The 48,536-nt window shown below is 46.0% G+C and carries 41 protein-coding genes and 2 riboswitches; of the genes, 4 read left to right on the top strand and 37 right to left on the bottom strand.

The annotated features are described in order from the left end of the window. Positions 1-68: 68 nt before the first annotated feature. Genes VN447_RS10895 through VN447_RS10875 form a run of 5 tightly spaced genes read right to left on the bottom strand, consistent with a single transcriptional unit; the run spans position 69 to position 5,759 of the window. Positions 69-458, bottom strand: a complete 390-nt coding sequence (locus VN447_RS10895) for a type I CRISPR-associated protein Cas7 (protein WP_325525383.1) — start codon at positions 456-458, stop codon at positions 69-71. Continuing rightward, on the bottom strand, positions 451-2,268 hold the full coding sequence (gene cas8c, locus VN447_RS10890; protein WP_325525378.1) for a type I-C CRISPR-associated protein Cas8c/Csd1: 1,818 nt from the start codon (positions 2,266-2,268) through the stop codon (positions 451-453). The genes VN447_RS10895 and cas8c overlap by 8 nt, the downstream gene beginning before the upstream one ends. Then, positions 2,265-2,918 (bottom strand): type I-C CRISPR-associated protein Cas5c, encoded by a 654-nt coding sequence (gene cas5c / locus VN447_RS10885; protein WP_325525377.1) that lies wholly within the window; start codon positions 2,916-2,918, stop codon positions 2,265-2,267. Before cas5c ends, cas8c begins: the two co-directional genes overlap by 4 nt. Positions 2,919-2,934: 16 nt before the next feature. Further along, positions 2,935-5,199 carry a CRISPR-associated helicase Cas3' gene (cas3, locus tag VN447_RS10880; RefSeq protein ID WP_325525376.1) on the bottom strand — a complete coding sequence of 755 codons (2,265 nt, stop codon included), beginning with the start codon at positions 5,197-5,199 and terminating at the stop codon, positions 2,935-2,937. Then, positions 5,199-5,759 carry a 3'-5' exonuclease gene (locus tag VN447_RS10875; RefSeq protein ID WP_325525375.1) on the bottom strand — a complete coding sequence of 187 codons (561 nt, stop codon included), beginning with the start codon at positions 5,757-5,759 and terminating at the stop codon, positions 5,199-5,201. The genes cas3 and VN447_RS10875 overlap by 1 nt, the downstream gene beginning before the upstream one ends. 361 nt (positions 5,760-6,120) lie before the next feature. On the opposite strand from VN447_RS10875, the gene pdxS reads away from it, so the two are divergent. After that, positions 6,121-7,002 carry a pyridoxal 5'-phosphate synthase lyase subunit PdxS gene (gene pdxS, locus VN447_RS10870; protein ID WP_325525382.1) on the top strand — a complete coding sequence of 294 codons (882 nt, stop codon included), beginning with the start codon at positions 6,121-6,123 and terminating at the stop codon, positions 7,000-7,002. Between the two features lies 1 nt (position 7,003). Then, positions 7,004-7,597 carry a pyridoxal 5'-phosphate synthase glutaminase subunit PdxT gene (gene pdxT, locus VN447_RS10865; protein ID WP_349255161.1) on the top strand — a complete coding sequence of 198 codons (594 nt, stop codon included), beginning with the start codon at positions 7,004-7,006 and terminating at the stop codon, positions 7,595-7,597. Here the strand turns inward: pdxT and VN447_RS10860 are convergent. Continuing rightward, positions 7,552-7,791, bottom strand: coding sequence for a hypothetical protein (locus tag VN447_RS10860; protein ID WP_325525374.1), 240 nt, complete (start codon positions 7,789-7,791; stop codon positions 7,552-7,554). The genes pdxT and VN447_RS10860 overlap by 46 nt on opposite strands. Positions 7,792-7,983: 192 nt before the next feature. Next, positions 7,984-9,048: a hypothetical protein gene (locus VN447_RS10855; protein ID WP_325525373.1), complete on the bottom strand. Its 1,065-nt coding sequence runs from the start codon at positions 9,046-9,048 to the stop codon at positions 7,984-7,986. A 316-nt stretch (positions 9,049-9,364) separates the two neighbouring features. On the opposite strand from VN447_RS10855, the gene VN447_RS10850 reads away from it, so the two are divergent. Next, positions 9,365-10,129 (top strand): DUF2087 domain-containing protein, encoded by a 765-nt coding sequence (locus VN447_RS10850; protein WP_325525372.1) that lies wholly within the window; start codon positions 9,365-9,367, stop codon positions 10,127-10,129. Between the two features lie 16 nt (positions 10,130-10,145). Further along, complete coding sequence (locus tag VN447_RS10845; RefSeq protein WP_325525371.1) at positions 10,146-10,541, top strand: GIY-YIG nuclease family protein; 396 nt, start codon at positions 10,146-10,148, stop codon at positions 10,539-10,541. Positions 10,542-10,608: 67 nt separating this feature from the next. On the opposite strand, the gene VN447_RS10840 is transcribed toward VN447_RS10845, so the two are convergent. The 30 genes from VN447_RS10840 to VN447_RS10695 all read right to left on the bottom strand — a co-directional run bounded on the left by VN447_RS10840 (position 10,609) and on the right by VN447_RS10695 (position 48,142). Beyond that, positions 10,609-11,361 carry a GNAT family N-acetyltransferase gene (locus VN447_RS10840; protein WP_325525370.1) on the bottom strand — a complete coding sequence of 251 codons (753 nt, stop codon included), beginning with the start codon at positions 11,359-11,361 and terminating at the stop codon, positions 10,609-10,611. A gap of 219 nt (positions 11,362-11,580) precedes the next feature. Next, positions 11,581-12,465, bottom strand: a complete 885-nt coding sequence (locus tag VN447_RS10835) for an efflux RND transporter periplasmic adaptor subunit (protein WP_325525369.1) — start codon at positions 12,463-12,465, stop codon at positions 11,581-11,583. An 84-nt stretch (positions 12,466-12,549) separates the two neighbouring features. After that, the gene (locus VN447_RS10830; RefSeq protein ID WP_325525380.1) at positions 12,550-14,982 is read right to left on the bottom strand and encodes an ABC transporter permease; all 2,433 of its coding nucleotides are present in this window, start codon (positions 14,980-14,982) and stop codon (positions 12,550-12,552) included. Continuing rightward, complete coding sequence (locus VN447_RS10825; protein WP_325525368.1) at positions 14,975-15,733, bottom strand: ABC transporter ATP-binding protein; 759 nt, start codon at positions 15,731-15,733, stop codon at positions 14,975-14,977. The genes VN447_RS10830 and VN447_RS10825 overlap by 8 nt, the downstream gene beginning before the upstream one ends. A 36-nt stretch (positions 15,734-15,769) precedes the next feature. Next, entirely contained in the window at positions 15,770-16,360 is a 591-nt protein-coding gene (locus VN447_RS10820) for a TetR/AcrR family transcriptional regulator (protein ID WP_325525367.1), read from the bottom strand. A gap of 129 nt (positions 16,361-16,489) precedes the next feature. Further along, complete coding sequence (locus VN447_RS10815) at positions 16,490-17,290, bottom strand: transposase (RefSeq protein WP_325525379.1); 801 nt, start codon at positions 17,288-17,290, stop codon at positions 16,490-16,492. A gap of 93 nt (positions 17,291-17,383) precedes the next feature. After that, on the bottom strand, positions 17,384-19,150 hold the full coding sequence (locus VN447_RS10810; protein ID WP_325525366.1) for a formate--tetrahydrofolate ligase: 1,767 nt from the start codon (positions 19,148-19,150) through the stop codon (positions 17,384-17,386). A gap of 489 nt (positions 19,151-19,639) precedes the next feature. Further along, positions 19,640-20,167, bottom strand: a complete 528-nt coding sequence (locus VN447_RS10805; RefSeq protein ID WP_325525365.1) for a type 1 glutamine amidotransferase domain-containing protein — start codon at positions 20,165-20,167, stop codon at positions 19,640-19,642. Positions 20,168-20,359: 192 nt separating this feature from the next. Then, complete coding sequence (locus VN447_RS10800) at positions 20,360-22,021, bottom strand: ribonuclease J (RefSeq protein ID WP_325525364.1); 1,662 nt, start codon at positions 22,019-22,021, stop codon at positions 20,360-20,362. A 177-nt stretch (positions 22,022-22,198) separates the two neighbouring features. Beyond that, complete coding sequence (locus VN447_RS10795; RefSeq protein ID WP_325525363.1) at positions 22,199-23,077, bottom strand: LysR family transcriptional regulator; 879 nt, start codon at positions 23,075-23,077, stop codon at positions 22,199-22,201. A 511-nt stretch (positions 23,078-23,588) separates the two neighbouring features. After that, the gene (locus VN447_RS10790; RefSeq protein ID WP_325525362.1) at positions 23,589-25,202 is read right to left on the bottom strand and encodes a mannitol dehydrogenase family protein; all 1,614 of its coding nucleotides are present in this window, start codon (positions 25,200-25,202) and stop codon (positions 23,589-23,591) included. Positions 25,203-25,368: 166 nt separating this feature from the next. Continuing rightward, on the bottom strand, positions 25,369-26,388 hold the full coding sequence (locus VN447_RS10785) for a TRAP transporter substrate-binding protein (protein ID WP_325525361.1): 1,020 nt from the start codon (positions 26,386-26,388) through the stop codon (positions 25,369-25,371). Positions 26,389-26,488: 100 nt separating this feature from the next. Then, positions 26,489-27,781 carry a TRAP transporter large permease gene (locus VN447_RS10780; protein WP_325525360.1) on the bottom strand — a complete coding sequence of 431 codons (1,293 nt, stop codon included), beginning with the start codon at positions 27,779-27,781 and terminating at the stop codon, positions 26,489-26,491. After that, entirely contained in the window at positions 27,781-28,302 is a 522-nt protein-coding gene (locus tag VN447_RS10775) for a TRAP transporter small permease (protein ID WP_325525359.1), read from the bottom strand. The genes VN447_RS10780 and VN447_RS10775 overlap by 1 nt, the downstream gene beginning before the upstream one ends. 28 nt (positions 28,303-28,330) lie before the next feature. Further along, positions 28,331-29,422, bottom strand: coding sequence for a mannonate dehydratase (gene uxuA, locus VN447_RS10770; RefSeq protein ID WP_325525358.1), 1,092 nt, complete (start codon positions 29,420-29,422; stop codon positions 28,331-28,333). 12 nt (positions 29,423-29,434) lie between these two features. Then, positions 29,435-30,151 (bottom strand): GntR family transcriptional regulator, encoded by a 717-nt coding sequence (locus VN447_RS10765; RefSeq protein ID WP_325525357.1) that lies wholly within the window; start codon positions 30,149-30,151, stop codon positions 29,435-29,437. Positions 30,152-30,270: 119 nt separating this feature from the next. Continuing rightward, entirely contained in the window at positions 30,271-31,443 is a 1,173-nt protein-coding gene (locus VN447_RS10760) for an MFS transporter (RefSeq protein ID WP_325525356.1), read from the bottom strand. Positions 31,444-31,547: 104 nt separating this feature from the next. Then, a complete protein-coding gene (locus VN447_RS10755; RefSeq protein ID WP_325525355.1) occupies positions 31,548-32,603 on the bottom strand; it encodes a nicotinate-nucleotide--dimethylbenzimidazole phosphoribosyltransferase in 1,056 nt (351 codons plus the stop codon). Continuing rightward, positions 32,596-33,636, bottom strand: coding sequence for a nicotinate-nucleotide--dimethylbenzimidazole phosphoribosyltransferase (gene cobT / locus VN447_RS10750; protein WP_325525354.1), 1,041 nt, complete (start codon positions 33,634-33,636; stop codon positions 32,596-32,598). Before cobT ends, VN447_RS10755 begins: the two co-directional genes overlap by 8 nt. Before the next feature lie 181 nt (positions 33,637-33,817). Further along, positions 33,818-34,007, bottom strand: a riboswitch (cobalamin riboswitch). Positions 34,008-34,069: 62 nt separating this feature from the next. Continuing rightward, positions 34,070-35,554: an altronate dehydratase family protein gene (locus tag VN447_RS10745; RefSeq protein WP_325525353.1), complete on the bottom strand. Its 1,485-nt coding sequence runs from the start codon at positions 35,552-35,554 to the stop codon at positions 34,070-34,072. A gap of 24 nt (positions 35,555-35,578) precedes the next feature. Further along, the gene (locus tag VN447_RS10740; RefSeq protein WP_325525352.1) at positions 35,579-37,096 is read right to left on the bottom strand and encodes a tagaturonate reductase; all 1,518 of its coding nucleotides are present in this window, start codon (positions 37,094-37,096) and stop codon (positions 35,579-35,581) included. Between the two features lie 126 nt (positions 37,097-37,222). After that, positions 37,223-38,236 carry a zinc-binding alcohol dehydrogenase family protein gene (locus tag VN447_RS10735; protein WP_325525351.1) on the bottom strand — a complete coding sequence of 338 codons (1,014 nt, stop codon included), beginning with the start codon at positions 38,234-38,236 and terminating at the stop codon, positions 37,223-37,225. 54 nt (positions 38,237-38,290) lie between these two features. After that, positions 38,291-39,571 (bottom strand): TRAP transporter large permease, encoded by a 1,281-nt coding sequence (locus VN447_RS10730; protein WP_325525350.1) that lies wholly within the window; start codon positions 39,569-39,571, stop codon positions 38,291-38,293. A 3-nt stretch (positions 39,572-39,574) separates the two neighbouring features. Then, positions 39,575-40,066, bottom strand: coding sequence for a TRAP transporter small permease (locus tag VN447_RS10725; protein WP_325525349.1), 492 nt, complete (start codon positions 40,064-40,066; stop codon positions 39,575-39,577). Between the two features lie 63 nt (positions 40,067-40,129). Next, complete coding sequence (locus tag VN447_RS10720) at positions 40,130-41,161, bottom strand: C4-dicarboxylate TRAP transporter substrate-binding protein (protein WP_325525348.1); 1,032 nt, start codon at positions 41,159-41,161, stop codon at positions 40,130-40,132. A gap of 194 nt (positions 41,162-41,355) precedes the next feature. Next, a complete protein-coding gene (locus VN447_RS10715; RefSeq protein ID WP_325525347.1) occupies positions 41,356-43,200 on the bottom strand; it encodes a sigma 54-interacting transcriptional regulator in 1,845 nt (614 codons plus the stop codon). A 175-nt stretch (positions 43,201-43,375) separates the two neighbouring features. After that, entirely contained in the window at positions 43,376-44,542 is a 1,167-nt protein-coding gene (locus VN447_RS10710) for an ABC transporter substrate-binding protein (RefSeq protein ID WP_325525346.1), read from the bottom strand. A gap of 385 nt (positions 44,543-44,927) precedes the next feature. Beyond that, complete coding sequence (locus tag VN447_RS10705) at positions 44,928-46,295, bottom strand: N-acyl-D-amino-acid deacylase family protein (RefSeq protein ID WP_325525345.1); 1,368 nt, start codon at positions 46,293-46,295, stop codon at positions 44,928-44,930. A gap of 326 nt (positions 46,296-46,621) precedes the next feature. After that, a complete protein-coding gene (locus VN447_RS10700; protein ID WP_325525344.1) occupies positions 46,622-47,344 on the bottom strand; it encodes a 3D domain-containing protein in 723 nt (240 codons plus the stop codon). Between the two features lie 147 nt (positions 47,345-47,491). After that, positions 47,492-48,142 carry an HAD family hydrolase gene (locus VN447_RS10695; protein WP_325525343.1) on the bottom strand — a complete coding sequence of 217 codons (651 nt, stop codon included), beginning with the start codon at positions 48,140-48,142 and terminating at the stop codon, positions 47,492-47,494. 74 nt (positions 48,143-48,216) lie between these two features. Next, a riboswitch (purine riboswitch) is annotated at positions 48,217-48,317 on the top strand. The last annotated feature ends 219 nt before the right edge of the window (positions 48,318-48,536 follow it).

Raw genomic sequence — 48,536 nt, 5'->3', positions numbered from 1 at the left:
CGGTTTGTTTGCCGTACCCAAAAACCACATAGCGACCAGCTTAGCCAGTCTATCCGGGGGAGTAGGCTCTATATTATCAATGTGAAATACTGTGAATACACGAGAAAAACGAAGAAAAGTTTTTGATTATTAAGGGAGGTAATCAATTTGGCTTGATCTGCATCTTTGGGTAGCTTCTTGGTTTCCGATTTAAGCCCCTGTGCTTTATAGGCCTCTTCATTTACCAAGTTAAGCACGGCGTTTTCCCGCACATAAACATCAAACCGGTCTTTATCATCGGCCACTAAATCAATATAATTGCGTACTTTGCGCTTGAGGCACACATCAGTAACTAGCCCCTGACTAGTCTCGGGATCAATACGCGGCATATTGCCAGCATCAGGATCACCATTAGGGTTGCCATTCTCCACCTCAAAAAAGAGGACAAATTCATACCTCTTATCAATGGGATTACTCATTTTGCTCACCGTTCCCTTCCGCTTGATTTTTTTCATTGTTAGCATAATTGCCAAATTCCCGCTGATGATAATATCCCAGGATAAACTGTCCCTGTTCTTCCAGATTCAAATATGCCGGAAACTCATTTAAACGACTTGATATTTTTTGTATTTTATTATCAATGCTTTTACCATATTTCGATTTTTTTATATGATACTGTGATAAGCGAAGTAATAAGGGGAACACCGCTCTAGGAGTTGCTGATGCTGAAGCAAAAAACTTGTCCCGGATGTTGGCGTTAAGTTGACCTTGTGCATCTCTTTGTACTTTCTCCAGCAAAGCAAATAACCGTCCTAATTCACGAGCCGTATTTGTAGGTTTGTCTTCCTCTAAACTCACGCTAATCATGGCCTCCTTCTCAAATTCGTGCTGACTACGGTACTGCCTAAGCAAACACGCCTTAATCACCGCCGCCCGGATCATAGTCACTCCGCCATGCTCACCGCCAGTCCGGCAGCGATTGAGCGCCAGGTTGTACAACGTCCGGGGATAGGGTTGACCGGACACAATGCTTTTTACCAGTTGCCCTTCGAGCAGTGGCGGAATATTGCCGGTATCTTCCTGTACCGCCAGAGCTTTCAATAAGCGCCAGGGCGCAATCCAGCCGCCAGAACGTTCCATGCCAGCAATTTCCAAATCCCGGTAGTGCTGCGCAATTTCCCCAATCATCTCACCAAAAGTACTTACCTGCCAAAAGCGTACCGACAAACGGGCAGCGTTAGGAGCCAGCCCTAACAGATAGCACCGCGTATCCCCGTCAAAATCGAGTTCGTGGACCGGCAAACCTGCTTTTACGTTCTTAAGAATAATTTCAGCCTGCCGGGCAGCACTACGGTCAATTTCCCGGCTGGTCTCATCCCCCTCTTCGTCTCCGTCGTCGGCAACCGGATTCAAACTCCAGGCAAGCGTGGCTTCTTCTTGTCTACTGCCTTTTCGATCACCCCAAAATACCATGACCATATTGGCAATCCGTACCTTGTTAGTCGTACTGGCAAGGAGATAATTGAGAGCCGTACCATAAGCAAAAGCCGCTTTTTGACTGACTGGTGCATTGTAGCTTTGCGATTTTCCATAGGAAGTGAAAGAATCAATATTAAAGGATACAACGGCCGCACCGCTGGTCTGAGCACCGGCAATGCCTTTGATGAGTGGATGAATCCGGGCAAGGGGCAATACATCGCCGCTCACCAGGCACTGACCTTGTATTTCGGACTCTTCCCCCGCTTCTCGGCTGGCCCAGGCCTCGCGAACAGCCGAAGATTCATGAATATATCCCGGTATCCCGTCCAGTTTGAATACGACATTACTGCCAGCCAGCAGTTCTTCCAACTTTTCCATGACAAGCGGATGAGCCAGCGCCGCTTCCGGACTCCATGCGTCTAAGAAGTGACTGACTGCTTGTGCGCCCACATTTTCAATTTCAGCCAGAAACGCGGAGTTTTTTGTTTTAAACTCTGCCTGTTTAGTAACAGCACCTTGCACTGCTCCCTGTTTGTTCCGCTCAATTCCCAGAACATACGCCACACTGTCACACAAAATATTGGCGACAACACCAGAGGTACGGCTAACCTGCTGTGGCACGAGTAAAACCTTAGGTAGCTGTTTTTTCCCTTTCGTTACGGCAATATTCCGAATATCCACCAGATTGCCCGACTCATCAAGCAATACCACATGCGACACTTTGGCCGGACTGTACCCAGGCGGCGCCACACCGGAATTTTCTTCTTCCACCAGGCGCTGATAATGTTCTGCTAAAGCCTGTAGAATCACAGTCTGTCCCCCTTTGGCAAACGGGTGTCGACAATGCCGTTTATCATGACCGGACGAAAGAAAATTGGCTCCATGTTATTGGCAAAATCAATATCCCACAACATCCAGCCCAAATCCTGTTCTCCCGTAATCGGCGAATCCGGCACTGCCTCCTCCTGCAAAGTAAAGTGCACTGGAAACTCACGGCACCCAAAATAGGGACGCATATGGCACTGACCCGTCCTGGCACGTCGCGTGAAAATATCGCAGTGCTTACCGACGTTATCCCCCTCTCCAGCCTTATCGGTCAGGTCAAAATGGGCTTCGATGACATATTCCACATCCCGCAACACTAGCGCCGCCCGCTGCTGCCGCTCGTCTGCCGCATACTGATGAAGATCAATCGAGCCACCTGTTATAGCTGTTTTAACATTTCTTGCTGAAATTTTATGTTCCACTTCATTACGACGAATAGAATCAAATTTGATGGGTTTTAATACATGAATGCGGTCAATCCGCCATACCAGAGCCGGCTTCCAGTGAATGGCTTCCAGAATGCCCCTGGCTGCTGAAGGAGTCATCACATCATAACTCACCCGCTCGGCCTTCATCTCGGGCCGGGTAAAGCACGCATACTCTCCCCACACCCTAAGCTTCACTCCATATCCCATGTCAAGCTCCTTTCGTTTAGAATATCCATACCCCCTGTGGCGCGTTCACCTCCCCGGCATCCTTCAAGCCAAAGCAATCGTCATAAAAACTGCGGTCTGTTACAAACAGTAAAATCCCGCCCACAAGTTTGATGGCCCGGGTTTTCTCCAGCGCCGCCAGCTCGTGCTGATATATCTGCACCACATAAGGCTGCAGGCTCCGCGCCCTACTGGCAGGCAGCGGGTGATACTCGGCTTCAGCCATTAACTCTTCGGCCCGTGTATCCCAGGGAACAACAACAGGGAAGGTGGCGCTGTCAATAAGTTGAAATTTCTCAGCAATCTCAGTAAAGGGGAAGGCCAGTTCCTTTTTGCCTGCGTCTAGACTTTGGATGATACCCGTGGCATCCAAGTACTTTTCTTCTTCGGAAAAAAATTCACTAAAATAGAATTCGATAGCTTCCGGCGACTGGACATCCTCGCTGTTCCTGGCAGCCCAACGCATAGCCTCTTTGGCAATACTGGCAACCTCCTGAAACCGTCCCTTGCTTGGCATACCGTGCTTTTCAGGGTCAAACACGATCACTCTGCCGCCTTCATGTCGCCGCCCTTCCCGGTTGCAGCGCCCTGCTGCCTGGGCAATCGAGTCCAGACCCGCCGCTGCACGATAAACCACTGGGAAATCCACATCCACACCAGCCTCAATGAGCTGTGTCGCCACCACCCGGCACGGCTTGCCTAGTTTTAGCGCCTCTCTGATAGTATCCAGCACCTGTCTGCGGTGTGCGGGACACATGCGGGCTGACAGATGATAATTGCCTTCAGGTATTTGCTGTTGCAGCCTATCAAACAGCAAACGCGCATGCCGCCGGGTATTGACGATGGTGAGCACCTGCTGCTTGTCCGCCATAGCGGCTGCGACTTGTTCATCAGTCATCGCCCCGGCATATTCCACCGTTACCCGCTTAAAAATCTGCTGCAATTCTTTAGGGTTAGGCATAATCTCTATCGAGGTAAGCCCACCTGGGAGCAATGGCTTGACTGCCGGCTGGGTCGCTGTACACAACACTACCGTTGCCCCATAATTAAGCACCAGTTCTGCCAAGGCCCACAAGCAGGGCTTCAAAAATTCGACAGGCATCATCTGCGCTTCATCCAGAATAATGACACTGTTAACCATATTATGCAGTTTGCGGCAACGGGAGCCTCTGTTGGCAAACAGCGACTCAAAAAACTGTACCGCCGTTGTCACCACCACCGGCGCATCCCAGTTCTCGCTGGCCAGGCGGTGGGCTTTCTCATCAGGATTCCAGTCTTCAAAAGACATATCTGGATATTCAAAGCTGCTGTGATGCTCTAGCACAACCGGTTCAGCAGCCCCGACTTCCTCCAATGCTTCCCTGAAGACCTGAGCATTCTGCTCGATTATACTAGTATAGGGTATAACATAAATCACGCGGTCTTTATCATATTTCACCGCATGATTAAGGCCAAAGGCCAGAGATGAGTAAGTCTTACCCCCACCTGTTGGCACTGTCAGGGTAAAGAGACCAGGTGCCTGCTGCGCCATTGCCACGCAGTTGGCCAGAATGTCCTGACGAGCAGCATTGATTGGCGAAGGCTGCTCACGGCTGCGCTCGCCCAGCTTGTCCAGTTGTACATTCAGCCGCATTAGCAGAATTGCCAGGGAAACTGTTTCCGCTCTTGCTGCCGCCCTGTCTGGCGTCATAAAGCTTTCTGTATCTAAATAATCGGCATCTACCAGGCAGGAAAACAGCATACGAATGAAAAAAGCCCGGCTGAAGGCCTCCATATTTTTCGTTTTAGGGCGGGGTATATCTGACAAATCTGTTTCCGCTAGCTTTGGCAACACAAGCTCCTGTATATAAGCCTGATAATTAGGAATATCCGTTTTCTTCAGGCGGCCTGGCAGGTTTTTTTCAGTCCCTTTGGTGCCGTCGGGCAGACCGCCGTGATGTCCAGCCACGGCGTAGGCCAGTGCTCTGCCGACCACCGGACCATACCGCTCGTCCACCTCTTTCGCCCCGGCTGTCGCATGATCCACTTTGGCAGACTTGCGCTCCAGACGCTGTTGGAACTCATCGGAATACTTGCCGAGGTCATGGGCCAGCCCGACAACTCGGCCCAATTTTCCTGCACCGAATTTAGCCGCCCGTGCCTCAGCCAGTTGCGCCACTATCAGCAGATGATCCAACAGCAGCTGCCAGTCCGTTTTGGGTAGCACCTTTTTGGTCACAGGGTCTTCTTTTGTGTGTCCGTAATATAGCCGCTTATCATCCATTAATAGTCACCACCAAACAGATCTATACTCTCTGGCACTAGTCTGTTTATAACACGATTAATTTCCACATGCTGTTGTCCGGCCCTCAGGACGATCTCCGCGCAGGCTTTCGCGTCACTGGCCGCATCATGATGAGTAAGCCCCACATTGAGGTGTGCAGCAACAGTTGATAACTTGTGATTCCTGAGCTTAGGCCAGGCACTTCGCGCTACTGCCAGCGAATCAATAACATGAAACTCAGGCATAGACAGACCATAGTGAGCCAGCGTTGCCGTCAGCACACCTATATCAAAATCGGCATTATGGGCGGCGATAATCTGCTGTTCAAAAAACGGCCGGACCTCCGGCCAAAGATCACCAAATGTCGGTTGGTTTTTCACCATTAAATATGTAATGCCATGCAGGTAGGAAAAAGTAAATACTTTGGTAGGTGGCCTGATCAGCCAGGATCTTTCCAGCGCTATTCGTCCATTCTCCACTACAGCCACACCCAACTGACAGGCACTATGGCTTTGCAAATTAGCTGTCTCAAAATCAAACGCAGTAAAACACCCCTGCACGGCATCCTCTCCCTTTGGTATTTGCTGTATATTTTCTCGCCAGCCAGGTTTATTTCCTGTAAATTTTTGACTTAATATGATTATTTTTGCAAAAAATAATCTTTATCGTTGTCTAAAGTTTGGACATCCTATGAATAAATAGGATGAATGGTCAGGGTCAAAAGAAAGAGGATTAAGCAACCTAACATCAAGTACTACACCATAATAATTGTATCGATACAAAACAATAAAAATCCTTGTATATATTGAACTTCACTTCTCATATTGCTATAATTACAAAAATTAATTACCGATACAGTAAAATTGTATCGGTACAATAAATTTAGCAATCATTTTTTTTACGCAAATAGGAGGAATATCAATTATGCAAAACCGGTATGAACTTAACAAGAATTTGGCCCAAATGCTAAAAGGCGGCGTCATTATGGACGTCACCAATGCTGAGCAGGCAAAAATCGCCGAAGCAGCCGGCGCTGTTGCCGTTATGGCTTTAGAGAGAGTACCTGCCGACATTCGTCGTGAAGGCGGGGTATCCCGGATGTCTGACCCTAAAATGATTCGGGAGATTAAAGCAGCTGTTACTATTCCGGTCATGGCCAAGGCCCGCATTGGTCATTTTGTCGAAGCGCAAATCCTCGAAGCCATCGGTATCGACTATATTGACGAAAGCGAAGTATTAACCCCGGCCGATGATTTATACCACATCAATAAGCGCGATTTCAAAATCCCCTTTGTCTGCGGGGCCCGTAACTTGGGTGAAGCTCTGCGCCGCATTGGCGAAGGAGCAGCGATGATCCGTACCAAAGGCGAAGCCGGTACCGGCAATGTTGTCGAAGCTGTTCGGCATATGCGGACAATGTCGGCCGATATGCGGCGAGTTAAAGCAGCGCCGTCGGAAGAACTCATGAGTATTGCCAAAGAGATGGGCGCGCCCTTTGATCTAATTCAGTATGTATGGGAGCATGGCAAACTTCCTGTTGTTAATTTTGCAGCAGGCGGCATTGCAACCCCGGCTGACGCTGCTCTGATGATGCAACTTGGTTGTGACGGCGTTTTTGTCGGTTCAGGCATCTTCAAATCAGGCGATCCGGCTAAACGCGCTAAAGCGATTGTTGAGGCTACCACCCACTATAATGATCCTGAACTGTTATCTAGAATCTCCGAGAATTTAGGCGAACCAATGGTAGGCATTGAGATTGATAAAATTGACCCGTCCGAACGGTTAGCCGCCAGAGGGTGGTAATATGCTGACAATTGGGGTTTTGGCTCTGCAAGGAGCCGTGCAGGAACATCTTAACTGCCTCAACTCGCTCCCTGATGTAGCTGGAGTGACAGTAAAAAAAGCAGCAGATCTGGAGAACATTGATGGCCTCATCCTGCCTGGTGGCGAATCGACTACCATGGGAAAGCTGCTGCGCGAATTTAAGCTGACTGAGATAATCATAGACAAAATACGGTCAGGTATGCCTGTATGGGGAACATGCGCCGGCATGATTCTACTTGCCAAAAGTGTTGTTGGCGAAGCTACCTGTCACTTAGGTCTTATGGATATTACTGTACAGAGAAACGCCTATGGCAGCCAGTTAAACAGTTTCACCACCAACCTGCTTATCCCCGACATATCATCTTCGTCAATACCACTGGTATTTATTAGAGCACCTTATGTTGAAAGTGTGGGCGCTGGCGTAAAAGTGCTGGCTACCGTCGATGATAAAATTGTTGCTGTTGAACAAAACAATATGATGGCGACTGCTTTTCATCCGGAATTAACTTCCTGCCTGACTTTTCACAGCTATTTTGCAGAAAAGGTGAAAAGCAGTAAATCGTTGCCTTCATAGATATCAAACCCTTTGTGATCGCTTATTGGTGCTTGGGCATAGGCTGCCGGGGTTGATTCATCTAGACTAAGGCTTTCGATTGCGGTTGCGGGCTCGGACGCGTAGACGACTGCGGCCACAGGCGAAGCCATAATTAGAAACGTTGTGACAAGACTTAAAGCAGTATTTAGCAAACGATGAATTAGCTTTTTCATGATTCACTCTCCTAACAGTTTGTTTCTGGTTATTTTATCTTTGTATTCTATCGTAGATTTTTTAGTTTTTCTTTTGAAAACGTCAGCTAGGTAAAAAATACAAGAAGCACTTGCAGATGCAAGTGCTTCTTGTATTTTTTAGAGGATTACATTACGGTCTTTTAAGCCTATGGTCATACTTTGCCGGTTTAATTAGGAATTAGCCTGCTTTTCTTGTCCGGACATAGGGCCATGACCTCTGTGCATTGCCCCTTTACCGTTAATCATCTTTGATACGCGATCTGCCATGTTCGATTTCATTTTTTCCGCCTGGTCGGCAGTAATGCGGCCGGCCTTCACGCCTTCTTCTATCCGCTGAGTCATTTGTTCAGTCAAGAAATCTTTAAGTTCCTGTTCAGACACGCCATGCTCACCAGCAATCGCAACTAACGTTTTATCAGACTTGATCTCATTTTTCAGTGTTGCTGCGTCAATCTTTAGAAGCTCTAAGAGTTTTGCGTTTTCAAAGGGGGCATGACCAGCCCTTGGACCATGATGCATTGGCCCTTTACTGTTAATCATCTTGGATACGCGCTCTTCCATGCGGGCTTTCATTTTTTCTGCTTGATCAGCAGTAATGCGGCCTGCCTTTACGCCTTCTTCCATACGCTCAGTCATTTGTACAACCATGAAATCTTTAAGTGCCTGTTCAGACACACCATGCTCGCCAGCAATCGCAACTAATGTTTTCTCAGACTTGATCTCATTTTTTAATGTTTCTGCGTCAATCTTCAGAAGCTCTAAGAGTTTTGCGTTTTCAAATGGGGCATGACCAGCCCGTGGACCATGATGCATTGGCCCTTTACCGTTAATCATTTGTGATACGCGATCGGACATATCGGCTTTCATTTTTTTCGCCTGGTCGGCAGTAATACGGCCGGCCTTGACCCCTTCGTCCATACGCTGGGTCATTTGTTTTACCAAGAAATCTTTAAGGGCTTTTTCGGAAACGCCATGTTCCTTAGCAATAGCGACTAACGTTTTTCCTTCTTTCATTTCGGCTTTAAACGTTTTTTCATCTATTTTCAGCAGTTCAATCAATTTACTGTAATCTTCTTTAAAACCTTTTCCTTTAAAATCACCTTTGTCAAACGCAGCATGTTGTTTACCATTCGATCCATCCAGCTGTGCTGGAGTAACAGCAGCCATAGCAATTCCATTAGCCGTAATCATAGCAGCAACACCTACTGCAAGCAACCATTTTTTATTTCTGTTCATACTATTTAACCATCCTCTCATTTTTACATTTCATAGCAGAAGCTATATTTGTATTATGAACCCACAATTTTAGAAATTCTTTTGAAAAGGAAAAAACACCCTGACTCATAGGTGACTCACGGGGACGGTTCTCTTGAGTCAATCTCGTGCATTAACAAGGCAGTTTTCGATCTCTGCCTTATTCTATCCCTTTACGAGACAAAACCATTTGCCGTCTATGTTAATTATAGACATTTATCAATAACGTCTTGAATTATTTTAGACGTTCGCTTATAATATCTACGTAGGCAGCAAACAATATAACGAGGTGTTTATAATGAATGATATATCTGAACTGTTTTGGCAGGCATCACTGCATGAAATAAAGCAGGGTTACATCCATCAACAGAGTAGTGATGAGTTCACCTGCCTCATTTGCGGAAAAAGTTTCATTAATGGCATCATTTATCCGCATGGTACTCAACTATATGAGGCTAAAAAATATATACAGGTTCATATTGAACAATGCCACCATTCCACCTTCCACTTCCTCCTGAACCTTGATAAAAAGTTGACTGGTCTGACAGACCACCAAAAAACCATTCTTGAACTTTTTTACCAAGGCAATAGTGATAACGAGGTAGCAAAGGCGCTTGGTACCAGCAGTACCTCAACCATTCGTAATCATCGCTTCACACTAAGAGAAAAACAAAAACAAGCCAAAGTGTTTTTAGCCATTATGGAACTACTGGGAGAACAAGTCCCCAAAAAGAATACCTTTATCAATATTCCACGTAACTCCAGAAATATAGATGATAGATTTGCTATTACCGAGCAAGAAAACGAAGAGATATTAGCTGCCTGCTTCTCGCAAGGACTCGACGGCCCTCTTGACTCGTTTCCTCTTAAGGAAAAAAAGCGAGTCGCTATTTTAAGGCATCTCGTTAAACAATTTGAACCATCAAAAACCTATACCGAAAAAGAAGTAAACGGGATTTTAAAACCATTCTACAATGACTACGTGTTGTTGCGCCGTTATTTAATCGAATACGGCTTCATGGATCGAACTCAGGACGGCAGTTCATACTGGATTTTACCTTAAAAAGGAGCTGAAAAAAATGGATAAACGTAAGGAACTAAAGTTAGCCTATAAAGAAACACCTCGCCCTATGGGTGCTTATCAGATCAAGAATAACGTAACCGGAAAGATTTACGTCGGCAGCGGCATGAACTTACCAGGAAACTTTAATAGCCACCGCTTTCAATTAAACTTTAAATCCCATCGCAACAAAGCGCTGCAGGAGGACTGGAATCTGTACGGTTCTGACGCTTTTACTTTCGAGGTCCTTGAAAGCATTAATGCAGATAAAATATCAAAAGATTCCTGGCGCAAAGCTGTTTCAGAACTGGAAGATAAATGGCTAAACATCCTACAGCCTTATGGTGACAAAGGCTATAATCCTCCCCCTACGCCAGCAAAGCAGGCTTTGGTTGCCGCTGACACATCTCTATAGAGGCACTAAGAAAAACCCCTAGCAGCTAATGCACTAGGGGTTTCGTCAATTTCTATGTACATTTTATTTATATTTTCTCCCATAATTTCGCGAATTTACTCTTAGTCAATATCTCGTGAGTGAGAAAATTGCCATTATAGAAGGCACTATATGTTGTAAAAGCAGCAGGCGCGTTTTGGGCTTGGTCCCGGCTTTGGATTTTTACCTTTTTTACTTGAATATTATATTGTTTCTCTATTTCATCGAGCTCAGCAGTGATATAAAAATCAATAAAGGGACATTGATCGGTATATAACACCACTAAACCTTCTTTATCGTCGATAGTTACGGCTTTAGCGGTATCTCTGAATTTAGGCAGAGGGGCGGCCTCATTGAATCTCTTAACAAGCAGTTCGAAATAGGGAGGCGCAGTATCGCAAACCTCAAAGCCTTTTTGCAACAGGTAGCTTTTATCAGACAGGTATGGTTTCTTTTTATGACTGGTTATTACCGCTATGCCATTTTTTCCCATCGAATCATTCATACATTCTTCCAACAGTCTGGCCCCATAGCCCTGACCTTTATAGCTGCCTGCTACCCAGAAACAGTTAATGAACATATAGCCTGCCGCCTCAATCGGTACCCAAGCGTTTTCCGCCGGTAAATATTCAATAAAAACCTTCCCTCTAACGTTGGCTTTTTTAAAAAACAAACCCTCAGAAAACCGATCATGCAGCCACGCTTTCTTAAGAGTGACACCGTTTGCCGTTTTCTTATCGGCAATGGCACAGCATACATGCTCTTTTGCCAGATTCTCCTGATTTAGTGTTACTATCTCCATTTTTATCCTCCAGCTATAGTCTTTATCTGATGGCCAAGTCGCTCTAAGACGCCGCTCCTGAAAGCGGGAGTTAGAGCGACTAAGTCCCTGGATAAGTTCGACTAAACTTCTGATGGGGTTAAACCCTACCTGAAGCTAAGTCTCTCTTTACAGTACTCACTATATAGAAAACTGTTAGGAACACGAATATGTTTCCGCGGAGGCTTCCGTTAAGCGCCACTACAGGCCTGACGGCGTAATGGCAAGCTGGGCTGTCATATTCCAGCGCAGTCTCTCGTCCCAGCGCTCAGGTGCGATAGTGACGGTATAAGTAATGTCGCCCCGCTTTTTTTCGCCATAGGCTCTGATCGATTTCACTTTTCCTGATAAATCCAAACCTGGTATGCCATCAAAGGTTAAGGCTACCTGATCACCTTTCTTTACCTTAGCAATAGTAAGTTCAGTCAAATCATCGCTGCGAATCTCCCATTCGCTTTGATCAGCGATTCTTACTAAAACTGTACCGATACTAGCATGCTCGCCTACCTTAACATCCAGGAACGCCACAGTGCCGCTAATGGCCGCTTTGAGCTCTGTTTTATCAAGCAGCCCTTCAGCCTCGACTAACCGTGCTTCCTGGGTCTTTAGCTCTGCCTGAGTCTGTGCTAACGCTGCCTGATTTCTGTCTGCTGCCGTTTTAGCCTGCTCAACCTGTTGCCTAGAGGTAGCCCCGGCTGTTTCCAGGCGTTTTTGCCGTTCCAGTTCACGCACGGCATCGGCCAGATTGATTCTTGCCTGTTCCACAGCAGCAGCAGCTCGACTGATATCGGCGCTGGTACTGCCAACACGCGCCTGGTAATCTTGCCGCACCAGCCTGATCAGAGGCTGACCTGCTTTTACTGTATCACCTTCCTGGACCAAAACCTCACCGATCGTCCCGTCTACCGGCATAACCATCTGCGCATAACGCACCGGAAAGATAATTCCCTCTGACAATACCCGATTGTCTGCCTTAACAGGCTCTATATCCTTTTTCTCCCCCTGACGTCCGTTATAGAGCCACCACCCGCCCGCGAGCAGCACCACAACAATAACGGCCACCAGCGCATATCCCTTGGTTCTCATTAGCTTTCCTCTCCTCGCTTCCGCTTTATCTTATGTGCAGGGGACTCTCCACATGATACCCGTGTTTCGACTGGTCTAAAACGATCACTCATAGCTTAATACCTCTCGCACACTCAACCTGGCAGCGTTCCACGCCGGCAGCAAACTGGCCAATACCGCCAGCAGGGTCGAAAGAGCAAGCCAGATCCCCACTCCAAGGAAACTAAACGAAAACGCCAGCGGACTCTGCAGAAACAGCACACCTACCTGATAGCTAAGCAATGCTGCTACCGGTAGAGCCAAAATAACCCCTAACAGCCAGCTCAATATGCCAATGCATAACGCCTCAACAACAAAAACCTTGCCAATAGCCACACCGGATGCGCCAATCGCTCGCATTATCCCAATCTCGCGTGTTCGTTCCAGCACATTTATCCCCATAGTACCCATGAGACCCAGAGCGCCAACGACAGCCAATAATACCGCCATAAGCAATAAAAAGACTGTCAATATATCAAACTGTGACCTGATGCGCTGTTTCTGTTCCCAGGTAATATCAACATTCTGAACGCGCAGATTGTTTTTCTTTAAATGCTCTTCAAGCTTTCGGCCTAAATTGGTTTGTTCCTTCGGATCGGCCGATTGAGCAACAATCTGAACAGACCTGGCTCCGCCCGCCTCCTGGATAGCTCCTGTAAACCAGGGATAAGGGGCATAAACAATAGGCCCTGTCAATGTACTTTTAGCAATACCAACTACTGTAAACCGCAGCTTGCGGGAACCTACCTTAATGACTGCCGGACTGCCTACCGTGAGCTGGGGACTCTCCTTCAAGGCCTCGGTATTAACGACCAAGGCACTCTCATCCCCGTCCACCAGCCAGCGTCCTTCAATAATCTTGGACTGAATCATAGTGGTGTTTACCGGCGGCGCCAGAATAAATACATTTTTACTGGCATCATCCTCTGACTGTTTCCGCTCATCCCTGAGTATCCGTCCTGATGAAAATCCCCACGACTCAGCAGCCTTGACACCAGGCACTTTAAGAACTTCGTGCTCAATTCGTGTTGCCCGGTAGTTCTGAGTAAACCCGACAGAAACATCATAGCGAAAATAGTCAAGGGCATCATCCAACGTAGAGTACAGCGACGCCCTAATGGAAAAAACGGCCATAAATACCGTTCCCGCCACCGTTAGCGTCAATAAGGTCAGGGCCAGACGCCATTTGCGGCGAAAGGTGTTTCTCAGGGAAAGTAGGACAGGCCGGGGCAGACGTTTTAGCCTGTCCAGCAGGCTGTCTATCCAGACATCCAACCGGCCTTTGGCCGCCACACTGCCAAGGCCATAATCACTGACTGCCTCGCGGACTGTTATTCCCGTACCACGCCATACAGGCCAGATGGCCGCAAGGATAGGCACAACAATGGCCGCTGCTGCCTCTAACATGACTACTTTCGCCGGCAATTCCAAGCCGCCAGAGTTGAAGTTAAATACCTGAGCCATAAAACTTGTCACAACGCTGGCCGCCAGCGCCCCGAGCGGAGCAGCAACAGCAAGGGCTAGCACGCCATATGCGCCTACTAAAATTAGATACATGCGCAAAATCTGATTACGTCGTGCCCCAATGGCCTTCATAATACCTACCTGGCGAACCTGTTGTGTCAGTATGGCTGATACTGTATTAACTAACAGAAAAGTGCCCAACAGCAGTGACAGCACGCCAAGAACTGTTAGCAGCATAATAAGTGCATTAATTACACTCTGCAGCGGATGCTCCCCAGGTTTATTTACTTGCAGCCAGAACACAGTCGTATTGCCCTGTTCCAGTTTACTCCAGGCCCGGCGGCCTATAGCCTCAATTGGCGCAGTCTCCTTGCCCTGCAACACCCATGGCTCAACAACAAAATTTACTTGGTCAAGACGCCGCTCTTCATCCAGTTTCTCCAGGGTATCCATATTGATATAGCCATAAGAACGGCCGCTAAATAAGCTGGGAATTTGGCTGGAATCATACACTACGCCGGTAACCTTAAGCGTGCGTTTGCGACCAGCAGATGTTTCCACTTGAATACTGCCGCCTCTCGTCACTCCAAGTTCAGCCAGTGAAGATCGTTCCAGCAAAACGTCGCCATCACTGGGCGGCCATGCACCACTTTCACTTTTAACAATGTTTACTTTTTGTTTATTATAGTCGGGAATGGCTGTCAAAAACATTTGCCGCCATTCGCCGCTGGCAGTACGCACCCTGAGGTCAGCATTACGCCGCCCCTCGGCCTCTTTAACACCGCGCAAACTGCGAATACTGTCAACTAGTTCCGGGTCGAACGGATCAGCGTACACACTGGCGCTGGCTGGCGCTGCCGACTTCCAGCTTAGAGCCAAATCTCTTTCAAACATCAGATAAGAACTATAGACCATCCCTACCGCAAACACTCCGACTGTGATTGACAGCACGACAAGTAAAGTCCGCAGCTTGTTCCCCCATAAATCGGCCAAAACCTTGCGCCAGCGCGGTGAGATTAGCGCATAGTTAATCATTACCGCCACGCTCCGCCCCCGGCATCATAATTTGTCCGTCATAGACTGTCACAATCCGGCCGCTTCGGTTGGCTAAATCGTTGTCATGTGTTACCATCAAAATAGTTTTTCCCTGGGCGGCCAGCTCTTTAAATAAGTCAATGACGACGGTAGCCGTCTTGCTATCAAGATTACCTGTCGGTTCGTCAGCTACTAACAGCGGCGGATCATTTGCCAAAGACCGGGCAATAGCCACCCGCTGCTGCTGTCCCCCCGATAAATTTGCAGGCAGCTTATGCGCCTGTTCACTGACGCCTACCAAGTCCAGCAGTTTAAGAGCCTGCCTGGGTCTATCCAGCCTGTCATACACGTTGCAAAAATCCATTGGCAACATAACATTTTCTAGAACAGTCAAGGTAGGGAGTAACTGAAAGAATTGAAATACAACCCCAACCGTCCGTCCCCGCCAAACGGCAATCTGGTTTTCAGTCAGTGTATGTACCGGCGTTCCTGCGACCCACACTTCGCCGCCGGTAGGCCGGTCAATGCCTGTAATCATATTAATAAGAGTAGATTTACCGCTGCCTGATTTGCCCACCACTGCGACAAATTCACCGCCCGCCACCTGCAGGTCTATACCTTTTAGCGCTGCAAACTCGCCAGCCCCTGTCACATAGGTTTTATACACCGCTAAAAGTTCAACCGCGGCTGCTGCTGAACGAGGCTGAGGCAAATCAACACTCATAATCCCGGACAACCATTTTCCTAGCATGCTTTCCTCCATATGCTTTTGTACGCCCTACTAATCTCAAGTTTTAGATACACACTTTATAAACCGTTCATTGAATAAAGCCGTTATTTCTTGTGGCTCCCAAGCCGGAATCATAATTGAGTAGCTTATAATTCCGTCTAGCGCTGCCATTAATGTAACTGCGCTGCTTCTCGTATCATGAGGAAGCATTTCTCCTAAGCTAATTGCCCGCTTATACAACCCTTCCAGAAAATCAATCATATCCACAGTATATTCCGCATACATAGGCCATACTTCCGGCGAACTTAATGCTGTCGTCATCGATAATAAGAAGAAAGTCAGCTCGCGCCTGTGAGAATTCCAGTAAAAAATGTACTTCTCAACATATTCCCGCAATGCCGCTGCAGGACTATGAGATTTTTGAGCTTCAGTTATAAACTCATATATTGGTTCAGATAACCGTTGATTGGCAGCAAATAAAACTTCCCGTTTACTTTTGAAGTGATGATACACGCCCCCCTTGCTAATACCTGCACGAACGGCAATAGACTCCATAGAAGCATTTTCGTAACCCTTTTCAACAAATTCATCTACTGCTGCATTAATAATTTCTTCGACCCGTTGCTTTTTATCTATTTTCCTAGTCATAATGCCTCCCAAAAAGATACCGACCGTCGGTTTTAATATAGCATTAGTTGTAAAATATTACAAGACAAAAAAGCCTGCACATCTAGAAGATTGCGGCTTTTTTAGACTCACAGGGACGGTTCTTTTGAGTCAGGCTCGCGCGACAACGCTTTGGCTTATTCCGGTTATCCTTGATATTTGCCAAGTCGATATCCCGTTTAATTGCTTTATTTTATTTAATATTTCATCGCGTTTTTGCTTATCCATAACTTGCAGCTCTGCTAGTGTATTGACACCTACATATTCTTGTATCAATAGTTGTGCTTGTTTGTCGTTTGGTTTTGTAGAGTCATCAATTTCGATGCATATGTCTTCTACATTTTCATCCATAAATGTTTTCAAGTGATTCACAGCTTTTTCACGTTCCTGACCAAAAATCCCAACGATAAAATCAGTCTCTACCATGATACTGTTTCCTGTATATTCAAGATAACTGCTCCAGGCATACTTCGCCAAATCATCTACAATGCCAGCCTTTAAAGGGTTTTGATGAATATAGCGCAATACGGTCAGTAAGTATTGGTCATTGTCAACGGCTTCGCTCTTAAACCGGTCTTGGAACAAATGCCCACACCGCTGATATTTGCGATTATACCAAGCGACATAACTGACTCCTACTTTTTTTATGAAGCCAGCTATTGGTTCTTTACCTTCTTTAAGAAGAAGATGGATGTGATTATCCATAAGACAATATCCGTATATAATGGTTTGGCAGTTTTCCTTATAAAATTGCAGGCCGCGAATAAATTTTTGTCTATCTTCGTCATCTTCAAAAATAACCTGCTTATTGATCCCTCGCAATATAATATGATAAATACCTATCTGACTACTTTGCCGGGCTTGCCTGGGCATAATTACCACCTCATAAACAATAATACCATAGCTTTTCACCTGACTCAAGAGAACCGTCCCCGTGAGTCAGGTGATCAATAAAATAAGAACGAAAGCCCCGGATTCCTGGGGCTTTCGTTCTGGATGATTGTTCTAGAATAAACCGCTAACCTTACCTGTTTTGACGTCGACGTCGATTCTGCGATAAGCAGGATCAGAGCTAGTTCCCGGCATCAGGCTGATAGCCCCAGCCATCGGGCAGAGGAACTTGGCGCCGCCATAAACCAGGACATCGCGAATTGGCAATCTCCAGCCCTTAGGTACACCTTTCCAAGTCGGCTCATGCGACAAGGACAGGTGGGACTTAACCATCATTGTGCAGAAGTCTGCATACTTAGGATCAGCCTCGAACCTCTTGGCTTTCTCCTCAGCTAGTGGAGCCCAATCAACGCCGTCGGCGCCGTAGACTTCTGTGGCAATCTTCTCAACACGCTGTCTAAGCGGCATTTCCAATGGATACAGGAACTGTAGTTTGACTTCTTCCTTACAGGCGTCCATAACGGCATCGGCCAGATCCAGAGCGCCATCGCCGCCCTTAAGCCAATGTTCAGATACAGCGGCGCGAGCGCCTGCCTGTTCAGCAATTCTCTTAACGAGGGCATGCTCTGCAGGGGTGTCAGTGTAGAACGCATTGATACAAACAACAGGTTTGATACCGGATTTCTTGATCACATTGATCAAGTGTACCATGTTCTCGCAGCCCTTTTCGAGCAGTCCCAGGTTTTCCTTGGTGTACTCATCAGGCAACGGACGGCCCGGAACAACGGTAGGTCCGCCACCATGCATCTTCAAGGCGCGAACAGTAGCAACCAGGATAGAAACGTTTGGTGTCATTCCGCTCAGGCGGGCTTTGACGTTCCAGAATTTTTCGAAACCGATATCGGCAGCAAAACCAGACTCGGTAACATGGTAATCGAAGCACTTTAAGCCAACGCGGTCGGCAATGATGGAGGACTGGCCAATGGCGATGTTAGCAAACGGACCAGCATGAACGAAACAAGGCTGACCTTCAACAGTAGCACAAAGTGTAGGATTAATTGTGTTACGCATCCAGGCGGCCATAGCGCCGTCAACTTCCAGGTCACCAGTGGTAACTGGATCACCCTGTCTGTTATAGCCAACTATAATATGTTTAAACCGCTCGCGCATATCTTCTAAATCTTTGGCCACAGCCAAAATAGCCATCAACTCGGAACCAACGGCGATACCGAACTTGGACTGCATCATTAAGCCGTCCTTCTTGCCGCCAATACCCATAATGATGTTTCTCAGACCCTGGGCAGCAAAGTCTAAGACCCAGCCCATTTCAATATTCTTGGGATCGATGTCAAGTCTTTTCAGGCCTCTCTTGGCTAACTCGGCATCAGTGTAGTTGGCTTCGTGCTGCATTCTAGCATTCATAGCAACCATAGCCAGGTTATGTGCATTCATAATATCATTGATATCCCCGGTCAAGCCGAGAGAGAACTCAGTCATAGGAATTAAAAGTGCATTACCACCGCCAGCAGCAGTACCTTTTACGTTCATAGTCGGTCCGCCGGAAGGCTGACGCAGAGCGCCACCAACGTTTACACCACGTTTACCCAGACCTTCCATAATGCCGATGGAGGTAGTTGATTTACCTTCACCCAGTGGGGTAGGAGTGATAGCAGTTACTTCAATAAACTTGCCATCTGGCTTATCTTTCAGGCGGTCCATAACCTTCAGGAAATCAACCTTCGGAGTCTTGCCATAAGGAATTATTTCGTCCTTTTGCAGTCCCATCATTTCCATGTACTTTTCGGTACTAGGGATAGCTCCCGCTGCTTCCGCTAACTCTGCTATCTGCCAGTCCTTCAATTCGGTAGGATTCCAAGCCATAAAAATATATCCCCCTTTTTTTTTGTGTTTTTCAGATTGTTAAATCCAAACAACTACGTTATTTCACGAACTTATTCTGACAAACACCCCCCTAGTTTTTGATTCTGTTTCCATTAGTCACCGTAAAGTAACCGGCAACTTTTTAATGTAAAACCTAGAATCGGAAAACAAAAAAACTCTGATAAATCTAAACTCCGTACGCCTTAAGAGTATTTAAAATGCAATTTATTCCATATTTAAATAAGCACAAGATATATATTCCCGCATTGCATTTTACTTTCCGACTCCAAGTTAGACAGCAATACCATCCATCTATGTAACATTTGTAATTGTTGTTAATTAATCCCATTGTTCACATTCTACACTGACCTCGCTAATTCCTACCTGGGAATAAAATTTTTTTCTTTTCGGAATTTTATGCAAATTAAAATCAACCCTAACCTTTTTGCTACAGGACTTGGCCGGCCGATTTTATTATTCAGTTCAATATTATTTTTTCCCTAACAAAACCTTTAAAAAAGCTAGCATATACTGCGGCAGGTCAGGCGGACGCCGGCTTGATACAATATGTCCATCAATAACGGCTGGTTCATCCAACCAAATAGCACCCGCGTTTTCCATGTCGTCACGGATACCCGGGGTACTGGTAACCTTCCGGCCTGTTAGGATCTTGGCAGAAATAAGAACCCAACCAGCATGACAGATTTGCCCAATAGGCTTCTCGCTGACATTAAACTCCTGCACCAGCTTCAAGATTGCAGGATAGCGCCTTAATTTGTCAGGTGCCCACCCGCCTGGCACTAGCAAAGCATCATAATCTTCGGCATTCTCCTCTAAAAAGCTGCAGTCAGATACTGCTGGCACGCCATATTTACCGATATAGGTTTCCTGCTTCTTTTCACCGGCTATGTGCACTTCTACACCGGCTTCCCTCAATCGGAGAACAGGGTACCACAATTCCAGGTCTTCAAAATCATGGTCAATAAGCTGAAGAACTTTTACCGTTTTTTCCGACATCTGGCTAACCTCCCTGAAACCTTTATTTCTAATATCCTTTCTAAATTGGTGTGGTAAATCCTGCAAGGTACTACGGGTTTCTCCAAAAAAAGTAAACAGGGCGCGTTACTAAAGTCTACACACGTACAATAGTAAAGACCTACAAGCAGCTAATTGCTTGTAGGTCTTTTGAGTAAGCCCTTCGACGGCAGCTTATAGATCCATAATAATTGGCAAAATCATGGGCCTGCGTCCGGTTTTAGAAAATAAATACTTCGCCAGTGCTTCCCGCATGCCAGCCTTGAGCGGCGCCCATTGGGTTATTGGCTGGTTTTCAAAACGTTCTAACACGCTTTTTACTATTTTGCGAGACTCGTCAATTAAAGCTTCTGAGTCTCGTACGTAGACAAATCCCCGGGAAACAATATCCGGACCGTCGAGAACACAGCCCCTGCTTTTATCAAGGGTAACAACAACAATTAATACGCCGTCTTGAGAGAGTTGGCGTCGATCCCTGATAACAATATTGCCGACATCACCGACACCTAAACCGTCTACAAAGATTTTTCCGGCAGTTACTTTACCAGCCATACGTCCGGTCTCTGCAGTAAACTCAAAAACATGACCATTTTCACCAATAAAAACGTTCTCTTTAGGTATTCCTAGCTCATTCGCCAGTTTTCCATGGTGTTTGAGCATCCGGTGCTCACCATGCACAGGAATGAGAAATTTGGGCTGAGTCAGGTTCAATATGAGTTTAAGCTCTTCCTGGCTGGCGTGGCCGGAAACATGGATGCCTGACGTTCTTTCATAAACGACATGCACGCCTGAGCGAAGTAATGCATCGATAGTTCGACCTATGGAACGCTCATTGCCAGGTATCGGACTAGCCGCGATAAGCACAGTATCTCCGTGAGCCAATTCTAAACTACGATGATTTTTCGATGCTAGACGGCTTAGCGCCGCCATGGGTTCGCCCTGACTGCCTGTGGTCAAAATAAGCATTTGGTTGTCAGGATAACGGTTGATTTCATCAACACTAATCAGGATTCCTTCCGGGATGCTCATATAACCAAGCTCCTGAGCCTTAGTTATAACGGTTACCATACTCCGGCCAAGCAGCGCTACTTTGCGCCCATATTTACAGGCCGAAGTAATAGCTTGCTGTAGTCTAGGTACATTAGAAGCAAAGGTTGTTAGAATAATTCGCCCCTTCGCGGCGCGAAAATGCTCATCTAACGCTACGCTTACTGTGCGTTCTGACTTAGTGTAGCCTGGACGCTCAGCATTGGTGCTGTCAGACATTAGCACAAGTACTCCCTCATTCCCTAGCTCAGCAAATTTATGGATATCTATCATTTTGCCGTCAACAGGGGTCTGATCTATTTTGAAGTCTCCGGTATGAACAACCGTTCCTACCGGAGTTTTGAGGTAAATACCCAAAGCATCGGCAATCGAGTGGTTAACCCGGATAAAACCGACTTCAAATTGTCCGAGCGTGAGCGAATCTCCGGGAGCTACCGGAATGAGATTGTGGGCTGAGACATCATACTCCTTGAGCCGTCCCTCTACTAAACCGAGGGTAAGCTTAGAGCCATACACAGGTACATCGACCTGGCGCAGTAGATAAAATAAGGAGCCGATATGGTCCTCGTGGCCATGGGTTAAGACAACTGCCCTAATTTTATCCTTATTTTCTATGAGATAGGTCATGTCAGGTATCACTAAATCAATACCTAGCATGTCCTCTTCCGGGAAAGCGAGGCCTGAATCCAGGATAATCATGTCATCGCCGTAACGGAACACCGTCATATTCTTCCCGATCTCGCCAAGACCCCCAAGTGGTATAATTAATAGTTTGTCGTTCTTCTTCAACTGGAACCTCCAATAATATTTTTTATTCACTAACAAAATTAGAACTAGGACCCTGGCAGGTCCTAGTTTTTACTCAACGTTACCTTATCATCCGCACCATCTGATTAAAATTAACGCCGATCACTAACTAGTGCTTTTATTATATACAACCAGCAAAAGATTTGCAAATTTTGGCGGTTATTCCCGTTTCACAAAGGCAATCAGTTCCCGGGCGGCATGGGACAAATACCGGCCTCTTTTCCACGCCATGGCTAATTGCAGGTAGAGCTGCGGATCGGCCATAGGCAGCGTAGTAAATGTGTCAGTCTTAAGTGCTTGGCATACCTTACTGGGGAGTAACGCTACCCCAAGACGTGCTGCAACAATTTGAGTCATAAGTTCCTGCTGGGACGTTTCAAAGATTATGTTTGGGGTAAAGCCGGCCTCTTTACAACGTTCAATAATTTTATCATGCAGGATATAGTCATTACTATATAAAACAAACTGCTCATTTTTAAGATCCTGATAAGTAATTACGCTCTGTTTGGCTAAAGGGTGCTTGGGGTGCATGACAATGTTAAGCCGGTCTTGCACAAAAGAAACGGTTTCATAAAGCGATTCTTCTTCACAGGGTACATAAATGATCCCCAAATCCAGCGTACCGTCTTGGATTCCCAGTTCTATTTTCTTTGAGCCATATTCATACAAGTTAATCTGGATATTAGGGTATTCGTTTTTAAATTGCCCCAGCGACTGAGCAAAGTCGCTTACGCCGGTAATCGGCGGCAATCCAATATGGATTTTACCTGATTGAAGCTTAGTGATTCCACCGAGTTGCGCATTGATGTTTTGAAAAGAGGAAACGATCTGCTGTGCCTGTTCAAGGATTGCTTCGCCGGCATCGGTTAGCTCAACAGACTTAGGATTCCGGTAAAACAATACCGAACCAAGCTGACTTTCCAGATCTTTAATGGTCTTGCTGATAGAAGGCTGTGAAACGTGCAATGTTTCTGCCGCTTTGCTGAAGTTTTTCTGGCGTGCAACCTCAATAAAATATTCCAACTGTCTTATATCCACGTAATTTATCTCCATTTTCCAAAAACTGTTTCTACATGATCAGAAAGTATGCCCCTTCTGATAATAAGTACAACCGCTATTCCCCTACAGGCACAGGCAGTTTCTGCCAGTATCCTAAAGGACTTGTACAACCCAGTATTTTTTATTTACAATATTAAAAAGCAATTGACGTTTACAGTTTTATTTACTATTATACTATTGTTATCAAGATTTGTGGATAATATTACTATATTGTCGAATACTTTGATATTTTATTGTTAGTGAAGGGAGTAATACATTTGAAAGAGTTACTGCAATGTATGGGTATTATATCTTTAATGCTACTAATGCCGCTGATATTTAACTAGTTTTCCGTTTAGCGGAGAATATTTTGCATAATCACACCTTTCCTTCATAGGTTAGGTGTTTTTTCTTTTCAGCCATAGGAAAAAAAGCTCAGGCAGCAGGCATCTCCAACCGCTACTTGAGCTTTTTTTGCATTACTCGAGGACTACGACTTGCTTATTGTCTTTTATAAATACTTTTGCAGGGTAGCTCTTACTGCACCGGTTCCAGCTATCATTTCAGCAAAATAGCCTTCAATCTTCTCCCCTAGTCCAACACAATAAAGATCTGATCCAAATATGTCTTTATTCGAAAGTATTGGCTTTAAATTCACTTGTACTGATGTGGTGTCACCCAATCTAATCCCTGAAATGTAAGCCCTCAACGTACTCAAAAGAGGATCTGAGCTTAAACTCATTTCCTTGCCCTGATCATCCACACCCATCAGGTATCTGCACCAACCGGCAATAACAAGCGGAATATACTTAAGATTGGTTACATCCAAACCCGGCCTTTGGCCATAAGCCTTGATGGTTTCGCCAAACCGTATACCTACCTTTTGTGATGTATCTGTGGCAATTCTTTGGGGTGTATCAGGTATATACGGATTAGGGAATCTTACCTCAATGACTTCTCTGATAAAGGCTTCCGGATCGATAATCTGTGGATTTACAACAACTGGCATTCCTTCTTCGTAGCCTACTTTTTCTACCAGCTTTTTCAATTCCGGATCTTTCATTTCGTCTGCTATCAATGTATACCCCAGCAAACAGCCAAATATCGCCAACGAGGTATGCAGGGGATTCAGGCAGGTACATACTTTCATCTTTTCAACCCTATCCACAGTCTGCCTGTCGGTAAAGATTACACCAGCCTGTTCCAGCGGCATACGGCCATTCGGGAATTTGTCTTCTATTACCAGGTACTCCGACTTTTCGGCATTAACAAAAGGAGCAATAAATGTATTTTTAGTTGTACAAAGAATCTCTGTACTTTCAAAACCGCTTTCACTTAATGCGGCTTTAACACTTTCAGCAGGTCTGGGGGTAATTTTATCGATCATGCTCCAGGGAAAGGACACCTTTTCAGGATTATTTATATAATGCTGAAATCCTTCTTCCACTAAGCCCGTTTCGCTCCACTTGGCGGCAATTGCCGCAACAGCGCTGTGTAGTATATCGCCATTATGGGAGCAGTTATCCATACTGACGAAAGCAATCGGCAGTTCACCATTTTTGTAGCGGGTATAGGCCAGGGACGTTATTCTAGCCATAACACTTTTAGGTCGCTTAGGCCCGTTCGCCATATCTTCCTGCACATCTACGGAATACTCACCGGAAGCATTCTTTAAGCTATACCCTTTTTCAGTTATGGTAAAACTTGCTAGCTGTAACGAAGGGGTAGCAAATATGGTTTGTAGTCTCTGCCAGTCATTTTCTCTGGCAGGGTCCCCTATTAGACTTTCGCTTATGCTGCCTATAATCTTTTTTTCCAGGCTGCCATCAGTATTCATAATAGCCAATAAACCTAAATTATCATAAGGGGCATAAATCTTTTCGATAATTTCATGATCATATGTTTCGACAACAACAATTCCTGTATCCACTTTGCCAGAGTTTAGGAGTGTTTGCTGCAGCATGGCGATAAAGCCCCTGAAGATATTACCAGCCCCAAAGTGCACCCATGTCGGGTTTTCCTTGGTCATGGCCGTCATTTGATCATAATCAAATTTTACATTTTCGATACCTGCTTGTTCCCATTGGGCAGTATTTTTTATACTTTCTTTATTTAACTGTAACATTGGATGACTCCCTTCTTTTTTTCAATCTAATGTAAAAGTCAAACACTGATTCTAAAATTTCCACACACCAAACATCCCATACCAGCATTGTGACTGAACGGCTAAACAAACGGCTGTTCATCTGAGCGATGAACAGCCGCCGCAATTATGCTTTTTTTACGCTCAACTATTTAGCTAGTTTTTGGATAGCTTCCAATTCGGCTTTAAAATCAACACCGTATTTTTCGATAACCGGCTTAGCTGCATCCTGCCAAGGTTTCACATCTTTGACTTCAGTTACAACTACACCGCTCTTAACAAGCTTATCCATTGCATCTTTGTCAAACTTGTCCCATTGCTCTTTTTGATATTGAACAGAATCCTGGGCGGCTTGTCTAATGAGAGCGCGGTCTTCTTCAGACAGCTTATCTGAGGTTATTTTGCTCATCATTAACACTTCAGGCACTCTCTGGTGACTGTCTAACACATAGTTTTTTACAGCCTGGTTATGGCTGGCGGTCAGGAAGCTGGGCGCATTGTTCTCAGCGCCGTCAATAACGCCAGTCTGCAAGGCGCTGAATACTTCGCCATATGCCATCGGGGTTGCGCTGGCACCAAAGGCTTTCATCAGGTCAATGTTAATAGCATTTTGAATAACACGGATTTTCATGCCTTTTAAGTCTTCAGGTGACTTAACAGGGTTTTTAGTATAGAAGCTGCGGGAGCCTGAGCTATAGTAAGCAAGTCCTACCATTTTGGATTTATCAAGACTGGCCAGCAGTTGTTTGCCTGACTCACTGTCAAGATAGCGCCATACATGAGCATCATCATTGAAGATATAAGGCAGGGAGAATACGCCAAATGCCTTATTAAACTCGGCTAAGTTACCTGTGCTGACGCGCGTAAATTCAAGAGAACCCATTTGAATCTGCTGAACGACTGACTTCTCATCACCAAGCTGAGCAGAATCGAATACTTTTATTTGAATGCGGCCTTTACTTCTTTCATTAACAAGCTCGGCAAACTTTTTGTCACCAAGAGTTGTAGGATAATCGGAGGGATGAGCTTCTGCTAACCGGAAAGTGTACTTGGGTTTCTGAGCATCACCTGCAGCACCATCTTTTTTAGCGCCGCCGCAGCCTGATACCACGATTCCTGCCCCCAAAACAACTGCTAAACATGCCGCTAACCATTTTTTACTTTTCATTGTTCTCCCCCTTAATAATTAGTACGGATACCTAATACACCGTGACAGTTTCTGTACAAATCGCCCCCTCTGCCATCCGTATACAAACCCTAACTAGACTCTATTTAAAGAGAGACGGCAGCCATAGGACAGTTTGCGGAACATAGGTGATTAGAAGTAGAACCACCAGCATAGCATAGAAGAATGGCATCATGGCTTTAGTACCTTGGGATATACTGACGCCGCCGATAGCACAGCCGATAAATAATACTGTTCCAACCGGGGGTGTCAATAATCCTATTCCGGCATTAAATACCAGCATAAGGCCAAAGTGAACAGGATCCATGCCCATAGCCGTAGCTACCGGCAGCAATACAGGCGTTAAAATCAGAATCATAGGTGCCATGTCCATAGGCCCGCCCAAAATTATGAGCAGAATGTTCATAAGCATTAGGATAACATATGGATTTTCCGATATGCTCAAAAACCAAGAGGTAATCATATCAGGTATGCTCAGGTAGGCCATTACATAGCCAAAGGCGGCCGATGCGGCAATCAGGAAGTAAACCATTAATACCGTACGCAGAGTACGTTTAAGCACACTCCACATGCGGGTTACCGGTACATCACGGTAAAAGCCGAAAGCCAGGATAAAGGAATAAACAACCGCCAGGGCACCTGATTCAGTAGCAGTAAACACCCCAGAGATAATACCACCAAGAATAATGAAGGCCGGAGAAATAGATAACAGTCCGTCAAAAACAATACGTGGTATAGCTTTTCTGTCAACAGGGTCACTAACTGGATAATTACGTTTTTTGGCCATTATATAAGCTACAGTCATAAGTGAACCAAGCAATATAAAACCAGGAACAATGCCGCCAAGGAATAGACTCTTAATGGAAATGCCACCAGCAACGATCGAGTATAATACTAGATTATGGCTAGGCGGTACAACAACTCCTTGGATGGCTGAAGAAATGGTAAGACCAACCGCATAGTCGGCATCATAGCCTTTTTTCTTCATGGCCGGGATCATAACCGAACCGACCGAAGCTGCATCCGCACCGGCTGAGCCTGAAATATTACCAAAGAACATGCAGGCAATACAGTTTACCAGCGCCAGGCCACCACGAATCCTGCCAACTAGCAAACTGGCGAAGTCGACCAATCGCTGGGCCAAGCCGCCCTCGCCCATGATTTGACCTGTGAGAATGAAAAACGGAATAGCTAACAAGGAAAACGTGCTAACGCCATTAATCATTTGCTGCCCAACAGTAGGAAGGGGAACGTCAAGGAACACCATGGTTAACAAAGACGAGGCAAATAACGCCTGGGCTACAGGCAGTTTAAGAAGTACGGTTCCAATAAAGCTAATTCCAAGCAGCCATACTGCAATATCATTTACGTCCATTATTCTTTGCCCTCCATGTCTCCGCCAATCTCAAGATCAGATCCTGTGTGACGCTTGGTATCAATGCCAGCCAGGTGCAAGAGCGAATAAGCGCAAACCATAAGTCCGCTTACCGGCATAACAAGATACACAATACTGTTAGGCAATTTAGTGGCTGGCAGGGTGGAATCAAACATCAGTACAGTAAACTCCCAGCCGTAGATCACAAAATACAAGCCGTAGAGAAGGCCCATTAGCTCAATCCACTTGTCAATCCAGAAGTTAACCTTAGGAGACATGCGGTCAGTCAACGCTTCGACCCCCATATGCACACCCTCGCGGAAACCAATGGCAATGCCCATGAAGGCAAACCATACCAGACACAATAGAATGGCTTCTTCTGACCAGAAGAAAACAAAGTTAAATACCTTCCGGGTAAATACTTGAACAGCCATGACGATAATTACACCGAGCAATGCAAATATTGCACAGTTTTCAAACAATGTGTCAATCTTTAGAGCAAATCTTTTCAGACATTCCAAGGCCTTTGCCCCCTTGCTTATTTAATCATTATTTAGCGGAAAGGGAACCCTTTGCGCACCTGTCGATGGCATCCCACAAGCCATACAGATATACAGCCCCCATCGCCCGGTCGTAGAGACCGTAGCCAGGCATGCCTTCTTCACCCCAAACCATCCTGCCGTGGTCAGGTCGTAACGGGCCGGTAAAGCCTGCATCATGGAGTGCTTTCATGATACCGTACATATCAAGCGAAGAAGTATCATCTTTATGGGCGACTTCACTAAACACGCCTGGTTCATATATCTTAATATTGCGAACATGAGCAAAGTGGAGGCGTCCCATTTGAGCAAAATAGCCAAAAATCTCTGGAATGTTATTGTTCGGATTGGCGCCAAGCGAACCACTGCACAGTGCAAGACCGTTAGACGGGCTGTCAACAAGTTTGACAATACGCTCAAGGTTTTCCTTGCAGGTTACAATCCGCGGCAGACCAAATACAGACCAGGGCGGATCATCCGGATGAATGGCCATTTTAATACCGCACTCTTCGGCAGTAGGAATAATGCCTTCCAGGAAGTATTTCAGGTTTTCAAACAGTTTCTCTTCATCAATGTCCTTGTACAAGTCAAACAGCTTTTTGATAGAAGCCAGACGACCTTTTTCCCAGCCGGGGAGTTCAAAACCGTTAGAGCCTTTCTCCATATCTTCAACAAGCTTGGCTGGCTCTAAGTTTTTGATAATCTTTTCATCATAAAAGAGGGCTGTAGAGCCGTCAGGCAGTTCTTTTGCCAGTTCTGTCCGGGTCCAGTCAAAGACAGGCATAAAGTTGTAGCAGACTACATCAACCCCTGCTTTAGCCAGGTTCTTTAGCGTAATACAGTAGTTTTCGATATAGCGATCCCTGGTGGCAAGACCAAGTTTGATATCCTCATGAACGTTCACGCTTTCCACTGTTTTAAAGGTGAGGCCGGCGGCTTCAATCTGGTTTTTAATCTCCAGAATGTCCTCATAAGGCCACACTTCACCAACAGGAATATGGTATATGGCGCTGACCACATTTTTCATACCAGGAATTTGTCTGATATAGCTCAGTGGGATCTTATCAAGCTTGTTGCCATACCAACGAAAAGACATAAGCATACGGTATTCCCCCTATTTGTTTGTCATAGTAAATGTCTGTTGTTTACAAGGCAAAAAATAATGCCCCTGCTCGTTCCTCAAATGTTCTAAATCGACAACTACCTTGTTTAAGTGCAAATCAATTATTTTTTTTCCTAAGACTACATCGTTTTCGCGAATCGCCCTAACAAGTGCGCTATGCTGCTCAATCAGCTGCTCCCATTCAAATTCTTTCACCTTTAGATTCAGTATGCGGACCCGGTTGTAGTGCGCATTCATCAAATGCAGCATGTTCCAGGTGCGGCTCTTCTTGCACCCTTTAAAAATAAGCCCGTGCATTGTTTCGTCAAGTTCAAAGAATCTGTGATAGTTTTTTTCGCTGATGCACAACTCTTGTAGCGCCAGACTGGTCTGAAGCTGCAGCAAATCCTCACTGGGAAAACTGACGCAAGCTTGCTGAATAACTGCTTTTTCCAGCGTTTCTCTGGCAAATTTAGATTCCTCAACCTGGTCAATATCGATCAGGGAAACATAGGTCCCCTTTTGCGGGATAATGTCCAACAGGTTTTCCTGTGCCAGCTTAATAAAGGCTTCTCTTACCGGAGTGCGGCTTACATTTAGCTGAGTGGCCACATCTTGTTCTGAAATACTTTGTCCAGGAGGAAGGTTGAGGTCGATAATATTCATTCTCAAAAACCTATAAACATACTCACGAATCGATTCCTGAGGTTTTTGCTCTATTATTAACAACGTCTAGATCCCCCTTCGCTACTCTCGATTGCCTACTGCCACACTACCATACTACCATACTAGCACGAGTACTATTTTTCTGACAACAGGAAAAAATTTAGATTTTTTTGTGTTTTTTTTCAATTTGGTTTTTGGTGATTATTTTCGCTGCCAGCATTAACGACAGTGAGTGCAATTAAAATAAAAACGGCTGCCATAAAACTGCCACTAATCATCAGTGCTGCCTTCAAGCTAAAGGAATGTTTCAGCCAGCTGGAAAAGGGCGAGGCTGTCAGTCCCCCTAAGGAGCCAAACGTAATATATAGTGACATCAATGCAGCCGATGGATAAGGTAACTGCAAGGTACCATACGACAAGATGCACGCATACAGCCCGGAAAAACCCAGACCCATTAAGCTTACTGCTGCCAGCACAGTAAAGTAATCCGAGCTGTTAACCAATACCATGAAGGCGGCAAAAGCTACGCCTGAACAAATCAGAATGTATTTTTCTACATTGACTTTTCGTAAAATCAGTCCTGATAAAATTCTGCCTGCCGACATGAAAAACCAGAATACCGAGATGAGAAATCCGGCTTGGGTTGCATCCACCGCCAGATACTCAATAAAGTACGTATTCCCCCAAAACATAAAACTGCCTTCCGCAATCATATAACAGAACAAACTTACGGCAATTGCATAGGCACTAAGCTTGAGTTTGTCAATTTTATTCTTCTCAACATGTTGCTGGCGCTTACTTAACCTAACCGGAGTGAACCATACGAACAGCAAAACACCGGCCAGTAACGGTAGTACCAACCGGTAAATAGACTGCCACTCAATACCGTTCGCTAATAAAGCCCCGGAAAGAAGCGGTGAAATAATGGCACCAATGCTGAAAAAAAAGTGGAGTACGCTCAATCGCGAAGACCTGTCTTTGTTATCATATAAATGCACGATAATGTAACTGGCTGTCGAAGAAAAGAAACCATTGCCGACGCCAAAGGCAAATACAAAAAAAGCGAATAAAGGCAAACTGCCGACACTGGAAATTCCAATAATACTTGCCGCCACCAGGCCTGCGACCAATAATAGCTGCACTCTTATATCTGTTTTTTCCAGCAGGCGGCCATTACACTGCACTGCCGTAATATTGCCAAGAGTAAACAAGGTGTAAATATAGCCGATAATATGAGTATCTACTTGAAAACTCCTGGCAATATGAATCAGAACCACTCCAGGCAGCAGGCAAATAATGCCGTTAAAGCAGAAAAGTACGTTAGCTAATGTAGTAAGTTTACGTGAGGATTTCATGCTAGGTATCTCCCTTACAACTTAAACTGCGACAAAAGCTTTTAATTAGCTGTTTGTTGTAAAATACCTGCAGCTATGATTCCACATGGTGGAAAACCTACTGTCTAATCTTTAACATCCTTGCTCTGTTTTAATGCGCCCGGCCCATCCTGGGCCACAGCAACCTCGGCTTCGCCGAACGTTTTCATATCATTGATTACATGCATAGAGGCATTAACAAGTGACATGCCAAGGGCAGTGCCAACACCCTCGCCCAGATTGATATCTAGCTTAAGATAGGCCGGTATCCCAATCATATCAAGGGCAGTCTGATGAGCCGGTTCAACGGCAAAATGCGAGCCTATCAAATAGTCCTTAACCTCAGGTGCCAGGTTTGTAGCAATCAGTGCCGCCGCGCTTGTAGCAAGGCCGTCTAGAACTACAGCCGCCCGGCCAGAGGCTGCTCCTAGTATGACACCAACTAAGCCGGCGATTGCCAAGCTGCCGATTTTGCTCAAGACATCAAGCGGATCTGTTTTATCAGGTTGGTTGGCGGTTATTGCCGTTTGGACAAGTTCACTCAGCTGCCCGCCTAATTCGTTCAGCGGCTTATCGCTGTAACAGGCAACTACAGCAATGCCCGGAATTGTGCCTGCCATCCCCATTTCGCCTAAGCCCAGAATCTGGACGCCCTTTGCAATTTCCTCGCGGGCAATGTTAATGCCTGCCTCTATGGCCTGTACAGCCTGCTGCCGCGTCATAGCCGGTTCCTGAGTAATATTGTTTGTGCCATAAGCAACCTTTTCATGCCGTACCTCCGGCAACTGCGGCAGGTCTGAAGCTACACCAATATCCACTAGAACCGGCTTAGCTTGAACATGTTCGGCAAACACATGAATGGGCGCATTACCGCGGCAGAAGCTGTTAATTCTTTGTGGGGTTATTGCCTTGCCATCACCTGTTATTTCAGCAGCAATGCCATTATCGGCTGCCATAATGATAATACTCTTTGCCAGGCTCCGCGGGCGGGGATTGGCAGTGATTCCTGCTAATTGACGGGCTATGTGTTCGAACGAATACAGGCTGTTCAAGGGTTTGGTCAGGTTATCCAGCCTTAGCTGACACTTTTCCATGGCTGCCTCATCTAAGGGCTTTATTAATGTAATGATGTTTTCAAACATTAGACTGACCTCCCAGGTTATTGAGCATTTTAACTGTCGCAGTTAGCATATCGACAACTACAGAGGCCCCGATCGCTTCACCCAGGCGAACGCCCATATCCAGACAGGCTTCCAGATTAAGATACCGCAGCGCAATGATGTGAGCCGGTTCACCTGACAGATGAGAAGCAAACATATACTCTTTGCTCAAGGGGTGGATGGCGTTGGCGATTAAGGCCGCAGCCGTAGTATTGAGCCCGTCAATCACAACGGCACACCTGTTGGCTGCACATCCCAAAACAACACCTGCCAATGCCCCAATCTCAAACCCACCCACCTTAGCCAGAACGTCAAGTCCGTCCCTGCTATCAGGCTTATTTAATTCCAGCGCCCGGCGAACAATATCAATTTTCACCTGCATCCGGCTGTCAGAAATCCCTGTACCCCGTCCTGTAACCTGTTCGGGTGACAAACCAGTAAATGCCCCGACAATGGTTGCACTGGCTGTCGTGTTGCCAATCCCCATCTCCCCAAGGCTAAAGCAGGTGTACCCCTGCCGTACCCGGTCATTGACAATTTCAATGCCTGTTTCTATTGCCTGCACGGCTTGCTCCCGTGTCATAGCCGGGCCTTGGGTAAAATCCTGAGTGCCATAGGCTATTTTGCGGTGCCACAGCCCTGGGACATGCGATAAGTCACCTGCTACTCCCATATCGACCACGACCATATCGGCTCCGCAGAAATTGGCAAAAGCATTAGCGCTGCCGCCTTTCGATATAAGATAATTGGCCGTCATATGGATGGTGGTTTCCACCGGGTAAGCGCTTATCCCTTGCTTGGCAACCCCGTGATCTGCCGAGGCTACAACCATGCAGGTGCGCGGCACCGCAGGCTGCAGCTGGCCGGTTATGCCGGCGTACTGCCGTATCATTTGTTCCAAGCGTCCAAGACTGCCGGCCGGCCTTAGCTGCCCATCCAGTCTTTCCTGTACCTGCTGCATCACAGCAGTGTCCGGAGCCATAATTCTCAATAATGTTTCTTGTAGCAAACTCATAATAACCCCCCGTATCTTAAATAAAATCAAGTAGCGATAAAGTAAAACACGGCTTGCGCCGAGCCATTGGCGAAAGAGGAAGCCGGTGTTGCCCTTATCCAAGCGAAAGTTACATTTTCTATCAGGAAAAAACAAAAGGCTCTTTTGGGTAATCCCAAAAAAGCCTTCTTTTCCATGAAGGATGGTTTAACGGTGTAAGGCAGGTCTCCTGGCTCCCGGTTCATCAACTCTTACGCCTTCCCCTTGCGAGTGACATATGTAAGGTCTTCCCGGTACAGTGGTGGGCCCGCGCGTATATATGGAATCTCCCATATTCCGACTTCCCTATTCTCCCCCCAGCAAGCGGGGGCACCTTAACCGTGCATTGTATATAATTATCACCGTCATTATAGCAGAGGGGCAAGAATGCCGTCAATGGATAATCCTAAATTTACTAGAGAGTTACTCCATTTTTAAATATCGTAATCTCCCTGAACCCCATTTTTTCCGTCTGCGTCTGCCTGCCAGAAGCCACCTCAATAATATAGTCAACAAACACGTCGGTAAGCGGCGCCAGCTTCATACCGGCAAGCAACTGGCCGGCATCAAAATCCATCCAGTTGCGCTTTTTGGTAAACAGTTCGCTGTTTGTCGCCACTTTTACTGTTGGGACAACTGTCCCGAGCGGCGTACCGCGCCCAGTGGTAAACAAGATAATATGACAGCCGGCAGCAGCCAGTACAGTTGTTGCCACTCCGTCATTACCAGGACCGCTTAATAGGTTTAGCCCCTTTGTTTTAACCTGCTCGCCATAGTCGAGGACATCTGTTACGCTGCCGGTACCGCCCTTTTGGGTACAGCCTAGCGATTTGTCCTCAAGGCTTGAGATACCGCCCTTCTTGTTGCCTGGAGATGGATTTTCGTAGATGGTCTGATTATGAGCAGCAAAATACTCTTTGAAGCTGTTAATTAATCGAACGGTTTTCTCAAAAACCTCTTGATTAATGGCCCTGTTCATAAGTATGGTTTCGGCCCCAAACATCTCCGGAACCTCGCTTAGCACGGTAGTACCGCCCATGGCGGTCAGTCTGTCTGAAAATGCTCCTACCAGCGGGTTGGCGGTAATGCCGGAAAAGCCGTCCGAGCCACCGCACTTAAGACCAATAATCAATTCGGAAGCAGGGCATTCTTCCCGCGAAAACTGTTTGGCGTACCCGGCAAGTTCTCCGATTAGCCGTACACCTTCGGCAATCTCATCCTCGACTGACTGCGCTTCCAGGAATTTTACCCTGTCCGGATTATAGTCACCCAAAATCTTTTTAAATTCACCAATGTTGTTATTCTCACAGCCAAGCCCCAGCACCAGCACTGCACCAGCATTGGGATGAGCGACTAAGTTGGCAAGGATCCGCTGGGTAGTCAACTGATCATCGCCCATTTGCGAACAACCATAAGGATGCTTGAACTCATAGATGCCGTCAATATTAGCGATACTGCCATATTCCACTGCTGATTGACGGGCAATAAGTTCGGCATTCTTATTAACACAGCCGACAGTAGGGATAATCCAAACCTCGTTACGGATTCCCACCTTTCCGTCCGGACGGCGGTAACCCTGAAATACTTTCGGCTCTACTTGCGGTAGCTCATTGAGTTCAGGCTTATACTCATAATCTAAAATCTCGCCCAAGCCTGTCGTCAGGTTGTGGGTGTGAACCCAGTCACCTGCCTTGATATCTGCAGAGGCAATGCCGATAGCAAAGCCGTATTTGATGATTTTTTGCCCTTTAGCGATGTTGGTAAGCGCAACCTTGTGGCCTTTATCAACAGCGACAGCAGCCTGTAGACTTTGGCCGTTTACCGCCAGCACTTCACCGGCCGCAACTGGTGCTAATGTGACCGCTACATTGTCATTTGCATGAATTTTTAACAAAGACATTTGCTCTTCCTCCCACCCAAGCCGCTACTCGACTAAACTGGCCACGGTGTTTTGTATACCGTGTTCGCAAATCCGGCAGAGGTACTTGGCTACCATGGCAGTGAGGCCAGGAACTTCATTTAAATCAGTGCCCCAGATACCGGTGTTACCCAATACGGCATGTGCCACTTTTTCAGCACTTTGCGAGCTACCGTCATACGCCTTCCAGGCAGCGGCGCAGAATTCGAGGGTGGATATATCATCTTTCATAATAAACTCGCCGGCCGGGCGATGCGCTTTCATAGCAGACCCTTCGATTATGCCGTCTTTGTAAACAGTAATAAGAGCAGCCAGGGAGAACACCAGCTTTTGGGGCAGTGTGCCGTTCTGCTGGTAGTATTCAAGCAGCGAGGGTAGATTTCTTGTTTTAAACTTGGACGACGAGTTGAGCAGAATACTGAGCAGATAGTGCTTAATGAAAGGATTTTCAAAGCGCTCAATAACACTTTTGGCAAAGTCACTCAGCATATCCCGGTCAAGCTTAATGGCTGGCACAATCTCTTCCCAGATGACCTGGCGGATAAACTTGCCCATGACCGGATGATCCATCATCTCTTTGACTGTTTCCAGACCATAAAGATAAGCCACCGGCACTGATGAGGTGTGCGCGCCGTTTAGAATGCGTACTTTACGGGTGCGGTACGGCGACATATCGTTTGTCCAAATCACATTAAGGCCTGTTTTGGCAAAAGGCAGGCGTTCTGCCAACTCCTCCGGCCCCTCGATAACCCACAGATGGAATAACTCACCGGTATTTAACAGCGCATCATGATAGCCCAGGTACTGTTCCAATTCTTTGACTTCATCCCTGGGGTAACCGGTAACAACCCGGTCTACCAAGGTATTGACAAAGGTATTGTTGGCTGTAACCCATTCGCTAAACGCGGCAGGCAAGCCCCATTCCTGAGCCAATCGCAGCACAATGGCTTTTAACTGTTCACCGTTGCGCTCGATAAGTTCGCAGGGGAGGATGACCATGCCTTTGGCAGCATTACCCTGGAAATGCTGAAAGCGATGATACAGATAAGCGGTCAGTTTCCCCGGAAAAGAAACAGGCGGTCTATTGTCAAGACGGTCAGACGGGTCATAGGTAATGCCGGCCTCAGTCGTATTGGAAACGACAAACTCAATCTCCGGATTCTCGGCACATTGTAAGCAAGCAGCCCAGTCTGTGTACGGATTGATACCCCGGCTAACAGAGGTAATAATCTCCTTTTGCTCAACAATCTTCCCGTCCTGCAGTCCGCGCAATAACAGGGTATATAACCCATCTTGTTCATTAATTTTGTCGGCAAGCCCTTCAGCAATCGGCTGAACTAGGACAACCTTGCCGTTAAATAAACCTTGCTTGTTAAGCCGGTGAATCATCCAATCAACAAAAGCCCGTAAAAAGTTACCCTCGCCAAACTGAATAACGCGCTCAGGTAGATCACTAGCAGCGACTACCTCCAAATCTGATGGCGGTATAATACTTTTTAGTGTTGTCGCGTTTAATTGGTTCATCTTCTTCACTCCCTATGTATATAGTAACCAATAAGGATTTACAGGCATGATGGTAGTCAAGCGCCAGCGGTGACGCGTTACTACCATCATGTCGATAAGAAAATCCTTATTGGATTTCGTATTAGATTAAAACAAGCCGATGACTTTGAGGTATCTTTCCGGATGTTCGGAAATATCCTGGACAGTAGCCGGAATCTCCGCTAGTGGTACCGTTTTGGTGACAAGGGCAGCAACATCGATTTTTTTCTCAGAGATAAGGCGCAAGCTCTCAGGGAACATGGCGACACTGTTACGGGAGCCAACAATTGTAAGCTCTTTTTTGGTAAATAAGGCGGTCGGCAGCGGGATTTCATTCTTAGGCCAGCCGACAAAGGAGATTCGTCCGGCATAGGACACATAATCAATGGCACTACGAATGGCACGGGCATCCCCTGATGCCTCAATAACCACCTCGGCCATACGTTCATTCGTTATTACCTGGATTTCCTTGACAGCGTCACTAGTGACAGGATTAACCGTGTGCACTACTCCTAATTGTCTTGCCAGCGCTAGTCTTTCGTCAACCGGATCGACAACAATTGGGATGGCTCCTAAAGTGAGCGCGTATTGCGCTGCCAAGAGACCGATGGGACCACAACCGGTAATGACCACATGCTCACCGACTTGCGTCTTAGGCTGGGTAACAGCATGCATGGATATAACCAGCGGCTCAGCCATAGGCAATATATCCCACGGGATATTATCAGGTGCTTTATGAACAAGGTGGCGGGGGTGAGAAAAATACTCAGCCATACCGCCGTCAATATGCACACCAAGCACAGTCAGGTTTTCGCAGCAGTTAGTATGACCAATCGAGCAGGGATAGCATTTGCCACAATAAACATATGGCTCAAGGATAACCCGGTCGCCGACAGTAAAGGTGGTTTCGTCCTCAGGTACTTCGACGATTTCTCCAGCAATCTCATGACCGATAATACGTGGATATGAGACAAGCGGGTTAGTACCACGATAAGCGCCAATATCTGAGCCGCAAATACCTGCGCTCTTGACCTTAATTAGAATTTGGTCTTTGGCACGCTGTGGTTTTTGTATTTCTTTGATGTCTATACTGCCTGGCTCTTTAATACATACAGCTTTCATGATATACACTCTCCTATAGGTAGGTTCACATATTCGTGCTACTAATTCTGCAGTCTATTTGACCATGTTCGCCAGCGCCAGCGACAGCGGAGGATAGTAAGTTGTAATTGCCAATGTGACTAAAAGCGCCACATAGAACGGTAGAATTTCCTTGAGGAATTCATCCATCTTAACGCCGGTCAGCTTACAGGTTAAATGCATCGTTATGCCAATCGGCGGCGCAATCGCGCCAATGGATAAGTTGAAGATCATGGTGATACCGAAATGGACTGGATCGATACCGAGGGCATGCACGGTAGGCATGAGCAGCGGTGTGAGCACGACAATTGCGGCATTGCCATCCAAGAACATACCGAGCACCAGCAAAAAGACATTGACAATCAGCAAGAATACTGCCGGATTGGTGGTGATATCTGTCAGATATACCATGACGTCGTTAGCGACACCTTGCCAGGTTAAAATCCAGGCAAAGCCTGCTGAGGCCATCAGCATAAGCATGATAGCACCATTGGAACGGGATGCCTCCAACAGGGCTGCTTTCACATTTTCCCAGCTAGTTTCCCGATAGACAAAGCCGATGATCAGAGAATAAATAACTGTAACCGCTCCCGCCTCAGTCGGTGTAAAAACACCATAACGGATACCGCCCAGGATAATGACCATCAGCATCAATCCCCAGAATGCCCCTTTGGCAGCCACAAAAACTTCTTTTAGACTGGCAGCCTTGGTGCGTGTTGGCTTATAGCCGCGTTTACGAGCCACATAGTCCACAGCCACCATCAGCAGAAATGTAAGCAAAAGTCCTGGTCCCATGCCGCCCATGAACAGTTTGCCGATGGACGTGTCAGAGACAAAACCATAAATGATGAGTCCGATACCAGGAGGAAGGATCGGTCCTAAAAGTGCCGACGCAGCGGTTAAGGCCGCGGCAAAAGGGCGGCTGTATCCATTTCTCACCATTTCCGGTACCAACACTCTACAGATCATGGCAGCATCAGCCAGACCGGCACCGGATGGACCGCCAATCAGCGCCCCCAGCACCACATTTGTCTGAGCCAGACCACCGCGCAAATGACCTGAGAGCACGTCCGCAAGCTTGAGCAACCGCTCAGTAATACCGGTATAGTTTAATATCGATCCCAGCATCATGAAAAAGGGAATGGCTAAGAGCGGCACATTGTCCGCACCGCCGATCATTCGTTGGATTACCATGACCGGCGACAGGTCATTGGCAGCGAAAAAGTATATAAATGTCCCCATGGTGATCGCCAAGGCTAGCGGCATATTAAATCCAGCAAAAAATATCATAGCAAATGCTGCAAGTACAATTTCCATTCTTTATTGCTCCTCTAGCTTACATTGTTGGGCCTTGCCGGTAAGATCGAGCCAAAATAGCCTGACGTAATACATCAGCATAAGCGAACATCCGACCGGTATGGCCAAATCCACATACGTATATGGTATCCCCAACATGGGCGTAACCTTGGTTCCAGCTCCCAGCATCAGTTCTATACCATACCAAGTCATTAACATCAGCGTGATGATAGTGGCGCCATGCACTACGATATTCACATATCGCTGCACCTGCGGCGGCAAACGTCTGGCTATCACGTCGATACTGCAGTGTCCTTCCGCTTTGATTACCGATGCGGCACCAAACATAATTAGCCAAACAAAGGTAAAGATCGTGACTTCCTCTACCCAGCCCCATGGACTGCCGAGCACATACCGCATAAATACGTTAACGGTGGCCAGTAAGATAATAAAAGCCATTAACACCATGCCCAGGAAATCGTCTACGCTCGTAATTATTTTCCAAATGCGTCCCATTAAATCACATCCTTTAATAATCCGACCCCGGTCGCTTAAACCGAGGCCGGATACGTTTTTTAATTATTTGCTGTTAATGATTTTCATAACTTTGTCCATGACTTCAGGCGGGAATTCTTTGCTGAACTTTTGGGGGAAGTCTTTCATTTTTTCCTTGAAGGCAGCCCGATCTACTTCCACCACTTGGACACCGGCGGCTTTCATTTTTTCGATAGCTTCTTTATCCGCCTTTTCATTTTCCTTCTCTAGGAAACGTCCGGCTTCCTCGCCTGTTTCTTTCAGCATCGCGACGATATCAGGCGGTAGTTTGTCGATGAATTTTTTACCGGCAATCCAGCTGGAAAGATTTACTTGGTGACGAGTTAGATTTAAGTACTTTGCACCTTCATGATTTTTGCCGCCAAACAGTACGGGAATGGGATTTTCCGCACCGTTGATTACGCCCTGCATTAGTGCCGGATAGGTTTCAGCCAGCGGCATCGGAGTGGATACCGCGCCCATGGAGTTCATCATTTCCGTAGAGAGACGGATGTTCGGTATCCGGATTTTCAGACCTTTAAGATCTTCGGGTTTGGTGACCGGCTTGGTAGCGATCAGATGACGATCGCCGTAGATCCACTTGCTGTGAACGATATAGAGACCTTTAGTTTCTAGCTGTTTAGACAAGTCTTTAAACAGGTCACTGTCGACTAACTTGTAAAGCTGCTCTTTATTATCATACAGGTACGGCAGGTAGGTAACGCCAAATGCTGGTACATAGTCCATCAAGAAGCCGCCGTCAGAGATGGTGATAACGTTCGAGCCAATAATCAGCTGCTCAGTCACGTCTTTCTGCGAGCCTAACTGAGAGCTTGGATAATATTGGAACTCAACCTTGCCATTACTTTTTTCTTTCATGAGGCGGCCCCACTCGCGGACGGCCTTATCGTTCGGCTCACCAACGTTATTGCCATAAGCAATCTTTATCACAATTTTTTCGCCGGCAGCAGCTTTGCTTTCTTCCTTCTTACCGCCACAGCCTGCAAGTACAAGAGTCAGTCCAATTACACATGCGATGAATGCTAATACATACCTGTTCTTAACCATTTTGTTCATGCTTGTACGTCTCCCCCTTTTTTGATTAAAGCCACCACGAACCTGTCCACCGTTTCGCCGGATAATCACCCCTGTCTGTTTGAATCAAGCAACAGTTTCATATCAATTAATAGCAAGAAGTGTGCCAAGCTGAAAACACAGACTTTTTGGCACACTCCATTAAATTTTGTTTCTAATTTGAAATTACACCTGTTTCAATTTTGAAACAAATCCTTGGTTTTCCGCCACAAAGTCACTCTACTGATCCCCAACTGCCGGCACACTTCATCTGACGTGTTTTTTGCTAAAAGACATTTTATGATCTCAGCTTCCATTTGTTTTAACGAACCACCTTCAGGAATGGTAATATACTTGTTGTTTTCAACCCTTGTTTCCTGTTCCAGCAGCACATCAGCGATATGCTCAGGCTCAATAAGTTCATAGCCACAGTAAGCCACCACTTCCGCAATGTTTCTAAGCTGGCGAATATTGCCGGGCCAGGAGTAGGCTGTCAGCACCTTCATGGCGCCAGCGCTGATCTTTACACTTTTTCCTTCTTTTGCACTTATTTTTTTTACATAATAATCAAATATGAGCGGAATATCTTCCGCCCGCTCTCTAAGCGGCGGGATGCGAAGCCCAAGCACATGAATCCGGTAATATAAATCCTGCCGGAAAGCCCCTGTTTTTACTTGCTCAAATAAATCGCGGTTTGTTGCCGATATAATCCGCACATCGACAGGTATGATCTTATCATCACCAATACGCATAATCTCTTTTTCCTGCAGCACTCTGAGCAGCCTGCTTTGAATCTCAGGCGTAAGTTCCCCGATCTCGTCAAGGAAAATGGTTCCACCATGCGCCAATTCGAACAAACCCTGCTTACCGCCTTTGCGCGCCCCGGTAAACGCCCCCTCAGCATAGCCAAACAGTTCACTTTCCAGCAAGCTTGGCGGAATAGAGGCTGTATTGACCGAAACAAACGGTCCTTTATGGCACTTACTGTGGTTATGCACACTCTGTGCCAGTACCTCTTTGCCAGTTCCCGTTTCGCCATAAATCAAAAGATTAGAATTATAGTTGGCATAGTTTTTTGCCTTAGTAATTAATTGGTTCATGGCTGCCGACTGACCGATAATATCATTAAAAGAGCGTTTAGCATACAATCCCTTTTGATAAGACGAAAAGCGGATTTTTCTCTCAAACGCCTGTATACTGCTTACCTCTTGAAAAGTAATGACATCCCCCCGTTTTTTATTGTTGAATTCCAGGGGAATAACGCGAGCAAGCACGCTATTGCCCTTAATCGTCACGATTTTTTCCTGATTCCGATAATTCAACAACCCTGCAATATGGCTGAACATTAGCTTCTTGTTCTGTTCTGTACATATCCGCTTAGCCAAAGTATTATAAAAACTTACCTTTTTGTCATCTGTTACGGCAATGACCCCTTCTTCTATATTATCAATAATCGCCATGAGCTGAGCCGCCTGCAGTTTCTCTCTTTCTTTGGCTTTTAAAATCCGGACAGCTTCCTCAATGGCTTTTTTAACAGAAACAGCACTGGAGTCTAATAGTTCCGCAACAAGACCGCACTCCTTGGCTGTTTCGTAAGCCATCCGGCAGCCAATCACAGCCTCAACCCTTTGCTCAAAAAACTGCAGCACAGTTTGCTGAATTTCCTGTTCATCAATACATGAACGAATATACACCTCTGTATCGGCAATGCAAAAATCACCCATAGTACCGTCAAACAAATTAGCGCGGCTGACAATGCCAATTCGCCGGAGGCCTTGCCCGGTAAGCCTGCTTAATACACTCAGCAAGTCATTGACAGACATGGTAATCTCAACAACACTCACGTTATCAAAGGATCTAACCTGCTCAGCCACTCCACCCCGGCTGACAATAACCTCAGCATCAGTATATTTTTTCACAACCGATTTAACGTGCGCATCATCGGTCACTTCTACAATAACCCGAACCCCCATCTTATCAGCTATCGCAGTGGCCAAGTCGGCCATACCGGGAAAAGGCGCTAAAAACAATATAGGCGTCATGCTTATTCCTCCATGTGTAGTAGTAAAGCAATATCGTTTTTGCATTTCACTCTATTTCATTTCTGTAATATTACTCAAAATCCTCTTCACAACGGCCGCCTAAAGCCCCATATTATTTCCCATAAAAAAAAGAGCCAGGCACATTGCCTGACTCACACTCCATTGGGTTCAATTTTTATGGCTTAACAGTAGCCTTGTACACCTGTTTGCCCTCTTTCATTTCAATAATGACGGCATTTTTTACAGCATCATGGCTAGCATTCAGGGTAGTCGCCCCTGTTACAGTCGGGTAATCCTTTGTCATAGCTAACGCCTCACGAATTTTCGCAGGCTCAAGGCTATTGGCGCGTTTAATGGCATCAAGAAGCACATTAGCAGCATCATAACCTAGTACAGCCATGGCATCAGGCGCTTGTCCATACTCTTTCTTGTAAGCTTCGACAAAGGCTTGGGAAGCGGCGCTGGTATCATCCACTGAGTAGTGATTGGTGAAATAAGTATTGTTTAAAGCGGCGGCAGTACCAATCTCCACTAGTTTAGGTGAATCCCAGCCATCACCACCAACGATGGGGGCAGTTATGCCTAATTCACGGGCTTGTTTAACAATCTTACCTACTTCTTCGTAGTAACCGGGTACATACAGGACTTCTGCATTCAGCGCTTTCACCTTAGTCAAGATCGTCTTAAAATCCTGGTCTTTTTGCAAATAGGCTTCTTCAGCTAAAATACTGCCGCCGCCTTTAGTGAACGCATCTTTAAAGAAGGCCGATAACCCTTTGCTATAATCGCTGCTGCTATCAACTAATATAACAGCCTTATTAAGTTTTAATGTATTAAGTACAAAGTTTGCACCAACAGTGCCCTGGAACGGGTCAATAAAACAAACACGGAAAGTATAGTCTTTTACTTTACCACTCTTCTCATCTACAGTTACCTTGGGATTTGTCGCGCCTACGGCAAGAAAGGGAACCTTGGCTGATTCAGCCACGCTGGATGCTGCAATCGCATTAGAACTGGCGAACATACCGGTTACAGCCACAACCTTATCTTGCGCTGCCAGTTTTGTCATTGCATTAGCCGCTTCTGAGGGTTCACTTTTATTATCGGCAATGACGGCTTGAATCTGTTTACCCAGCAGGCCTCCTTTCGCATTGGCTTCTTTAATAGCCATCTTTGCGCCATTTGCGGATGAGGTGCCCATTGTTGCGTTGCCGCCTGTCATTTCATTAAGAATACCAATTTTAATGTCATTTGAGGACATACCACCACAACCAGCCAGCAGGCTGGCCATTAACAACATTACTGTTAATACGGCGGCGAACTTTAAACTCATCTTACTCATGATAAATGTCTCCCCTTCTTTTTTGGCCAAATAAAACCACAACGCTTGCCTCGAATGTTGCAAAGCCCGTTATATGAAAGTTGGCCATTTGCATTAAAAATACTGTAAAAAGTATACTGACTACATACTTTTATAGTATTTTTTCACACTTTTACACTATAGTTCTAGATTATATTACATCAAACCGGGTTTTTCAAGGTGTTTTGTGAGATTTATCACTATTCACCCTAATATTTTTTACTATTTGTGTTTCTGTCGAGGACACACACCTATATAGTCTCTCCCTGTTGTATTCTAAGTAACGCAACCCAATACAATTGCAAAAATAAAACACCCCAGCAACTTAGGTTGCGGGGTGATGACAGAAAAGCTCCTTATGGTTACTCTAGATATTATAGTCATACACAGGTGTAGTACACCTAACGGCTTTACCAGCGCGAGTGTTTATAATTTGACCTTTAGCCAGTACCAACTTGCCGCTGATAAAAACATAATCAATCCCCTCAGGCGTAGCATCAGGCAAACCAAAATCAGACTTATCCATAATGCCTTTTATATCGAATACAACCAAATCGGCATCCATTCCTTCCCGCAGCCGCCCCTTCGAATGGAAGCCAAGGGTCTCTGCCGGCAGCAAGGTGGCCTTCCGGATTGCCTCCATAATCGTTAGTTCATAACGTTCGCCAACCATTTGTCTGAAGTAACGGGGAAAACTGCCGGCAATTTGCGGGTGTCCTTCGCCAGGTGCATATTCGCCGGTGTCGGTGGAGGGCATTGCATAGGGATGGTTTAAGGCCATATAAATCTCTTCTTCCACCCCTGTAAACACTACAACCGATGCATGAGGATCATTGGTACGAAGATCCCTGTACATATCCATATTCAAACGCTTACCGTTATACTTGCCTGTAACAGCCAGGATATCTTCCAGCTTCCAGCCATTTGACTCCATCGAGTCCTCGCTAAAAAGAACGGCGCCGATATGACTTGCCCATTGGGTATACATACCACTGTCAAAACGGATATCCATACCGTCCGCCCTGGCCTTATCGATCACTGCCAGAGCCTCATCCATAACTCCGGTACCATACTGATACACCAAATGGGAGATCTGAATTCTAGCACCGGTTTGCCGGGCAATATTGATCGCTTCCACTAGAGAATACATATCAATGCTTGTTCGCATCCGCGTATCTACTGATACCACTCTGCCATACCTTGCAGCCAGCTTACTTAGATTGTTTATTTCATCATTGGAGCTGCCAGGCGCATAGGCTAAGCCCAGCGATAGGCCGCAGGCTCCCTCAGAAAAGGCTTTCTCCACTTGATATTCCATGCTGGACAATTGCTCCGGCGTAGCCGGCTTGAGTGGATCTGTGGCACCTACCGCCTCCCGCAGGCTCATAGAATGGCCAAACATTTCCGCCTGATTGATGATAAAGCCGTCTTTTTCCTGGGCTGCAAAGAATGACTCTATATCCAGCGGGCTCAAACCACAATTGCCGCCGACAGTGGTGGTAATGCCCTGCCGCAGCGATAATTCTCCACAATAAGCATGCCAATCCACATGGCCATGTATGTCGATGAATCCAGGGCAGACAATTCTACCGTTAGCATCAAATTCTTCAATACCGTGAATTTCCTGGTGGGTGATCGCAGCAATTTTCCCAGCTCTGATGCCGACATTGCCCTTTCTTCGAGTCAATTTTTCCGGATCAATTAAAATACCATTTACAATCACGATATCAAACATCTTATCGCCACCTGTATGATTTATAGTCCGTATTTTACCGAGACTCAATCCACTGTCCTGATTAACTCACTTTTTGCTACTCAAGGCTATCATAACATTTACACAAACAACGTACAACGGGGCACCCACAAAACTGCCTGCTAGGCGGATAAAGAAAACATGGCTTGCGCCGGGCCTTTGGCGACAGCGGAAGCGCTGTCGTCCTTATCCAGAAGAAAATTATGCTTTCTATCAGGGCAAAAGAAAACCACCGGCAGCTGCCGATGGTTTCGGAGGAAATATTATGATTTTGCTATTAGTGGTTGTTGAGGAATAGGAAATTTTCCTTACGCCTCCTTGCCTAAAACGTGCACTTTTACGTTCTTGATGCCGAAATCATAGGCTTTATCTACCGATCCCACGGCAATATCAATGCGATTGCCTTTGATGGCCCCGCCCGTATCCTCTGCCACCGCATATTGACCTGTACCATCAGGATACTCAATATAGACACGCGTACCAAGGGGGATAATCTTGGGGTCAACAGCAATGATGCCTGGGCGAACAGTAGTCCCTAAGAAGGTTTTGTCACCCCACTGATCATTATCATGCGGGCCAGGCGCATAAGCAGTGGCTTTAATGTCTAGCACTTGTTCGGAATTAGCCGGAGCTTTGGCCGAAGTAGGGGAAGCCTCAACTTTTTTAGCTGTTTGGTTTTGCGTTGCTGTTTGGTTTTGCGTTGCTGTTTCAACCGGGGTTTTGCTTTGAACTTGCTGGGTACGCTGAGCGGCGGCGGCCGCCTTTGCCTGTGCTTTAACCAACTTTTTTTGGGGAATCCTGCTATCTGACTGTAAATTAAAATTTGCTTTTGGGGTTTTTACCATCTGCTGAACAGTAGTATCTGGCTGTGTGGCAAGATCTGGTAAGGCTGAAGCATGGGCTGTAGCAGGTACTCCTGGTAGCAATGCAGATGTCACAAGCGCGGCACCGGCAACTGCAGCAGCTGCTGCCATGCGTTTGAGTCTGCGTTTAAGGGACTTGGTGTGCTTGCGCTGTGTTTTGTGTTGCACTCAGATTCGCCTCCTTCCCAAAACTATTAATTATAGTTTCTGCCAAATGCTTTTTTCAATGCAAAGCAGTTTTTAACATACGACTTCCGCTTATACTAACAGAACGTTAGTAATCTTCATTAGAACCTATATACATAAATTTCCTTTTTACCTTGATAATAACTTATCCAGTTCACTAACTGACGCTGCTATATAGTTAGGGCCTGCCTGCTGAAGCTCAGCTAAGCCACCGTAGCCATAGCTCACACCGATAGAATCAATACCGTTGTTCAGCGCTCCAATAATATCATGTTTTCTATCGCCGACCATGATGATCCTTTCCCGCGCAACATGAGGAAGCTCCGATAATATAAAAGCGATAATCTCAGTTTTATGAATCCGTGATCCGTCAAGATGGCTGCCAACAATTGCCTTAAAAAACTGCGACATCCCGAAGTGATCAATGATCTGTTCGGAAAAAACCGTGGGTTTGGAGGTTGCAATAATTAATTCCTTACCGGTAGCTGCTAGTTTTGTAAGCATGTCTTTGATTCCAGGGTAGACAGCATTTTCGTACATTCCGGACTCAGTAAAATACTCCCGGTAATACTCCACTGCCGCTGTGGCTTCCGTTTTACTGAGTGAATAAAACTCCTGAAAGGATTCCACAAGCGGGGGGCCAATAAACGGGATTAACTTGTCCAAATCAGGCTCAATAATATTAAACCTCTTAAGAGCATATTGCACTGATTTAGTAATACCGATCTTAGGGTCGGTCAGAGTTCCGTCCAAATCAAACAAAATTGCCTGATATTTCATAGCATAACCACCTCTCAAAGTATGTCGAATTTTGCTTCGGATTTATTGACAACCTTGCAAAAAGACTGTTACAATAAAGTTCAAATAAATAATATCGTATAATTTTGGGGATATGGCCCAGAAGTCTCTACCGGCAACCGTAAATTGCCTGTCTACGTCTATTGCTAACCCCGAAGGGTAAAAGCCCTGACGGGGAAGTTTCGCTCATATACTGCCAAGCGGAGTTTCCCTGTTAGGGCTTTTTTTGTCCTGTTGAGTCTGCTTAAAAACCCTCATTTTTTCACCAATTTTAAAAGAGAAATCGTCATATCCGTCGAATACTACTGGTAAAGAACGGTAGAAAGAGGGTTGGACGATGTTCCGCTGGGATAATGTACAAACCAGTTTTTACAAT

The sequence above is a fragment of the Sporomusa sp. genome (assembly GCF_035561155.1).
GTDB lineage: Bacteria > Bacillota > Negativicutes > Sporomusales > Sporomusaceae > Sporomusa.
The sequence above is the reverse complement of the archived record's forward strand: the minus strand, read 5'-3'. Positions and strand labels throughout refer to the sequence as shown.

What these genes read in the sequence shown, in the direction of transcription:
- VN447_RS10725 (WP_325525349.1), bottom strand. Translation starts at nt 40,066, where the DNA reads ATGGGACGCATTTGGAAAATAATTACGAGCGTAGACGATTTCCTGGGC.
- VN447_RS10730 (WP_325525350.1), bottom strand. Translation starts at nt 39,571, where the DNA reads ATGGAAATTGTACTTGCAGCATTTGCTATGATATTTTTTGCTGGATTT.
- VN447_RS10780 (WP_325525360.1), bottom strand. Translation starts at nt 27,781, where the DNA reads ATGGACGTAAATGATATTGCAGTATGGCTGCTTGGAATTAGCTTTATT.
- VN447_RS10820 (WP_325525367.1), bottom strand. Translation starts at nt 16,360, where the DNA reads ATGACTAGGAAAATAGATAAAAAGCAACGGGTCGAAGAAATTATTAAT.
- VN447_RS10860 (WP_325525374.1), bottom strand. Translation starts at nt 7,791, where the DNA reads ATGAAAAAGCTAATTCATCGTTTGCTAAATACTGCTTTAAGTCTTGTC.
- VN447_RS10840 (WP_325525370.1), bottom strand. Translation starts at nt 11,361, where the DNA reads ATGGAGATAGTAACACTAAATCAGGAGAATCTGGCAAAAGAGCATGTA.
- VN447_RS10705 (WP_325525345.1), bottom strand. Translation starts at nt 46,295, where the DNA reads ATGTTTGATATCGTGATTGTAAATGGTATTTTAATTGATCCGGAAAAA.
- VN447_RS10845 (WP_325525371.1), top strand. Translation starts at nt 10,146, where the DNA reads ATGGATAAACGTAAGGAACTAAAGTTAGCCTATAAAGAAACACCTCGC.
- cas5c (WP_325525377.1), bottom strand. Translation starts at nt 2,918, where the DNA reads ATGGGATATGGAGTGAAGCTTAGGGTGTGGGGAGAGTATGCGTGCTTT.
- VN447_RS10825 (WP_325525368.1), bottom strand. Translation starts at nt 15,733, where the DNA reads ATGCTAGGAAAATGGTTGTCCGGGATTATGAGTGTTGATTTGCCTCAG.
- VN447_RS10745 (WP_325525353.1), bottom strand. Translation starts at nt 35,554, where the DNA reads ATGTCTTTGTTAAAAATTCATGCAAATGACAATGTAGCGGTCACATTA.
- VN447_RS10710 (WP_325525346.1), bottom strand. Translation starts at nt 44,542, where the DNA reads ATGAGTAAGATGAGTTTAAAGTTCGCCGCCGTATTAACAGTAATGTTG.
- VN447_RS10805 (WP_325525365.1), bottom strand. Translation starts at nt 20,167, where the DNA reads ATGTCGGAAAAAACGGTAAAAGTTCTTCAGCTTATTGACCATGATTTT.
- VN447_RS10830 (WP_325525380.1), bottom strand. Translation starts at nt 14,982, where the DNA reads ATGATTAACTATGCGCTAATCTCACCGCGCTGGCGCAAGGTTTTGGCC.
- pdxT (WP_349255161.1), top strand. Translation starts at nt 7,004, where the DNA reads ATGCTGACAATTGGGGTTTTGGCTCTGCAAGGAGCCGTGCAGGAACAT.
- VN447_RS10895 (WP_325525383.1), bottom strand. Translation starts at nt 458, where the DNA reads ATGAGTAATCCCATTGATAAGAGGTATGAATTTGTCCTCTTTTTTGAG.
- VN447_RS10790 (WP_325525362.1), bottom strand. Translation starts at nt 25,202, where the DNA reads ATGTTACAGTTAAATAAAGAAAGTATAAAAAATACTGCCCAATGGGAA.
- VN447_RS10740 (WP_325525352.1), bottom strand. Translation starts at nt 37,096, where the DNA reads ATGAACCAATTAAACGCGACAACACTAAAAAGTATTATACCGCCATCA.
- VN447_RS10755 (WP_325525355.1), bottom strand. Translation starts at nt 32,603, where the DNA reads ATGTTTGAAAACATCATTACATTAATAAAGCCCTTAGATGAGGCAGCC.
- VN447_RS10855 (WP_325525373.1), bottom strand. Translation starts at nt 9,048, where the DNA reads ATGAACAGAAATAAAAAATGGTTGCTTGCAGTAGGTGTTGCTGCTATG.
- VN447_RS10695 (WP_325525343.1), bottom strand. Translation starts at nt 48,142, where the DNA reads ATGAAATATCAGGCAATTTTGTTTGATTTGGACGGAACTCTGACCGAC.
- cas3 (WP_325525376.1), bottom strand. Translation starts at nt 5,199, where the DNA reads ATGGATGATAAGCGGCTATATTACGGACACACAAAAGAAGACCCTGTG.
- cobT (WP_325525354.1), bottom strand. Translation starts at nt 33,636, where the DNA reads ATGAGTTTGCTACAAGAAACATTATTGAGAATTATGGCTCCGGACACT.
- VN447_RS10720 (WP_325525348.1), bottom strand. Translation starts at nt 41,161, where the DNA reads ATGAACAAAATGGTTAAGAACAGGTATGTATTAGCATTCATCGCATGT.
- VN447_RS10715 (WP_325525347.1), bottom strand. Translation starts at nt 43,200, where the DNA reads ATGACGCCTATATTGTTTTTAGCGCCTTTTCCCGGTATGGCCGACTTG.
- VN447_RS10760 (WP_325525356.1), bottom strand. Translation starts at nt 31,443, where the DNA reads ATGAAATCCTCACGTAAACTTACTACATTAGCTAACGTACTTTTCTGC.
- VN447_RS10835 (WP_325525369.1), bottom strand. Translation starts at nt 12,465, where the DNA reads ATGAGAACCAAGGGATATGCGCTGGTGGCCGTTATTGTTGTGGTGCTG.
- uxuA (WP_325525358.1), bottom strand. Translation starts at nt 29,422, where the DNA reads ATGCTTATGTCTTTTCGTTGGTATGGCAACAAGCTTGATAAGATCCCA.
- VN447_RS10810 (WP_325525366.1), bottom strand. Translation starts at nt 19,150, where the DNA reads ATGGCTTGGAATCCTACCGAATTGAAGGACTGGCAGATAGCAGAGTTA.
- VN447_RS10785 (WP_325525361.1), bottom strand. Translation starts at nt 26,388, where the DNA reads ATGAAAAGTAAAAAATGGTTAGCGGCATGTTTAGCAGTTGTTTTGGGG.
- VN447_RS10850 (WP_325525372.1), top strand. Translation starts at nt 9,365, where the DNA reads ATGAATGATATATCTGAACTGTTTTGGCAGGCATCACTGCATGAAATA.
- VN447_RS10735 (WP_325525351.1), bottom strand. Translation starts at nt 38,236, where the DNA reads ATGAAAGCTGTATGTATTAAAGAGCCAGGCAGTATAGACATCAAAGAA.